46 protein-coding genes and 4 tRNA genes (1 of these 50 running past the window's edge) are annotated in these 57,671 nt (G+C 34.0%); 36 read left to right on the top strand and 14 right to left on the bottom strand.

What is annotated here, in order from left to right; translation table 11 throughout:
* Positions 1 to 555, top strand: partial view of a hypothetical protein gene (locus LPC23_RS00250; protein WP_229330134.1) — the 3' portion only. The gene continues 171 nt to the left of window position 1, outside the view; only the last 555 of its 726 coding nucleotides appear in the window; its start codon lies off the left edge, out of view; its stop codon occupies positions 553 to 555.
* Positions 556 to 654: 99 nt separating this feature from the next.
* A complete protein-coding gene (gene lipB, locus LPC23_RS00245; protein ID WP_229330133.1) occupies positions 655 to 1,359 on the top strand; it encodes a lipoyl(octanoyl) transferase LipB in 705 nt (234 codons plus the stop codon).
* 80 nt (positions 1,360 to 1,439) lie between these two features.
* Here the strand turns inward: lipB and LPC23_RS00240 are convergent, their stop codons facing one another.
* Complete coding sequence (locus tag LPC23_RS00240; protein ID WP_229330131.1) at positions 1,440 to 2,039, bottom strand: ribonuclease HII; 600 nt, start codon at positions 2,037 to 2,039, stop codon at positions 1,440 to 1,442.
* Between the two features lie 193 nt (positions 2,040 to 2,232).
* Here LPC23_RS00240 and LPC23_RS00235 point away from each other — a divergent pair, with 193 nt between their 5' ends.
* The 5 genes from LPC23_RS00235 (at position 2,233) to LPC23_RS00215 (ending at position 10,559) form a co-directional block, all read left to right on the top strand.
* Positions 2,233 to 5,301 (top strand): SusC/RagA family TonB-linked outer membrane protein, encoded by a 3,069-nt coding sequence (locus LPC23_RS00235; protein WP_229330129.1) that lies wholly within the window; start codon positions 2,233 to 2,235, stop codon positions 5,299 to 5,301.
* A 12-nt stretch (positions 5,302 to 5,313) separates the two neighbouring features.
* Positions 5,314 to 6,867 carry a RagB/SusD family nutrient uptake outer membrane protein gene (locus LPC23_RS00230; protein ID WP_229330128.1) on the top strand — a complete coding sequence of 518 codons (1,554 nt, stop codon included), beginning with the start codon at positions 5,314 to 5,316 and terminating at the stop codon, positions 6,865 to 6,867.
* Between the two features lie 114 nt (positions 6,868 to 6,981).
* Positions 6,982 to 8,943, top strand: coding sequence for a putative porin (locus LPC23_RS00225; RefSeq protein WP_229330126.1), 1,962 nt, complete (start codon positions 6,982 to 6,984; stop codon positions 8,941 to 8,943).
* An 86-nt stretch (positions 8,944 to 9,029) separates the two neighbouring features.
* On the top strand, positions 9,030 to 10,319 hold the full coding sequence (locus LPC23_RS00220; RefSeq protein ID WP_229330124.1) for a DUF2851 family protein: 1,290 nt from the start codon (positions 9,030 to 9,032) through the stop codon (positions 10,317 to 10,319).
* Positions 10,320 to 10,331: 12 nt separating this feature from the next.
* Complete coding sequence (locus LPC23_RS00215; RefSeq protein WP_229330122.1) at positions 10,332 to 10,559, top strand: PspC domain-containing protein; 228 nt, start codon at positions 10,332 to 10,334, stop codon at positions 10,557 to 10,559.
* 50 nt (positions 10,560 to 10,609) lie between these two features.
* Here LPC23_RS00215 and LPC23_RS00210 read toward each other — a convergent pair whose 3' ends face one another.
* Entirely contained in the window at positions 10,610 to 12,187 is a 1,578-nt protein-coding gene (locus LPC23_RS00210) for an APC family permease (RefSeq protein WP_229330120.1), read from the bottom strand.
* Positions 12,188 to 12,503: 316 nt separating this feature from the next.
* Between LPC23_RS00210 and LPC23_RS00205 the strand changes: the two genes are divergently transcribed.
* The 19 genes from LPC23_RS00205 (at position 12,504) to LPC23_RS00115 (ending at position 29,926) form a co-directional block, all read left to right on the top strand.
* On the top strand, positions 12,504 to 13,271 hold the full coding sequence (locus LPC23_RS00205) for a ComEA family DNA-binding protein (protein ID WP_229330118.1): 768 nt from the start codon (positions 12,504 to 12,506) through the stop codon (positions 13,269 to 13,271).
* A 36-nt stretch (positions 13,272 to 13,307) separates the two neighbouring features.
* A complete protein-coding gene (locus LPC23_RS00200) occupies positions 13,308 to 14,477 on the top strand; it encodes an acyl-CoA dehydrogenase family protein (protein ID WP_229330117.1) in 1,170 nt (389 codons plus the stop codon).
* A 73-nt stretch (positions 14,478 to 14,550) separates the two neighbouring features.
* Entirely contained in the window at positions 14,551 to 14,745 is a 195-nt protein-coding gene (gene rpsU, locus LPC23_RS00195; protein ID WP_229317267.1) for a 30S ribosomal protein S21, read from the top strand.
* Positions 14,746 to 14,815: 70 nt separating this feature from the next.
* Positions 14,816 to 15,712: a tyrosine-type recombinase/integrase gene (locus tag LPC23_RS00190; protein ID WP_229330115.1), complete on the top strand. Its 897-nt coding sequence runs from the start codon at positions 14,816 to 14,818 to the stop codon at positions 15,710 to 15,712.
* A 32-nt stretch (positions 15,713 to 15,744) separates the two neighbouring features.
* On the top strand, positions 15,745 to 16,047 hold the full coding sequence (gene hpf, locus LPC23_RS00185) for a ribosome hibernation-promoting factor, HPF/YfiA family (RefSeq protein ID WP_229330113.1): 303 nt from the start codon (positions 15,745 to 15,747) through the stop codon (positions 16,045 to 16,047).
* Positions 16,048 to 16,138: 91 nt separating this feature from the next.
* Positions 16,139 to 16,212: transfer RNA gene (locus tag LPC23_RS00180), tRNA-Thr, on the top strand.
* A 35-nt stretch (positions 16,213 to 16,247) separates the two neighbouring features.
* A tRNA-Tyr gene (locus LPC23_RS00175) sits at positions 16,248 to 16,328 on the top strand.
* Positions 16,329 to 16,507: 179 nt separating this feature from the next.
* A tRNA-Thr gene (locus tag LPC23_RS00170) sits at positions 16,508 to 16,579 on the top strand.
* Between the two features lie 57 nt (positions 16,580 to 16,636).
* Positions 16,637 to 17,821 (top strand): elongation factor Tu, encoded by a 1,185-nt coding sequence (tuf, locus tag LPC23_RS00165; protein WP_229317261.1) that lies wholly within the window; start codon positions 16,637 to 16,639, stop codon positions 17,819 to 17,821.
* Positions 17,822 to 17,882: 61 nt separating this feature from the next.
* Positions 17,883 to 17,953, top strand: a tRNA-Trp gene (locus tag LPC23_RS00160).
* 16 nt (positions 17,954 to 17,969) lie between these two features.
* Entirely contained in the window at positions 17,970 to 18,167 is a 198-nt protein-coding gene (secE, locus tag LPC23_RS00155; protein ID WP_229325315.1) for a preprotein translocase subunit SecE, read from the top strand.
* Between the two features lie 10 nt (positions 18,168 to 18,177).
* Positions 18,178 to 18,729, top strand: coding sequence for a transcription termination/antitermination protein NusG (gene nusG, locus LPC23_RS00150; RefSeq protein WP_229330111.1), 552 nt, complete (start codon positions 18,178 to 18,180; stop codon positions 18,727 to 18,729).
* A gap of 67 nt (positions 18,730 to 18,796) precedes the next feature.
* A complete protein-coding gene (gene rplK, locus LPC23_RS00145) occupies positions 18,797 to 19,234 on the top strand; it encodes a 50S ribosomal protein L11 (protein ID WP_066324992.1) in 438 nt (145 codons plus the stop codon).
* Positions 19,235 to 19,247: 13 nt separating this feature from the next.
* Entirely contained in the window at positions 19,248 to 19,937 is a 690-nt protein-coding gene (gene rplA / locus LPC23_RS00140) for a 50S ribosomal protein L1 (protein ID WP_229325311.1), read from the top strand.
* A 22-nt stretch (positions 19,938 to 19,959) separates the two neighbouring features.
* Positions 19,960 to 20,454, top strand: coding sequence for a 50S ribosomal protein L10 (gene rplJ, locus LPC23_RS00135; RefSeq protein ID WP_229325309.1), 495 nt, complete (start codon positions 19,960 to 19,962; stop codon positions 20,452 to 20,454).
* 81 nt (positions 20,455 to 20,535) lie between these two features.
* The gene (gene rplL, locus LPC23_RS00130) at positions 20,536 to 20,907 is read left to right on the top strand and encodes a 50S ribosomal protein L7/L12 (protein WP_229325307.1); all 372 of its coding nucleotides are present in this window, start codon (positions 20,536 to 20,538) and stop codon (positions 20,905 to 20,907) included.
* Between the two features lie 258 nt (positions 20,908 to 21,165).
* Complete coding sequence (gene rpoB, locus LPC23_RS00125) at positions 21,166 to 24,978, top strand: DNA-directed RNA polymerase subunit beta (protein WP_229325305.1); 3,813 nt, start codon at positions 21,166 to 21,168, stop codon at positions 24,976 to 24,978.
* A 266-nt stretch (positions 24,979 to 25,244) separates the two neighbouring features.
* Positions 25,245 to 29,555 (top strand): DNA-directed RNA polymerase subunit beta', encoded by a 4,311-nt coding sequence (gene rpoC, locus LPC23_RS00120; protein WP_229325303.1) that lies wholly within the window; start codon positions 25,245 to 25,247, stop codon positions 29,553 to 29,555.
* 71 nt (positions 29,556 to 29,626) lie between these two features.
* Positions 29,627 to 29,926: a DUF3467 domain-containing protein gene (locus LPC23_RS00115; RefSeq protein ID WP_229330109.1), complete on the top strand. Its 300-nt coding sequence runs from the start codon at positions 29,627 to 29,629 to the stop codon at positions 29,924 to 29,926.
* 40 nt (positions 29,927 to 29,966) lie between these two features.
* Here the strand turns inward: LPC23_RS00115 and LPC23_RS00110 are convergent, their stop codons facing one another.
* Positions 29,967 to 31,556: a peptide chain release factor 3 gene (locus tag LPC23_RS00110; protein WP_229330107.1), complete on the bottom strand. Its 1,590-nt coding sequence runs from the start codon at positions 31,554 to 31,556 to the stop codon at positions 29,967 to 29,969.
* Positions 31,557 to 31,967: 411 nt separating this feature from the next.
* On the opposite strand from LPC23_RS00110, the gene LPC23_RS00105 reads away from it, so the two are divergent.
* From LPC23_RS00105 to LPC23_RS00085, 5 genes are all read left to right on the top strand, one after another.
* Entirely contained in the window at positions 31,968 to 33,401 is a 1,434-nt protein-coding gene (locus LPC23_RS00105; RefSeq protein WP_229330105.1) for a peptidylprolyl isomerase, read from the top strand.
* Positions 33,402 to 33,485: 84 nt separating this feature from the next.
* Entirely contained in the window at positions 33,486 to 34,439 is a 954-nt protein-coding gene (locus LPC23_RS00100; protein ID WP_229330103.1) for an AAA family ATPase, read from the top strand.
* Positions 34,440 to 34,703: 264 nt separating this feature from the next.
* Entirely contained in the window at positions 34,704 to 37,475 is a 2,772-nt protein-coding gene (locus LPC23_RS00095) for a bifunctional aconitate hydratase 2/2-methylisocitrate dehydratase (protein WP_229331593.1), read from the top strand.
* A gap of 259 nt (positions 37,476 to 37,734) precedes the next feature.
* Complete coding sequence (locus tag LPC23_RS00090) at positions 37,735 to 39,204, top strand: peptidoglycan endopeptidase (RefSeq protein ID WP_229330101.1); 1,470 nt, start codon at positions 37,735 to 37,737, stop codon at positions 39,202 to 39,204.
* 134 nt (positions 39,205 to 39,338) lie between these two features.
* Positions 39,339 to 40,748, top strand: coding sequence for an APC family permease (locus tag LPC23_RS00085; protein ID WP_229330099.1), 1,410 nt, complete (start codon positions 39,339 to 39,341; stop codon positions 40,746 to 40,748).
* 77 nt (positions 40,749 to 40,825) lie between these two features.
* Here the strand turns inward: LPC23_RS00085 and ald are convergent, their stop codons facing one another.
* Positions 40,826 to 41,938, bottom strand: coding sequence for an alanine dehydrogenase (gene ald / locus LPC23_RS00080; RefSeq protein WP_229330097.1), 1,113 nt, complete (start codon positions 41,936 to 41,938; stop codon positions 40,826 to 40,828).
* A 209-nt stretch (positions 41,939 to 42,147) separates the two neighbouring features.
* On the opposite strand from ald, the gene LPC23_RS00075 reads away from it, so the two are divergent.
* On the top strand, positions 42,148 to 42,609 hold the full coding sequence (locus tag LPC23_RS00075) for an Lrp/AsnC family transcriptional regulator (RefSeq protein WP_229325287.1): 462 nt from the start codon (positions 42,148 to 42,150) through the stop codon (positions 42,607 to 42,609).
* 96 nt (positions 42,610 to 42,705) lie between these two features.
* On the opposite strand, the gene LPC23_RS00070 is transcribed toward LPC23_RS00075, so the two are convergent.
* Entirely contained in the window at positions 42,706 to 44,154 is a 1,449-nt protein-coding gene (locus tag LPC23_RS00070) for a glyceraldehyde-3-phosphate dehydrogenase (RefSeq protein ID WP_229330095.1), read from the bottom strand.
* A gap of 156 nt (positions 44,155 to 44,310) precedes the next feature.
* A complete protein-coding gene (locus LPC23_RS00065; protein WP_229325282.1) occupies positions 44,311 to 45,711 on the bottom strand; it encodes a Do family serine endopeptidase in 1,401 nt (466 codons plus the stop codon).
* Between the two features lie 129 nt (positions 45,712 to 45,840).
* Here LPC23_RS00065 and dapF point away from each other — a divergent pair, with 129 nt between their 5' ends.
* The 4 genes from dapF to LPC23_RS00045 all read left to right on the top strand — a co-directional run bounded on the left by dapF (position 45,841) and on the right by LPC23_RS00045 (position 49,086).
* The gene (dapF, locus tag LPC23_RS00060; protein ID WP_229330093.1) at positions 45,841 to 46,623 is read left to right on the top strand and encodes a diaminopimelate epimerase; all 783 of its coding nucleotides are present in this window, start codon (positions 45,841 to 45,843) and stop codon (positions 46,621 to 46,623) included.
* A 9-nt stretch (positions 46,624 to 46,632) separates the two neighbouring features.
* Positions 46,633 to 47,160 carry a GNAT family N-acetyltransferase gene (locus tag LPC23_RS00055; protein ID WP_229330091.1) on the top strand — a complete coding sequence of 176 codons (528 nt, stop codon included), beginning with the start codon at positions 46,633 to 46,635 and terminating at the stop codon, positions 47,158 to 47,160.
* A gap of 18 nt (positions 47,161 to 47,178) precedes the next feature.
* A complete protein-coding gene (mltG, locus tag LPC23_RS00050) occupies positions 47,179 to 48,219 on the top strand; it encodes an endolytic transglycosylase MltG (protein WP_229330089.1) in 1,041 nt (346 codons plus the stop codon).
* A 234-nt stretch (positions 48,220 to 48,453) separates the two neighbouring features.
* Positions 48,454 to 49,086, top strand: coding sequence for a peptidoglycan-binding protein LysM (locus LPC23_RS00045; protein WP_229330087.1), 633 nt, complete (start codon positions 48,454 to 48,456; stop codon positions 49,084 to 49,086).
* A gap of 59 nt (positions 49,087 to 49,145) precedes the next feature.
* Here the strand turns inward: LPC23_RS00045 and scpA are convergent, their stop codons facing one another.
* The 8 genes from scpA to dnaA all read right to left on the bottom strand — a co-directional run bounded on the left by scpA (position 49,146) and on the right by dnaA (position 57,571).
* Positions 49,146 to 51,272, bottom strand: a complete 2,127-nt coding sequence (gene scpA, locus LPC23_RS00040; protein ID WP_229330085.1) for a methylmalonyl-CoA mutase — start codon at positions 51,270 to 51,272, stop codon at positions 49,146 to 49,148.
* 47 nt (positions 51,273 to 51,319) lie between these two features.
* Positions 51,320 to 52,684 (bottom strand): methylmalonyl-CoA mutase subunit beta, encoded by a 1,365-nt coding sequence (locus LPC23_RS00035; RefSeq protein ID WP_229330083.1) that lies wholly within the window; start codon positions 52,682 to 52,684, stop codon positions 51,320 to 51,322.
* Positions 52,685 to 52,722: 38 nt separating this feature from the next.
* Entirely contained in the window at positions 52,723 to 53,049 is a 327-nt protein-coding gene (locus LPC23_RS00030) for an FtsB family cell division protein (RefSeq protein ID WP_229325268.1), read from the bottom strand.
* 128 nt (positions 53,050 to 53,177) lie between these two features.
* Positions 53,178 to 53,789 carry a uridine kinase gene (gene udk / locus LPC23_RS00025; RefSeq protein WP_229325265.1) on the bottom strand — a complete coding sequence of 204 codons (612 nt, stop codon included), beginning with the start codon at positions 53,787 to 53,789 and terminating at the stop codon, positions 53,178 to 53,180.
* 152 nt (positions 53,790 to 53,941) lie between these two features.
* Positions 53,942 to 54,823, bottom strand: a complete 882-nt coding sequence (locus tag LPC23_RS00020; RefSeq protein WP_229330081.1) for an SDR family oxidoreductase — start codon at positions 54,821 to 54,823, stop codon at positions 53,942 to 53,944.
* Positions 54,824 to 54,913: 90 nt separating this feature from the next.
* Positions 54,914 to 55,636, bottom strand: a complete 723-nt coding sequence (locus LPC23_RS00015) for an SAM-dependent methyltransferase (RefSeq protein ID WP_229330079.1) — start codon at positions 55,634 to 55,636, stop codon at positions 54,914 to 54,916.
* A gap of 32 nt (positions 55,637 to 55,668) precedes the next feature.
* A complete protein-coding gene (locus LPC23_RS00010; RefSeq protein ID WP_229330077.1) occupies positions 55,669 to 56,136 on the bottom strand; it encodes a low molecular weight protein-tyrosine-phosphatase in 468 nt (155 codons plus the stop codon).
* Positions 56,137 to 56,143: 7 nt separating this feature from the next.
* On the bottom strand, positions 56,144 to 57,571 hold the full coding sequence (gene dnaA, locus LPC23_RS00005) for a chromosomal replication initiator protein DnaA (RefSeq protein WP_229317207.1): 1,428 nt from the start codon (positions 57,569 to 57,571) through the stop codon (positions 56,144 to 56,146).
* Positions 57,572 to 57,671 lie beyond the last annotated feature (100 nt).

The following is a 57,671-nucleotide window of genomic DNA, read 5'->3' as shown; positions in this document are numbered from 1 at the left end:
CAAGATACCACTTATGTATTTCAAGATTATGCCAAGAAATATCGAGAAACCTTTGCAAAATTAACGCCTTTTGAAAAATCGGTATACGAAAAGCACTTTCCTGTTAAGGTCAAGATCAAGAAAAGTTCCTACGAAAAAGAGTTTCGAACACAGCTTTCGCAGCAATTCAAAACCATTTCTGAAGTCGCCGATTTGTATAAAACAGAAGATTACGCTGATAATATTCAAAATAATTATGCGTTAAGTGCCGAAGAACATTATTATTCAGTTGCATTCTCATTTGATGGAACCCGATTTCATCGCATCGTCAAAATAACAGATCCTGTTGAACTCAAAAAAAAGCAGGACGAGTTGGCTACTGTTAAGGAGCGTATTTCTAAATTTCCATTGAAACAAAGCTTTGAGTTGAAATACTATTTTCCAAAACCAATTCAATCCGTTTCAAATACCAAAGCTGTTATTAGTGCTGACAAAAAATCTTTAGTAGTGACGTTTTCTCTTATTGAAGTTGTAACTAATCCCGAAAGCACTAATTTGGAAGTCATTTTACAATAGACTTATTTCTGAGAAAAGTATATCTATAAAACTTTGTACCTTTGGCACACAAACAATAAAAGGAACGACTAAAGATGTTTTCGTTCCTCGCAATGACAAATGAATAAACAAATCCAATTACAAGATCTGGGGAACAAAGATTACAAAGCCAGCTGGGAATACCAAGAGGAATTGTTCAAGGGTATTGTCGATCTTAAAATTCAGAATCGAAAAGACGAAACCAGTTTACCTACACCTAATTATTTCCTTTTTGTAGAACATCCGCATGTGTATACTTTAGGTAAAAGTGGCGATTTGAGTAATTTATTACTTTCGGAAAAACAATTGGAAGCCAAAGGCGCTACCTTTTACAAAATCAATCGGGGAGGAGATATTACCTATCATGGTCCAGGACAAATAGTGGGCTATCCAATCTTGGATTTGGAAAATTTCTTTACCGATATTCATAAATACTTACGTCTTTTAGAAGAAGCCATTATTTTAACCTTAGCCGAATACGGTTTGAATTCTACCAGAAGCGAAGGCGAAACTGGAGTTTGGTTGGGTGTTGGGACGCCTTTTGCTCGAAAAATTTGCGCCATGGGAGTTCGCGCTTCCCGTTGGGTTACCATGCACGGCTTTGCCTTAAATGTTAATGTTGATTTAGGTTATTTTGACAATATCATTCCCTGTGGTATTCGCGGCAAAGCAGTAACTTCCTTGAATGTCGAATTAGGAGTGGAAAGAATAGATGAAAACGAGGTGAAAGCTAAAATTCTTAATCATTTTACTCAATTGTTTGAATGTTCGCTTATTAGATCATAAGATCAATAGATAATTAGAAAGTTAGATTTTTAGATTATAAGATTCCTATTAAAATCTAAAGATCTAAGAAGTCTAAAACTCTATATTTCCAGTTTCAACTGTTCCGGCAACAATCTATAACTTATACGGTGGTATTTGGTTATCCCATATTTTCTAATGGCTTCTCTGTGTTCTTGAGTGGGATAGCCTTTATTTTGTTTCCAATTATACATAGGAAATTCTTCGTGAATTCGATTCATATATTCATCTCGGTAGGTTTTTGCCAAGACCGAGGCTGCAGCAATACTCATAAATTTGGCATCCCCTTTTACAATACAACTGTGCGGAATGTCTAATACAGGCTTAAACCGATTCCCATCTACTATAATGTATTCGGGTTTTGGATTCAATTTCAAAATGCTTTCTTGCATAGCTTTAATCGATGCATTTAAAATGTTGATTTCGTCAATTACTAGAGGCTCCAAATGAGTTACTGCAAATGAAATGGCTTGTTCCTCTATAAAAGGACGTAATTGTTCTCTAGCTTTTTCAGTAAGTTGTTTACTATCGTTAAGGATTTTATTTTCAAAATTTTCTGGCAAAATAACGGCAGCAGCGGTTACAGGTCCTGCAAGACAACCACGACCCGCTTCATCAGTGCCGGATTCAATTGAAAAATGGGAGAACTTATTATAGAGCATAAATGTATTAGGATTTATTTGTTGTAAGACTGGAAAACAAAAATAGGAATTATTTAAATTTACTTAATAATTATTGAATGTTTTGTTTTTTATACAACAAACAACTGTTAAATATGTATTTTTTAATCAATTTATTTGTTTCTTAAGAATTAATTAAGATATTTGTCTAAACTAATTAAAAATTAATTTAACTATGAGATTAAAAATCAAATGGATTTACACGCTTTTATTAGCGATGGTAATGCAGTTTTCTTTTGCTCAAGAGAAAACAGTTTCAGGAGTTGTTTCTGATGCTTCGGGCCCTATTCCAGGCGCTAACGTTGTCGTTAAAGGAACAAAAAATGGTGTTCAAACTGATTTTGATGGTAAGTATGCCATTAAAGCAAAGGTTGGAGATGTATTAGTAATCACTTTCGTGGGAATGCAAGACGCAACTGCAAAAGTAGGAGCTTCAAACACTATTAATGTAAAACTTCAAGGAGGAAATACTTTAGATGAAGTTGTAGTTGTAGGGTATGGTACTCAGAAGAAACGTGAAATCACAGGTTCTATTTCTCAAATTAAAGGAGAATCTATCAAGGGGTTAGTAACTCAGAGTTTTGATCAGCAATTAGCTGGTAGAGCTGCTGGGGTGCAAATTACTCAGAATTCAGGTTTAATTGGTTCTACTCCTAGAATTAGAATTAGAGGTATTAATTCTATTAATTCTAGTACGTATCCTTTAATTGTTGTAGATGGTTTGCCAGTTCAAACAGGAGATCTTGGAGGGTATGCTGCTAACAACGCATTGGCGGATATCAATCCAAACGATATTGAGTCTTTTGAAATTTTAAAAGATGGAGCTGCTTCTGCAATCTATGGATCTAGAGCTTCTAATGGTGTAATATTAATTACCACTAAAAAAGGTAAAGAAGGTAAAACAAATTTCAGCTACAATACCTATACTGGTATCGCTCAAGTAGCAGATTACCTAGATTTATTAGGTACTGATGATTTTATTACCATCAATAATGAGAAGAGAAGTAACAGATCTCAATCTGCTTTAGCTATTGGAAATACAGTAAATACAGATTGGCAAAAAGCGGTTTTGAGAAATGCTTTACAGATGGAACATAATTTTAATTTATCCGGTGGTTTAGGTAATGGTACATATTATGCATCTGTTGGTTATTCTAAACAAGAGGGTATTATTTTAGCTAATGATTTAGAAAGATACAATGCTAAATTCAATGTAGATCAAAAAATCGGTAAAAATGTTAAAGTAGGAACTAGTGTTACGCTTTCTAGAACAGGAACAAATGGTTTGAATACAGGGACTAATTCCCTTTCTGGAGCTATGTTTAATGTTATTAGACAATTACCTAATACTACTGTTTATGACCCAGCTGGTCCACAAGGATATAATGTAGCTATTCAAGGAGCAAATACAATTGTGGGTAGAGGACAAAATGCTGCGTTTATTGCTAACAATTTGCCTAATATCCGTTATGTATTAGATAAAAATATCCAAAATACATTAACTAATCGTCTCCTTGCTAATGCATTTGGAGAGGTAGCGATTAAACCATGGTTAAATTTTAGAACTCAAGTAAGTTTTGACCAATCAAATGCATCAGGACTTCGTTTTTGGGATCCATTCCATGGTGATGGAGTAAGTACAAAAGGAAGAGTTGAGAATAGTACAGACATCTCTCAAACATACAACTGGCAAAATGTTTTATCATTCAATAAAGATTTTGATAAGCATAGTGTAGCTGTTTCTGCAGTAAATGAATACCAAAAAACAGATATAAATGGTTATATCGGTGGTGGTACTGATTTAGCAGATGAATTCTTTTCTAAAAATGTTATTACAGGATCTTACGGAACACCATTTTCTAGTGGTTATAAATCCAATAATGCAATTGTTTCTTACTTAGGTAAAGCGAGCTATAATTTTGATAAAAGATATTTTATACAAGCTTCATTGCGTCAAGATTTAATGTCGAAGTTTGCTCCAGAATTACGTTCTGAAGTTTTCCCTGGTGTATCTATGGGTTGGACTGCTTCAAATGAAAAATTCTTTGAAAAGATTAATACTTATGTAAATGATTTCAAAGTAAGAGCATCATGGGGTAAGACAGGTAACTTTAATGTACTTGGTGGAGATTTTCCATACTTAGGAACTTACAGACCAAGAAAATATGGAGATTACAATGGAATTGCTTTTACAAACATGGAAAATACTAATTTGACATGGGAGGTAATTGAAAAAAGAAATATTGGTGTAGATTTTGGATTGCTTAATAATAAAGTAAAATTCGTTATAGATTACTACCAAAACGATGCTGATAAGTTAGTTGAGAGATTTCAAACTCCAATGTCATTAGGGGTTCCAAATAATCAATATACTGCTAACGTAGGTAATATTAGAAACTCTGGTTGGGAATTTGGTGTTGACTTTAATGTAATTAATAAAGAAAACCTAAGTTTTGATGTGAATGCTAATTTATCATTTAACAAGAATGAAGTTATTTCATTATCAAAAGGGGTTGATCAAATATCAACTTATAACATAATTAGAGAAGGTCTTCCATTGAACTCACTTTATGGAGTGAAATATTGGGGTGTTAATGCTAGTAACGGTAATCCAGTATACTACAAAAATGACGGTAGTTTAGTGCAAGGAAATATTGCTACTAATAATTATAGAGTTTTTGATCCGAGTAATCCTTCAGATATTTCTAGAGCTGCCACTTCTCCTGATTTAATGGAGTTAGGAAATACTTTACCTACTTATTTTGGTGCAGTTGATTTGAAATTGAAATACCATAATTTTGATTTTGGAACTTTAGTTAGATTTAGTGGTGGAAATAAAATCATGAATGTTACTAGACTAGAAATGTTAAGCCAAAATTTCAACAATAACTCTACAGAAATTTTAGGAAGATGGCAGAGTGCTGTAAACCCAGGTGATGGATGGACTCCTAGATTGTGGTCTGCTGCAGATCCTATTGTTAACGGACCTACAACTGCAAATTCTAGATTTATTGAAAGCGGTGATTTTGTAAAGTTTGATAATATTACAATTGGTTATAATTTACCTGCTAATCTTATTGAAAAATTGAATATTAAAAGTTTCAGATTTTATATTCAAGCACAAAATGCTATTATTATTACTAAATACTCAGGTCAAGATCCAGAGATGGAAATTGGTGGTGTAGATTATAATGTAGTTCCACGTTCTCGAGTATTTTCTGTTGGTTTGAATGTTGGACTTTAAAAATTAAATAATATGAAAAATACAAATAAATTTTTAGTAGCTCTTGCAGTTTTTTCAGGGTTATTCTTGAATTCTTGCTCTGAAGAGATAGTAGATTTAGAGCCTTTTGGTACAGTTAAGTCTGAGACGGCTTTTTCTAGCCCTACTCTTGTTCTTGCAGCTGTAAATGGAGTATATAATGCCGCTCAAATGGGAGTTTTTAATGGTTCTGAAGCAAGTCCAAATCCCAGAGGTTACGTTTTTGGAGCTGCTTATTTTCAACAAAATGATTGTAGAGGAGAGGATGTAGTTAATACTCAAGCTTTTTATCAGTTGACTTATGAATCTAATTATGATCCTACAACAGCTAATAATGTTTTTTATTGGAGTGATGGTTATCAATTAATTAATAAGGCAAATGTTGTTTTAAAAGGTTTAGATGAAGCTATTACTAAAGGAACTGTTACTGCTGCTGTTGGTAACAATTATAAAGCTGAAGTTAGGTATTTAAGAGCCTTAGCACATTTAGAATTGTTGAAGCATTTCGCTATGCCTTACACTCACACGCCTAATGCATCTCATTTAGGAATTCCTTACAGAACCGTACCTACAATTACTCCTGTTGATGTTGAAGTAAATTTAGCTAAAGGAAGAAATACAGTTGCTGAATGCTACGCATTAGCTTTAGAGGATCTTAATTTTGCAGAAACTAATGCTCCAACAAAAGCACAACGTGCTGGAATAGATAAGATTGTAAAAGTTACCAAAGGAGCTGCTATTGCTACTAAAATTATCATGTATCAAAACATGAAAAATTGGAGTGCCGTTTTAACAGAGTATGCAAAATTGACTTCTCAATATACTTTGGAAGCTAATCCAATGGGTGTATTTACAAACAATTATGGTAATAATGAGTCCATCTTTTCTATGTACAATACTGCAAATACTAATCCTGGTGTAAATGGAGCTTTAGCTTCACAATACAACCGAAGAAATTTAATTGCAATTTCACCAATTATCTGGAGAGATGCAGAGTGGTTAGTTGATGATAAACGTCGAGCTGAGACTGAAGTTATTGATAATGCAGTTTTTACAAGAAAGTATAAAGATGTAACTAATTATTCAGATGGGTCTCCATTGTTCAGATTTGCTGAAATGGTTCTTGCTGCAGCTGAGGCTAATGCGAGATTAGGGAATGATGCTGCTGCATTGACTTTGTTGAATAGCGTAAGAAACAGAGCCTTGGCAAGCCCATCTACTCAAGCTTATACAAGTAGTTCTTTTGCTTCTTCTGCTGATTTAGTTAGAGCAATTTTAAAAGAAAGAAGAATTGAGTTTATATGTGAAGGTAAGAGATGGGGTGATATTCATAGATTATTAAATGATGATATTGCACCTACTACAGGTATACCAAGAAAAGTTGCTAATGGATTCCCTCCAGCTGGATCATATACTTTAGGAACTCCTTTTTCAGGAACCTTATCAGCTGCTATTCCTGCAACTGACAGAAGATTTTTATGGCCAATACCTTTAACTGAGACAAATAACAATCCAGTTTTGAAGGCACAACAAAATCCAGGTTGGTAATTTAATTCAAATTATTTTATAAATTACAGCAGTAAGCATTCGTTTACTGCTGTTTTTTTTATACCCTACTATCTGTTATCTTTGTGCCTTATTAGACAATCTATTTACTAGCTGATGAGAATTTATATCCTTTTTGTTTGTTGCTTGTTTTCCGTTCTGCTTACTGCACAAGGACGCAAACCAAAAGTACTTGACCTGAGTACTAATACTACTAAAAATGACAATCTTTCTCCTAATCCTTCTTCAAAAAAAATAGCTACAATAGATTTGTACCGTTTTATTTCTTTAGATCAAGACACTACCTATATTGATACTTCATTAACCATTCAAAAAGAGTACAGTCATAATTACTTACGACGTGATACTTTTGGGTTATTACCCATGACTAATGACGGACAGTCTTATAATACATTGCAGTATACTAGTGCTACAAATTCTATGTTTCCTGAATTTGGTTTCAAAGCCAAACATTTTAATTTCATTGAAGCACTCCAGGTTCGCTATGCTTCTGTAGCAACTCCTGTAACCGAGTTGTATTTCAAGTCCACACAGTCAAGAGGTCAATCCGTTGATTCGTATTTGACATTAAACACTTCTCCCAATCTCAATTTTTCGATAGCTTACAGAGGGTTACGTTCCCAAGGGAAGTACATTAATCAATTAGCGAGTACAGGTAATTTTCGTTTCACGATGAGTTACAATACCAAAAACGTAAGGTATTTTAATAAATTTCATTTTACCCAACAGGATATATTGAATCAAGAGAATGGCGGTATTACCAACTTAAATGATTTTGAAAGCGAGAATATTGATTTTAATAATAGACAACGATTAGAAGTTTTCCTCACAGATGCGAAGTCTTTATTGAAAGGGAATCGAATTTTTGTAGATCACTCTTTTCGAATTAACCCAAAGAGTCGCGCATCTAATTTGTATTTGAATCACCAATTCAATTACGAGAATAAGTTCTTCGAATACGGTCAAGCAACAGTACTTTCTTCTTCAAATGGAACTCCTGTGGCTCGTTTTGGAGAGTCTTTCCGATCTAGTGAAATTAATGATAAAACTCGATTCAATAAAATGTACAATAAATTGGGAGTTTCTTTTGAGAATACTACTCTCGGTCGCTTTCATTTTTTCATGGAAGACTTTAGATCTAATTATTTTTACAACCAAATTTTATTTTTTGATAGAGGTGTAGTGCCTAATTTATTACATCATCAAATCAATACAGTGGGTGGTCAATATTTTGTTCAAAAAAAGAAATGGAGAGGAAATTTCAGGTACACCACCTCCATTACTAATGATGGGTTATCTGATGTAGAAGCTTCTGTAAACTATGATTTAAATGACCAAAACCAATTTGTTTTTCAATACCAAAACAGTAACAAATTACCGAATGCTAATTTTAATCTGCACCAAAGTAGTTATGTGCAATACAATTGGTTTAATAACTTCAATAATGAGAAAATAAATAGGCTTTCGGCTACAGCAATTACTCCTTTTGTTACTGCTTCAGCTGAATTTACTGTTTTAAATGATTATTTGTTTTTTAAAGAAGTATCAACTGCTTCTCAAAAATTAAATCAAACCCAAATCGTTGCGCCTTTTCAGTATGGAGGAACGATAAATCATCTGTCCATTAAATTGAATAGAGAATTTAAATTTGGAAAATTTGGTTTGGATAATACCATTCTGTATCAAAAAGTAGTACAGGACGAATCGGTCTTAAATGTGCCTGAAATTGTGGCGCGAAATTCCATATTTTTTTCCAATCATTTTTTTAAAAAAGCCTTGTTTCTACAAACGGGCTTTGTGTTGAATTATTTTACTTCCTTTTATGGTAATGAATACAATCCAGTCATTGGAGAGTTTTTTGTTCAAAGAGATACTAAAATAGGTAATTTCCCTTTGTTAGATTTTTTTGTAAATGCTAAAATTCAAAGAACCAGAATTTATTTTAAAGCAGAACATTTTAATTCCTCATTTACAGGCAATTCATTTTATTCTTCTCCCAATAATCCCTACCGTGATCTAACAATCCGTTTTGGTTTGATTTGGAATTTCTTCGAATAAATTAACCAATAAAACCGTGATTTGTTAATTTAAGCAATTGATGGTGTTTTTTTGTATCTTAGATTTTCATTTAAAAAGCCCCCTGAATGAAAGAAGATTTTCTACATTATTTATGGAAATTCAAAAACTTTGAATGTTCCAATCTAACAACTACCTCAAGTTTACCCATTACAATTATACAAAGCGGACAGTATTTGGAACAGGCAGGCCCTGATTTTTTCAATGCGCAACTGATCATTGGGAATCAAAAATGGGCCGGCAATGTAGAAATTCATTTAAAGTCCTCTGATTGGTATGTACATCATCATGAAATTGATTCAGCTTACGATAATGTCATTTTGCATGTAGTATGGGAACATGATGTGGAAATATACCGAGCTGATAATTCAGAAATTCCGGTATTGGAGTTGCAACAATTTGTAGCCGAAAGTACAATTGAGAATTACGATAGTTTACGCACTGCTAAATCTTGGATTTTTTGTGAAAAACAATTACGGTCTTTGGATCAATTTCTATTGAATAATTGGCTAGAACGTTTGTTTTTTGAGCGTTTAGAACGAAAGTCTGTTTTGGTTACAGTATTTCTACAGCAATCTACTTCTGATTGGGAAGCTGTTTTGTTTTGTTTGTTAGCGAAGAATTTCGGTTTGAATACGAATAGTGATTCTTTTCTGGAATTGGCACAATCAATTCCTTTTTCAATAATCAGAAAAGAATCTTTTGAAGTTGAAAATCTAGAGGCATTATTTTTTGGAATGGCAGGTTTGCTTGATTTGGACCATCAAGAGGTGTATTCAAAAGATTTAAAACTCAGGTATGCCTATTTGACTAGTAAATACCAATTGGGACAACCGATTATGAGACCACTTCAGTTTTATAAGCATCGTCCTGATAATTTTCCGACTATTCGCTTGGCGCAATTCGCAATGCTATATCATCAAATTGCTAATTTATTTTCTAGGGTAGTAGAACTTACTACCATGGAAGGAATGTATGATGTATTTCGAATCTCGCCCTCCAATTTTTGGAATACGCATTATGTATTGGATAAACAAAGCCCTTTTAAATCCAAGATAGTTTCCAAGTCATTTATTGATTTAATTGTACTCAATACAATTATTCCTATTCGATTTGCGTACAATCAATCTCTAGGTATTGAAGATACAGAGTCTTTAGTCCAAATTGTACAATCAATTGCGCCAGAAAAGAACACTATAATTGATAGATTTGATTCTTTTGGCGTAAGTGCTCAAAATGCCTTTCAGACCCAAGCATTATTGCAATTGAAGAAAGAGTATTGTGATAAAAGTAGGTGTTTGGAATGCCAAATAGGAATTGAATTAATAAAAGGGAATTCAAAATGTAATTTGTCGTAAATTTGCAGCATTATGAAAATCTTCAATCATTTAAAATTCTTTTTTGAGAAACATGGATTTCATGTTTCATCGCGTTTAGCAGATGCTTTAGGTATGCGTGCCAGTAGTGTACGAATATTTTTTATCTATTTGTCTTGTGTAACGGTAGGTTTGTGGTTTGTAGTTTATTTGATTTTAGCTTTTTGGATGCGTTTGAAGGATTTAATTCGAGCGAAACGATCTTCAGTTTTTGATTTATAATCATAAAAAAAGCTCCTGTTTAGGAGCTTTTTTTTATATAATTGTATTGACTATTCTTGATTTTCATTGTTTAATTTAGAACGACTTTTACTGTAGCCAAAATAAACTAAAACTCCTATAAGAAGCCATGCTCCAGAGAATAGTTGAGCTTTGTAGCTTAAATTAACCATTAAATAAGTATTGATTAAAATTCCTAAAACTGCAATAATTGGTAATGCAGGGACTTTAAATGTTCTCACTAAATTAGGTTGTTTTACTCTTAAAATCCAAACAGCGATACACACCATTGTAAAGGCAAATAAAGTACCAAAACTAGTCATGTCTGCTAGTTCATTAATTGGTGTAAAAGCAGCTACTACTGCTATAATTCCACCTAAAATCATTAAGTTGGTTTGTGGTGTTCCAGAAATTGGATTCACTCTAGAGAAAACTTGAGGAATCAATCCGTCTTTAGACATTCCTAAAAATATACGAGATTGTCCCATAATCATTACCATTAAAACAGATACTAAACCAACTGTAGCTGCAATTGTGATAATTAATCCAGCCCAACCTTGACCTGCAATATCAAAAGCATAGGCTACAGGAGCTTTAATAGCATCAGGATATTTTCCTAGCGGGTTAAAGTCTTGGTAGTTCATCATTCCTGTTAATACTAACGATACTAAAATGTACAAAGTAGTACAAATTAATAAAGAAGCAATAATAGCAAAAGGCACATCTTTTTTAGGATTAATTGCTTCACCCGCTTGAGTAGAAACTGCATCAAATCCTACATAAGCGAAGAAAATAGCCGCCGCTCCAGATACAATTCCAGCTAATCCATAAGCATTGTGAGTAGAATCTTTTTCTACAATTTGAGTAGCTTCTGGTATAAAAGGAGACCAATTGTCTACATCTATAAAAAAAGCACCTGCAATAATTACAAACAATACAGCAGAAACCTTTAAAAGAACAATTAGGTTATTCGCTTTAGCAGCACTTTGGGTACCTTTAATAAGTATAGATATTACCAATAAAACAATCAAAAAGGCTGGGAGATTCATGAATATTTTAAAATTAAAAATCTCTGGTGCGGAATTAAAATTATTAACTATCTCTTGAAAGCTTGTAAGTTTATCCTCTGTTAAAGTTCCTGTTGCAATTTGACTTGAAGCTTCTCCGAATGCTTTGTTAGCTGTGCCTGGGTCAGTTGTCATCCAATAAGGTAGTTCTAAATGAAATATTTTAAGCAACTTGTTAAAATAGCCGGACCAGGAAACAGCAACCGTCATCGAACCCATAGCATACTCTAATATAAGTCCCCAACCAATAATCCAGGCGAAAATTTCTCCAATAGTTCCATACGCATAGGCATAAGCTGAGCCTTCAACAGGTAATATCGATGCAAATTCTGAATAACAAAGTGCAGCAAAGACACAGGCGATACCTGCAATTATAAATGATATAGCTAAAGCTGGACCAGCATGGTAGTAAGCTCCTGTTCCTGTAAGAACAAAAATCCCTCCTCCAATAATCGCTCCAACTCCAATAGCAGTTAAGCTCCATTTTCCTAGAACTCTTTTTAAAGTACTTTTTTTCATATCAGCCTCAAAAGCCGAAATAGGTTTAACTCTCCAAATTGACATGGTTATTTTTTGTTTTAGTTATTAGGTTTCAAATGTATCGATTTTTATAAAAAATAAAAACAATAATTGCTTTTAAAGTTGTAAAAAATAGAAGATGTTTTTTTTATTCCATGTTTCACAGCATTTTTTTTATTTTTTGAAAGCATAATTCAGGTATTTATTTAAATTTATAGTTCCAAATTCTAACCCCCAAATCATGAAATTTTCAAATTTTGTATCGTTTTTTATTTTCTCCAAAGCTCAAGCAAAGGGCATTCTACTTTTGTTTAGCATTATAATTATCCTCCAACTGTTTATTTTTTTCTTCGATTTTCGGATGCCCTTAAAATCTGATCCTGAAAAGGAAAAATGGATGGCTATTCAATCGGAATTAGACGTAGAAAAGAAGAATTTTAATACCCAGAAACAGAAAGTATTTCCATTTAACCCCAACTTTATTTCGGATTATAAAGGCTATAAGTTAGGGATGTCTGTGGCTGAAATTGACAGGCTTCATGCTTTTAGGAGAAAAAATAGTTATGTGAACTCAGCTGAAGAATTTCAAAAAGTAACTTTGGTTTCAGACTCCCTTTTAAATGAATTAGCTCCGTATTTTAAATTTCCCTCTTGGGTGACAAAAAGAGCTACTCAAACTAGAGGCTCCTATAAACAGGCTTATTCAAAACAACAGCATCTTTTTGTTCAACAAGATATCAATCTTGCTTCTAAAGAAGATTTAATAGCGGTCTATGGAATAGGAGAGAAGCTTGCAACAAGACTATTGCTAGAAAGAGAACGCTTTCAGGTTTTTTTGAGCATGGAACAGTTTCAATTTATTTGGGGTCTTAATCCTGAAGCAATTCAAGACTTGCAGAAAAAATTCACTATTAAATCTTCCACAACAACTTCTTTCAAGAAGATTGCAATTAATGAGTTGTCAGTTAAAGAGTTATCGCAATTTCCCTATTTCAATTATAGTTTAGCAAAAGAAATTGTGAAGTACAGATCAATGAATGGAGATATTAAAGAAATTGCGGATTTAACAAAAATTAAGGGAATGCCTAACGATAAAATAAAAATAATCGCACTATATTTGGAATTCTAATAAAAAGAATCAATTCTTAAATTTTAATTTTCACCAATGAATTCAGTATATTTTTCAGAAGAGCATCATTTATTTAGAGCAAGCTTCCGTGATTTTTTACAAAAAGAAGTAGTTCCTTACATTGAACAATGGGAAAAATCCGGAACCATAGATCGCTTTATATGGAAGAAAATGGGAGAAATGGGCTTCTTCGGAATTAATTATCCAACCCAATATGGGGGTCTGAACTTAGATTTGTTTTACACCGTAATCTTTTTGGAAGAATTACAAAAAATTAAATCTTCTGGTTTTGCTGCGGCAATGTGGGCACATGCCTATTTAGCCATGACGCATTTAAATGCTGAAGGAGACGAGCGTGTTAAACAAGAGTATTTAGCTCCAAGTATTGCAGGTGATAAAATAGGAGCCCTATGTGTTACGGAGCCTTTTGGAGGGAGTGATGTTGCTGGCATGCGAACAACAGCTGTAAAGTCAGGTGATACATATATAATTAATGGTTCTAAAACTTTTATTACTAATGGTGTATACGCAGACTATTATATAGTAGCAGCAAAAACGCAACCCGAACTAGGGAATAAAGGAATAAGTATTTTTTTAGTAGACACTACTACACCAGGAATTTCAGCAACCAAATTGGATAAATTAGGTTGGAGAGCTTCTGATACTGCTGAAATAGCATTTGATAATGTTGAAATTCCTGCAGGAAATTTAATGGGAGAGTTGAATAAAGGCTTTCCTTACATTATGCAACATTTCGCCTTTGAACGTTTGATAATGGCTATTAACGCACATGCAAGAGCTGAATATGCTATTGATTATACTATTGAATATATGGAACAACGCCAAGCTTTTGGTACGACCATTAATAAATTCCAAGCATTACGCCATACCTTAGTGGAACATGCAACTGAGGTAGAGCATTGTAAGATATTTAATTATGCAGCAATTGCCCGTTTGGATAAAGGGGAGTATGTAGTTAAAGAAGCTACCATGGCCAAGTTAAAATCTACTAAAGTAGCAGATGACGCAATTTACAGTTGCTTACAGATGTTAGGAGGTTATGGTTATATGGAAGAATATCCTTTAGCTAGGTTGTTTAGAGATAGTCGATTAGGGCCAATAGGCGGTGGAACTTCTGAAATTATGAAGGAAATTTTATCTAAAATGATATTGGACAAACAAAATTATAAGCCAGCAGTAGAATAATTGTAGTTTTTAATTTTTAATTCATAATTATTTGTATACATTTGTAACCTTAACGAGAGGAGGTGTCTATATTATGTTAATTATACCAATTAAAGACGGAGAAAATATCGATAGAGCATTAAAGCGCTATAAAAGAAAATTTGATAAAACAGGAACTGTTCGTCAGTTGCGTGCACGTCAAGCTTTCATTAAGCCATCTGTAACGAATAGAATGAAATTCCAGAAAGCGGCTTACATCCAAAACATGAGAGATAATTTAGAGAGTTAATATCTAAATTTAATCAAATACTAACCGTTAGTCATTGAAATTATATAATTTTGATGCTAACGGTTTTTTTATGAAGAATAATAAAGAAGCATTTCGAGATTACTTGCAGTTGGAGAAAAAATATTCTCCACATACTGTTACTGCCTATTGGAATGATATTTCTTCTTTTGAATTGTTCAATTCGGTTCATTTCGACCAATCAACTATTGAAAAAGCCAATTACAGTCAAATTAGGAGCTGGATTGTTTCTTTAGTAGATGCTGAAGTGTCTGCTACTTCGGTAAATCGAAAAATTGCGTCACTTAAGGCGTTCTATAAATTTCTTTTAAAAACCCAACAAATTGAAGTCAGTCCGCTTACCAAACACAAGGCATTAAAAACGCCAAAAAAAATCCAAATTCCTTTTTCTGAAAAAGAAGTGAATGCTGTTTTAGATGGAATGCAAAATCCAATTGGGTTTGAGGCTATTCGAGATAAGTTGATTATCGATTTATTTTACACAACTGGAATGCGAAGAACGGAGTTGTTGCATTTGAAAATAGCAAACATTAATTTGGCTAATAAAACAATCAAAGTTTTAGGAAAGCGAAATAAAGAGCGAATACTGCCTCTTTTACCCGTAATCACCTCACTATTGGAGCGTTATCTTCTAGAAAGGGCTGCGATTGTAAACGATATGAATGTTGATTGTCTTTTTCTTTCTAAAAAAGGAGTTAAATTAAATGATTCTTTTGTGTACCGATTGATAAATTCGTACTTTAGTACTGTGTCCGAAAAAGTAAAAACGAGTCCGCATATATTACGTCATACGTTTGCTACTCATTTACTGAACAACGGTGCCGATTTAAATTCAGTCAAGGAATTATTAGGGCATTCTAGTTTGGCTTCAACTCAGGTGTATACACATAATAGTTTGTCTGAACTAAAAAAAGTATACCAGGAGGCTCATCCAAGAAATTCAAAATAATTTCAAATGTTTAATTATTAATTTATTTGATTATGAAGGTAAGTGTTCACGCGGTTAACTTTTCAGTTGACAGAAAGCTAGTTGATTTTATTCAGGAAAGAATGGATAAATTGGAGAAGTACTATGATAAGATTGTCTCATCGGATGTTTTTTTAAAAGTGGAGAACACCAGTGATAAAGAAAATAAATTTGTTGAAATCATCGTCAATGTTCCAGGAGATGATTTTATAGTAAAAAAACAATGTAGAACATTTGAAGAAGCAGTCGATTTGATAGCTGAATCTTTGGAGCGATTATTGGTAAAAAGGAAAGAAAAAACGAAATCAACTGTTTAAAGTAATTTTTTTTAAAAAAATGTTTTGAAACAGAGATAAAATCTATACATTTGCAGTCCGTTAGAAATAGCGGACTTTTTTTATTGAATTTGCCAGCGTAGCTCAGTTGGCTAGAGCAGCTGATTTGTAATCAGCAGGTCGTGGGTTCGAGTCCCTCCGCCGGCTCTATGTCGGTTGACGTTAAATAAATAAAAAAAGTAGGGGAGATACTCAAGCGGCCAACGAGGGCAGACTGTAAATCTGCTGTGTGAACTTCGCAGGTTCGAATCCTGCTCTCCCCACAAAATTTTCAGTAATGAAATTTTTTATAAAACTTGTTTTAATAAAAAATTTGATTTGAAAATTTAGTAAGGGTTCACCCTTACGGATCATAAGCTTGCTTGTAATCCTAATATGTCTTATATTTTAAATCTAAATTGATTCAAAATTTAAGGTCGCCGGTGAAAACTTTACAATCCTTGCCGGTGTAGCTCAGGGGTAGAGTGCTTCCTTGGTAAGGAAGAGGTCACGGGTTCAATTCCCGTCATTGGCTCAAAAAAAGAATATTTGAACACTAATAAATATAAACTAAGATTAAAAATTAAGTAAAATGGCAAAAGAAACCTTTAACCGTTCGAAACCACACTTAAATATTGGTACGATCGGACACGTGGATCACGGTAAAACAACTTTAACAGCAGCAATCACGAAAGTATTATCTGATGCTGGTTACTGTCAAGCAAAATCATTTGATCAAATTGATAATGCTCCAGAAGAAAAAGAAAGAGGTATTACAATTAATACTTCACACGTAGAGTATGAAACAGCTAACCGTCACTACGCTCACGTTGACTGTCCAGGTCACGCGGATTACGTTAAGAACATGGTTACTGGTGCTGCTCAAATGGACGGTGCTATCTTAGTAGTTGCTGCTACAGATGGTCCAATGCCACAAACACGTGAGCACATCCTTTTAGGACGTCAAGTAGGTATTCCAAGAATCGTTGTATTCATGAACAAAGTGGATATGGTTGATGACGCGGAATTATTAGAATTAGTAGAAATGGAAATCAGAGATTTATTATCTTTCTACGAGTATGATGGAGATAATGGTCCTGTTGTTCAAGGTTCTGCTTTAGGTGGATTGAACAATGATCCAAACTGGGTTCCTAAAATCATTGAATTGATGGAAGCTGTTGATGCTTGGATTGAAGAGCCAGTTCGTGATACTGAAAAACCATTCTTGATGCCAATCGAAGATGTATTTACAATTACAGGTCGTGGAACTGTTGCTACAGGTCGTATCGAAACTGGAGTTTGTAACACTGGAGATCCAGTTGAAATCATCGGTATGGGTGCTGAGAAATTGACATCTACTATTACAGGTATCGAAATGTTCCGTCAAATCCTTGATAGAGGTGAGGCTGGAGATAACGCAGGTATCTTGTTAAGAGGTGTTGCTAAAGAAGATATCAAAAGAGGTATGGTTATTGTAAAACCAGGTTCTGTAAAACCACACGCTCACTTCAAAGCTGAGGTGTATATCTTGAAAAAAGAAGAAGGTGGTCGTCACACACCATTCCACAATAACTACCGTCCACAATTCTATGTTCGTACAACAGACGTAACAGGTGTAATTACTTTACCTGCTGGTGTAGAAATGGTAATGCCTGGAGATAACTTAACTATTGAAGTTAAATTATTGAGCGAAATTGCTATGAATGTAGGTTTACGTTTCGCTATCCGTGAGGGTGGTAGAACTGTAGGTGCTGGTCAGGTAACTGAAATTCTATAGTACTTTTTAAGTATAGAAATGAAAAGCCAGTAGTGGAAACATTACTGGCTTTTATTAACAAACGGGCGTAGTTCAAGGGTAGAATAGCGGTCTCCAAAACCGTTGATGGGGGTTCGAATCCCTCCGCCCGTGCAAAATATATATCATAATGACAAAAGTTGTTAATTACATATCGGAAGCATTTGAAGAGTTAAAATCAAATGTAACTTGGCCAGCTTGGTCTGAAGTACAACGTCTAACAATTGTTGTTGCTGTTTTTTCAGTGGTATTCGCCTTGGCAACTTGGGGAGTAGATGAGGCTTTTGCAAAAGCATTAGCTGGATTTTTTAACTGGTTAAAAGCTTAATTTTTTTGTAATGACAGATAATAATATCAAGAAGTGGTATGTCGTTCGTGCAGTAAGCGGTCAAGAGAATAAAGTGAAAGCTTATATCGAGACTGAAATTACGCGTCTAGGGATGGGAGATTATGTTTCTCAAGTTCTAGTACCGACAGAAAAAATAGTTACTGTTAAAGACGGTAAAAAAATAGCTAAGGATAAAGTATATTTTCCTGGCTATGTTATGATTGAAGCTAACTTAGTTGGTGAGATTCCGCATATTATTAAGTCTATTACTAGTGTAATTGGTTTTTTAGGTGAAACTAAAAATGGTGAGCCAGTTCCTTTGCGTATTGCAGAGGTAAATAGAATGTTAGGTAAAGTGGATGAGTTAGCTGTTACAACAGATACTCAGTCTATACCTTTCAACATAGGAGAGACTATTAAGGTTATTGATGGACCTTTTAATGGTTTCAACGGTACAGTTGAAAAAATAAATGAAGAAAAGCGTAAACTTGAGGTAATGGTGAAAATTTTCGGAAGAAAGACTCCATTAGAATTAAGTTTCATGCAAGTTGAAAAAGTATAATTTTTGTTACATCTATAATAACCATTATTCTCGCTTCCATTGAGTGTAATGTTAAATTTTTTAAAAAATGGCTAAAGAAATTAGTAAGGTAGTTAAACTACAAGTTAAGGGAGGTGCTGCGAATCCGTCGCCACCGGTTGGACCTGCTTTAGGAGCTGCTGGGGTAAACATCATGGAGTTCTGTAAGCAATTTAATGCTAGAACTCAAGATAAACCTGGCAAAATTTGTCCAGTGCAAATCACTGTGTACAAAGACAAATCATTCGATTTTGTCGTTAAGACTCCTCCAGCAGCAGTTCAGTTATTGGAAGCTGCAAAGCTAAAATCTGGTTCAGGAGAGCCTAATCGTAAAAAAGTAGCTAGTGTTACTTGGGAACAAATTAGAGCAATTGCTGAAGACAAAATGCCTGACTTAAATGCTTTTACAATTGAAAAAGCAATGAGTATGGTAGCTGGAACAGCTAGATCTATGGGTATAACTGTATCAGGAGACGCTCCTTTTTAATTAAGAGAAAGACATGGCAAAATTGACAAAAAAGCAAAAAGAGGCTGCTTCAAAAATTGAAAAGAACAAATTGTATTCATTGAAAGATGCTTCGGTATTGATTAAAGCAATTGCTTCTGCAAAATTTGATGAGTCTGTTGATATCGCAGTACGTTTAGGAGTTGATCCTAGAAAAGCGAATCAAATGGTTAGAGGAGTGGTAACATTACCTCATGGAACTGGTAAAGATGTAAGAGTTTTGGCTCTTGTAACTCCAGATAAAGAAGCTGAAGCTAAAGCGGCTGGTGCAGACCACGTTGGTTTAGATGATTACCTTCAAAAAATTAAAGACGGTTGGACTGATATTGATGTGATCATCACTATGCCTGCTGTTATGGGTAAATTAGGTCCATTAGGTCGTGTTTTAGGACCTAGAGGTTTAATGCCAAACCCAAAAACAGGTACGGTAACTATGGATGTTGCAAAAGCAGTTCAAGAAGTTAAAGCTGGTAAAATCGATTTCAAAGTTGACAAAACTGGTATTGTACATGCAGGAATAGGTAAAGTATCTTTTGATGCTGATAAAATCTATGACAATGCACACGAAATTATTCAAACATTAATCAAACTTAAACCAACTGCTGCTAAAGGTACCTACATTAAAGGTATTCACCTTACAAGCACAATGAGTCCTGCTATTGCATTGGACCCTAAAGCAGTATAATTGGTAGTTAATAATTTTTAGTATGACTAGAGAAGAAAAATCAATCGCGATTGAAGAATTAACTGCACAGTTAGCTGGTACAAATATTATTTATGTATCTGATATTTCTGGATTAAACGCAGAAACTACTTCAGACTTGAGAAGAGCTTGTTTTAAAGCAGGTATTAAATTAGAGGTTGTAAAAAACACGTTGCTTGCAAAAGCAATGGAAGCTTCTGATAATGATTATGGTGACTTACCTTCAGTATTAACTGGAAACAGCGCTATTTTTATTTCAGATATAGCTAATGCACCTGGAAAAATCATTAAAGATTTCAGAAAAAAATCAGATAAGCCTGTATTAAAAGGAGCTTTCATTAATTCTGAAATTTACATTGGAGACGATCAATTAGATGCTTTGGCAACTATCAAATCGAAAGAAGAACTTATTGGCGAAATTATTGGATTACTTCAATCACCAGCACAACGAGTTATTTCTGCTCTTCAAAACCACTTCAAAGACGAAGAGGTTGCTTAATTAAGCTTTGCTTGATTAAGTGTAGATAACGCGCACAATAATAAATTATATTTTACAAATCATTTTAAAACGATAGAAAAAATGGCAGATTTGAAACAATTCGCAGAACAATTAGTTAACCTAACAGTAAAAGAAGTTAACGAATTAGCAACAATATTAAAAGATGAGTATGGTATCGAGCCTGCTGCTGCAGCTGTAGTAGTTGCTGCTGGTGGTGGTGATGCTGGTGGAGCTTCTGAGCAATCAGAATTTACAGTAGTATTGAAAGATGCAGGTGCTTCTAAATTAGCAGTTGTTAAGTTAGTAAAAGAACTTACAGGTTTAGGTTTGAAAGAAGCTAAAGATGTAGTTGACGGTGCTCCAAGCAACGTTAAAGAAGGTGTATCTAAAGAAGAAGCTGAAGGGCTTAAAAAATCTTTAGAAGAAGCTGGAGCTGTTGTTGAGTTAAAATAACTTTTACATAGTTTTAGAACAAGGTTTAGGTCTTGAGTAGTAACTCAATGACCTAAACCATTTTTCGTATAATAAAATTATAGCCAATTTTATTATAAATTAGTTTAAAATACGAAAAAGTTTTTGATCAATACGAAGAAAAAGAGTGCACTGTTTTAGTTTGCTTTTAAAGATGTGTTGGTTACAAAAAAGAAAGTATAAATTAAACAGTGTTTTACACAAAAAATTACTTTTTTTAAATCAAAATTTTGTCCATCGATGATAACGAATCAGACTGAAAGATTGAATTTTGCCTCTACTAAAAATATTCCTGCATATCCAGATTTTCTAGATGTACAGGTTAAATCGTTTAAGGATTTTTTCCAATTGGAAACTAAATCTGACGAAAGAGGCGACGAAGGGTTGTATAATACCTTCATGGAAAACTTCCCAATCACAGATACAAGAAATAACTTTGTATTAGAATTTCTCGATTATTTTGTAGATCCACCACGTTATACAATTCAAGAATGTATAGAAAGAGGTCTTACGTATAGTGTGCCTTTAAAAGCGCGTTTAAAACTGTACTGTACAGATCCAGAACACGAAGACTTTGAAACTATTGTACAAGATGTATATCTTGGAACAATTCCTTACATGACTCCAAGTGGTACTTTTGTTATCAATGGTGCTGAACGTGTAGTTGTTTCACAATTGCACAGATCACCTGGTGTTTTCTTTGGACAATCATTCCATGCTAATGGAACTAAATTATATTCTGCCAGAGTAATTCCTTTTAAAGGTTCTTGGATAGAATTTTCTACTGATATCAATAGCGTAATGTATGCTTATATCGATAGAAAGAAAAAATTACCAGTAACTACTTTATTTAGAGCTATTGGTTTCGAAAGAGATAAAGATATCCTTGAAATTTTTGACCTTGCTGAAGAAATTAAAGTTTCTAAAACAGGACTTAAAAAATATATTGGTAGAAAATTAGCGGCACGTGTATTGAACACATGGCACGAAGATTTCGTTGACGAAGATACTGGCGAAGTTGTTTCTATCGAACGTAACGAGATTATCCTTGATAGAGATACGATTATCGACAAAGATAATGTAGAAGAAATCATCGATTCTAACGTTAAATCTATTTTGTTACATAAAGAAGATGCTAATCAAGGTGATTATGCTATCATTCATAATACGTTACAAAAAGACCCAACAAACTCTGAAAAAGAAGCTGTTGAGCATATTTACAGACAATTGCGTAACGCAGAACCGCCTGATGAAGAAACTGCTCGAGGCATTATCGATAAATTGTTCTTCTCTGACCAGCGTTATAACTTAGGTGAAGTAGGTCGTTATAGAATGAACAAAAAACTTGGTTTGGATATCCCAATGGAAAAGCAAGTGCTTACCAAAGAAGATATCATTACTATTGTAAAATATTTGATTGAATTAATCAACTCTAAAGCAGAGATTGATGATATCGATCACTTATCAAACCGTCGTGTAAGAACAGTTGGTGAACAATTGTCTCAACAATTCGGTGTTGGTTTAGCTCGTATGGCTAGAACTATTAGAGAACGAATGAACGTTAGAGATAACGAGGTGTTTACACCTATTGATTTGATTAATGCTAAAACATTATCATCAGTAATCAACTCTTTCTTTGGAACTAACCAGTTGTCTCAATTTATGGATCAAACGAATCCATTAGCTGAGATTACACACAAAAGAAGATTATCTGCACTTGGACCAGGTGGACTTTCAAGAGAAAGAGCTGGTTTCGAGGTTCGTGACGTTCACTACACGCACTACGGACGTTTATGTCCAATTGAAACTCCAGAGGGACCAAACATTGGTTTGATATCCTCTCTAGGTGTTTATGCAAAAGTGAATGGTATGGGATTCATTGAGACTCCTTACCGTAAAGTAACTAATGGTGTAGTTGATTTAGAATCTACTCCGGTTTACTTGAGCGCAGAAGAAGAAGAAGGTATGATGATTGCGCAAGCAAACATTCAAATGGATAATTCAGGAAAAATTACTGCTGATAACGTAATTGCACGTCAAGAAGGTGATTTCCCTGTAATTGAACCATCAAATGTTCATTATACTGACGTTGCTCCTAATCAAATTGCATCGATTTCAGCTTCATTAATTCCTTTCTTGGAACATGATGATGCGAACCGTGCATTGATGGGATCAAACATGATGCGTCAAGCTGTACCATTGATTCGCCCAGAAGCTCCAATTGTAGGAACTGGTTTAGAGCGTCAAGTGGCTTCTGATTCTAGAGTTTTAATAAATGCAGAAGGCCATGGTGTAGTAGAGTACGTTGATGCTAACATCATTACTATTAAATACGATCGTTCTGAAGAAGAGCGCATGGTAAGTTTTGATACGGATGAGAAAACATACAATTTAATTAAGTTTAGAAAAACCAACCAAGGAACAAGTATTAACTTGAAACCTATCGTAAGAAAAGGGGATAGAGTAGTTCCGGGTCAAGTTTTATCTGAAGGATATGCAACTCAAAATGGAGAGTTAGCTTTAGGTAGAAACCTTAAAGTAGCCTTCATGCCTTGGAAAGGGTACAACTTTGAGGATGCGATTGTAATTTCTGAGAAAGTAGTTCGCGACGATATCTTTACCTCTATTCACGTTGATGATTATTCATTAGAAGTGAGAGATACTAAATTAGGTAACGAAGAGTTAACGAATGATATTCCTAACGTTTCTGAAGAGGCTACAAAAGACTTGGATGAAAACGGTATGATCAGAATTGGAGCCGAGGTGAAACCTGGAGATATTCTTATCGGAAAAATTACGCCAAAAGGAGAATCAGATCCTACTCCAGAAGAGAAATTGCTTCGTGCCATCTTCGGAGATAAAGCAGGTGATGTAAAAGATGCTTCATTAAAAGCGTCTCCTTCTTTACACGGTGTTGTTTTAGACAAAAAGTTATTCGCAAGAGCGGTAAAAGATAAACGTAAGAGAACGCAAGATAAAGATGCTTTAACAGCACTTGAATCAGAATTCGAAACCAAATTTGTTGAATTAAAAGACAAATTAGTTGAGAAATTGTTCGTAATCGTAAATGGGAAAACATCTCAAGGTGTAATGAACGATTTGGGTGAAGAAGTTTTACCAAAAGGTAAAAAATATACTCAAAAAATGTTATATGCTGTTGAAGATTTTGCTCACTTAAGTAAAGGTCAATGGGTTGCTGATGATGCAACTAATAAAATGGTTAATGATTTGATTCATAACTATAAAATTAAATTGAACGACTTACAAGGAGCTTTACGTAGAGAAAAATTCACGATTACTGTTGGAGATGAATTGCCAGCTGGAATCTTGAAATTAGCGAAAGTATATATCGCTAAAAAACGTAAGTTGAAAGTTGGGGATAAAATGGCGGGTCGTCACGGTAACAAAGGTATTGTTGCTCGTATCGTTCGTCATGAAGATATGCCTTTCTTGGAAGACGGAACACCAGTAGATATCGTATTGAATCCACTTGGGGTACCATCTCGTATGAACATTGGTCAGATTTATGAGACTGTTTTAGGATGGGCTGGAATGAACTTGGGTAGAAAATTTGCTACTCCAATTTTTGATGGTGCTTCTTTAGACGAAATCAATGCCTTGACTGATGAAGCAGGTGTACCACGTTTTGGACATACACATCTTTATGATGGAGGAACTGGAGAACGTTTCCACCAAGCTGCAACTGTGGGTGTTATCTATATGTTGAAATTAGGACACATGGTAGATGATAAAATGCACGCACGTTCTATCGGACCATACTCGTTGATTACTCAACAACCATTGGGTGGTAAAGCTCAATTTGGAGGTCAACGTTTTGGAGAGATGGAGGTTTGGGCTCTTGAAGCTTATGGAGCATCAAGTACATTAAGAGAAATCTTGACTGTAAAATCAGATGACGTAATTGGTAGAGCTAAATCTTACGAAGCTATCGTTAAAGGTGAATCAATGCCAGAACCAGGATTGCCGGAATCATTCAATGTATTGATGCATGAATTAAAAGGTCTTGGTTTAGATATCAGATTAGAAGAATAAAACAGAATGCTGTATTCAGTTCCAATTTTTTGGAACTGAATACTTATTTATAATAAGTTTTTAAGGATTTATACCCGTAAACCGTTCCGATTTTTTATTGAAGCCTTTAGGTTTTTATAACTAGCACTTCAAATAGAGTTTGAAGTTTAGAGAAGTAATTCGAGGTATTAGCTGAATGATTTGTTTTGAAGAGTTTAACCGCAAATTGAAACATATCATAAATCTAAATCAATTTTTTAATTGCAATTAAATCAATAGTAAAAACTATGATGAATAATAGAAATAACAATAAGGATAAGAACCCAGTTAAAAGGTTCAATAAAATTTCGATAGGACTTGCTTCTCCTGAATCTATCTTAAAAGAATCAAGAGGTGAAGTATTAAAGCCTGAAACTATCAACTACAGAACGCACAAACCAGAGCGTGACGGACTTTTCTGCGAAAGAATTTTTGGTCCTGTTAAGGATTTTGAATGTGCTTGTGGGAAATACAAAAGAATTCGATACAAAGGAATTATTTGTGACCGTTGTGGTGTAGAAGTTACCGAGAAAAAAGTACGTAGAGATAGAGTAGGACACATCAACCTTGTTGTGCCAATTGCTCATATCTGGTATTTCCGTTCGCTTCCAAACAAAATTGGATACATCCTTGGATTACCGTCTAAGAAATTAGACATGATTATTTACTACGAAAGATACGTAGTAATCCAAGCGGGTATTGCTCAAAATGCTGAAGGAGAACCAGTACAACGATTAGATTTCTTGACAGAAGAAGAGTATTTGAATATTTTAGATACACTTCCTGCTGACAATCAATATTTAGACGATTTTGATCCAAATAAATTTGTTGCCAAAATGGGAGCAGAGTGTATTATGGATTTATTAGCACGTATCGACTTAGACGAGTTGTCATACAGTTTACGTCATAGCGCTAATAACGAAACGTCTAAACAACGTAAAACAGAAGCATTAAAAAGATTACAAGTTGTAGAATCTTTCCGTGAGTCTAACTTGAACCGTGAGAACCGTCCTGAGTGGATGATTATGAAAGTAGTTCCAGTTATTCCACCAGAATTACGTCCGCTTGTGCCACTAGATGGAGGTCGTTTTGCTACTTCTGATTTGAATGATTTATACCGTCGTGTAATTATACGTAACAACCGTTTGAAAAGATTGATGGAGATCAAAGCTCCTGAAGTAATCTTGAGAAACGAAAAACGTATGTTGCAAGAATCTGTGGATTCACTTTTTGATAATACTCGTAAAGCATCTGCAGTAAAAACAGAATCAAACAGACCATTAAAATCATTATCTGATTCATTGAAAGGTAAGCAAGGACGTTTCCGTCAAAACTTACTTGGAAAACGTGTGGATTATTCTGCTCGTTCGGTAATTGTTGTCGGACCTGAGTTGAAATTATTCGAATGTGGTATCCCAAAAGATATGGCATCTGAATTGTACAAACCTTTTGTAATCCGTAAATTGATTGAAAGAGGTATTGTTAAAACGGTAAAATCAGCTAAAAAAATAATTGACAAAAAAGAGCCTGTAGTTTGGGACATCCTTGAAAATGTAATTAAAGGACACCCAGTATTACTGAATCGTGCTCCTACTTTGCACCGTTTAGGTATCCAAGCGTTCCAGCCAAAATTAATTGAAGGAAAAGCAATCCAATTACACCCTTTAGTGTGTACGGCATTCAACGCGGATTTTGATGGTGACCAGATGGCAGTTCACTTGCCATTAGGGCCAGAAGCAATCTTGGAGGCACAATTATTAATGTTGGCTTCTCACAATATTTTGAACCCTGCTAACGGAGCTCCTATCACGGTACCTTCTCAAGACATGGTTTTGGGTCTATATTATATGACCAAAGAACGTTTATCAACTCCTGAGCATAAAATTTTAGGTCAAGATTTGACTTTCTATTCTGCTGAAGAGGTAAACATCGCATTAAACGAAGGACAATTAGAATTGAATGCTCGTGTAAAAATTAGAGCTAAAGATTTTAACGAAAATGGAGAGTTGGTTTACAAAATAATCCAAACTACTGCAGGTCGTGTCTTGTTTAATGAAGTAGTTCCTGAAGCTGCTGGATACATCAATGATGTATTAACTAAGAAAAACTTAAGAGATATTATTGGTCACATTTTAAGTGTAACTGATGTACCTACTACAGCTGCTTTCTTGGATAATATGAAAGATATGGGGTACAAATTTGCCTTTAAAGGTGGATTGTCATTCTCATTAGGAGATATTAGAATTCCAGATCAAAAGCCACAATTAATTGCAGATGCAAGAGCGCAAGTTGAAGGTATTTCTGCTAACTATAACATGGGTCTTATCACCAATAACGAACGTTATAACCAAGTTATTGATGTATGGACTTCAACCAATGCTCAATTGACAGAGGCAGCAATGAAAAACATTAGAGAAGACCAACAAGGTTTCAACTCTGTGTATATGATGCTTGATTCTGGAGCAAGGGGATCTAAAGAACAAATTCGTCAATTGACTGGTATGCGTGGTTTGATGGCTAAGCCAAAAAAATCAACTGCTGGTGGTGGTGAAATTATTGAAAACCCGATTTTATCTAACTTTAAGGAAGGTCTATCGATCCTTGAGTACTTTATTTCTACTCACGGTGCTCGTAAAGGTCTAGCGGATACCGCTCTTAAAACTGCGGATGCAGGGTACTTAACAAGAAGATTACATGACGTTTCTCAAGATGTTATTGTAAATATTGATGATTGTGGTACTTTAAGAGGTGTTGAAGTTTCTGCTTTGAAGAAAAACGAAGAAATCGTTGAATCTTTAGGTGAAAGAATTCTTGGACGAGTTGCATTACAAGATGTTATTAATCCTTTGGATAACGAAGTATTAGTTGCATCTGGAGAACAAATAACAGAAGCAATTGTTAAAGCAATTGAAGCTTCACCAATTGAAAAAGTTGAAGTTCGTTCTCCATTAACTTGTGAGGCTTTAAAAGGAATCTGTGCTAAATGTTACGGTAGAAACTTAGCTACTGGTAAAATCACGCAAAGAGGAGAAGCAGTTGGTGTAATTGCTGCTCAATCTATTGGAGAGCCTGGAACACAATTAACACTTCGTACATTCCACGTAGGTGGGGTTGCGGGAGGTATATCAGAGGAATCAAGTATTATTGCTCGTTTCCCAGGTAAACTTGAAATCGAAGATTTAAAAACAGTTAAAGGAGAAGATAGCGAAGGAAATGCTGTGGATATTGTTGTTTCTCGTTCTACTGAATTGAAATTAATCGATGAAAAAACAGGTATTTTATTAAGTACAAATAATATACCTTACGGTTCTAGTATTTTTGTAAAAGACGGACAGTCAGTTGCAAAAGGAGAAGTAATCTGTAAATGGGATCCATATAATGGAGTTATTATTTCTGAGTTTACTGGTAAAATTGCTTATGAAGATTTAGAGCAAGGACAATCGTTCATGGTAGAAATTGATGAGCAAACTGGTTTCCAAGAAAAAGTAATTTCTGAGTCAAGAAACAAAAAATTAATTCCAACTTTATTGGTTTATGGTAAAGACAATGAATTGATTCGTTCGTACAACTTACCTGTTGGAGCTCACTTGATGGTTGATGATGGCGAGAAAATTAAAGCCGGTAAGATTTTAGTTAAAATTCCACGTCGTTCTTCTAAATCTGGAGATATCACTGGAGGTTTACCAAGAATTACCGAGTTGTTAGAAGCTCGTAATCCATCAAATCCAGCTGTAGTGTCTGAAATTGACGGTGTTGTATCTTTCGGAAAAATCAAACGTGGTAATCGCGAGATCATCATCGAATCTAAATTTGGTGAAGTGAAGAAATACCTAGTTAAATTATCTAGTCAAATCTTGGTTCAAGAAAATGACTTTGTAAAAGCAGGTGTTCCTTTGTCTGATGGTGCTATTACTCCTGATGATATTTTGAGAATTCAAGGGCCAGCTGCTGTACAACAGTACTTGGTAAATGAAATTCAAGAAGTATACCGTTTACAAGGGGTGAAAATTAACGACAAACACTTTGAAGTAGTTATTCGTCAAATGATGCGTAAAGTACGTGTTCAAGATCCAGGAGATACTTTGTTCTTAGAAGATCAATTAATCCATACTAAAGATTTCATCTTAGAAAACGATAAGTTATACGGAATGAAAGTGGTAGAAGATGCAGGTGATTCTGATACATTGAAACCAGGACAAATTATCACACCGCGTCAGTTGCGTGATGAAAACTCATTGTTAAAACGTACAGATAAAAACCTAGTTGTAGCACGTGATGTAATTACAGCAACTGCTACGCCAGTACTTCAAGGTATAACTAGAGCATCTTTACAAACGAAATCATTTATTTCAGCAGCTTCTTTCCAAGAAACTACTAAAGTATTAAACGAAGCTGCAGTAGCAGGTAAAGTTGATTACTTAGAAGGTCTGAAAGAAAATGTAATTGTAGGTCACAGAATTCCAGCAGGTACAGGTATGAGAGAATACGATCATACTATTGTTGGATCTAAAGATGATTACAATGAAATGATGGCTAACAAAGAGGAGTATATTTATTAATTCAATTCATAAATTTTCAAAGTCTGTAGGAATACAGACTTTGATTTTTTTACTTTTTTAATCTTTTTATTATGGAGCAACAAGAGCAAATCAATATTGAATTAGATGAGCAAACAGCTGAAGGGATTTATTCTAATTTGGCTATAATTAATCATTCTTCTTCAGAATTTGTTTTAGATTTCGTGAGCATTATGCCGGGAATTCCTAAAGCAAAAGTTAAATCAAGAATTGTTTTAACTCCCCAACATGCTAAAAGATTATTAAAAGCTATTGGAGAAAATATACATCGTTTTGAAGTTGCTCATGGCGAAATTAAAGATACAGAGCAAGTTCCAATTCCACTGAATTTTGGTCCTGCGGGACAAGCATAAAAAAAAGAGGCTCCAATATTTGGAGCCTCTTTTTTTCTATCTAATCAAATTCTGAAGTAAAAAATAATTTTACGGTAGGGTATTTACTTTGCGTCATTTGAATTGTAAAATCAGAATCAGCTAAAAAAACTAATTGTCCGTATTTATCGTGTGCCAAAAACTTTTGTTTGATGCGTTTGAATTCTTTGAATTCCTCATTTTTAGCATCATCTGGTTTTACCCAACAAGCCTTGTGAACGGGAAAGTTTTCATAGGTACATTTTGCACCATATTCATGTTCTAAACGGTATTGAATAACTTCGTACTGAAGTGCACCTACCGTTCCAATTACTTTACGATTATTCATTTCTAGTGTAAACAACTGCGCCACTCCTTCGTCCATTAATTGGTCTACTCCTTTGTCTAGTTGTTTCGCTTTTAATGGGTCAGCATTATTAATGTAACGGAAGTGTTCTGGTGAGAAACTCGGAATACCTTTAAAACTCATTGCTTCTCCTTCGGTTAACGTATCACCAATTTTGAAGTTTCCGGTATCGTGCAATCCCACAATATCACCAGGGTAGGAGATATCTACAATTTCTTTTTTTTCTGCAAAAAAGGCGTTGGGACTTGAAAATTTTAAATTCTTCTTTTGTCGTACGTGGAAATACGGTTTGTTGCGTTCAAAAGTTCCCGAAACAATTTTGATAAATGCTAAACGGTCACGGTGTTTTGGATCCATATTCGCGTGGATTTTGAATACAAAGCCCGACATTTTTTCTTCTTTTGGATCCACTAAACGCGTTTCTGAATCTTTAGGTCGAGGTGAAGGAGCAATGGCTACAAAGCAATCTAGCAATTCTCTAACCCCAAAATTATTCAAAGCTGAACCAAAAAATACAGGTTGCAATTTTCCGTCTAAATAGTCCTGACGGTCAAATTTTGGATAAACCTCGTCGATTAATTCTAGTTCTTCACGTAATTTATCAGCGGGTTTCTGGCCAATTATTTTTTCTAAATCCGGACTTTGCACGTCTGAAAAAGCTATTGTTTCTTCAATATTCTTGCGGCTATCGCCACTAAACAAGTTGATGTTTTGCTCCCATAAATTGTAAATTCCTTGAAAGTCATATCCCATTCCGATTGGGAAACTCAAAGGTGTAACTGTCAATCCTAACTTTTGCTCCACTTCATCCATCAAGTCAAAAGCATCTTTTCCTTCACGGTCTAATTTATTGATGAAGACAATAATTGGGATGTTTCTCATTCGGCAAACCGAAACTAATTTTTCAGTTTGTTCCTCGACCCCTTTAGCAACGTCAATCACAACAATTACACTATCTACTGCAGTTAACGTTCGAAACGTATCTTCAGCAAAATCTTTATGCCCGGGTGTGTCAAGAATGTTGATTTTTTTCTCCTTATAATTGAATGCCAAAACCGAAGTCGAAACCGAAATCCCTCTTTGGCGTTCAATCTCCATAAAATCGGATGTTGCACCTTTCTTGATCTTATTATTTTTCACAGCACCCGCTTCCTGAATCGCCCCTCCAAAAAGAAGTAATTTTTCAGTTAGCGTAGTTTTCCCGGCATCGGGATGGGAAATAATTCCAAATGTTCTCCTGCGTTGTATTTCTTCTAAAAAACTCATAATTGCTATAATGGATTGCAAAAATACTATTTACTTCACTAAATAACTAATTACAATTTTATTTCTATGATGTATTTCAAGGATTGAATTTAAATCAATTTAGTTTGCCTCAATAGTAACACTTTAAATGATTTTAATGCTGCTTAACTTCAATAGAATGAAGTTTTCCGATAACCAGGATTAATAGCGCTTTAATTGAAAAAGCTATTCTAGCAAGCATCTTAATAATTTTTTGTTAATAGTACTCACTTCACTTGTATTCTCTATTGTATTTGTTATTTTTGTTGGCAGTTATGGAATTTAAGTTAATTTTGATTTCTAAACTAAATTTTCGACTTTACTATTTTAAGTCTACAAACTAAGTCAGTCTTTGTATTGCTTTGGATTTGTTCATTAAATAAACCAATAAAAATGATTTTTCAATTTCCGTTTATCTCAAGTTTTTTAAACAATAAAAAACACATTTTAACTTTACTACTTATTTTTTCAGTTGCCTTGGTTTCTGCTCAAGAAATTATCAAAGACAATCCCGTAAAAGAAACTCCAAAAGTAGATTCTTCTAAAAAAATGAAAATTGATGGAATTATTGCTACAGTGGGGGAATATATCATCCTAGATTCAGATATTGACAAAGCTTATTTAGAAATTTCTAGTCAAGGTGGTTCTGTAAAAGATATAACAAGATGTCAGATGTTAGGTAAGCTAATGGAAGATAAACTGTATGCGCATCAAGCAGTTCAGGACAGTGTCAAGGTTACAGATTCAGAGGTGAAAACTATGATGGATGAACGTTTGAATTATATGACAGAGCAGTTAGGTTCTATGGATAAAATTGTAGAATACTACAAGAAAGATAATGAAGAAGACTTTAGAACATATTTTTTTGATATTTTAAAAGAGAACAAGTTAACGACAGAAATGCAAAAGAAAATTGTAGATGATGTTGAAATTACTCCAGAAGAAGTTCGAAATTTTTTCAAAAAAATACCAAAAGATGAATTACCTGTTTTTAGTGCTGAAATGGAGGTTGCCCAAATTGTGGTTAAACCTAAAATTTCGGATGCTGATAAACAGAAAGTTATAGATCGATTGAATGGGTTCAAAAAAGAGATTCAAGAAGGGTCAAGTTTTGCAACCAAAGCGGTACTTTATTCTCAAGATCCAGGATCAAGATCCAGTGGTGGTTATTACAAAATGAACCGAAAAACTCCATTTGTAAAAGAATTCAAAGATGTTGCATTTAGTCTTGATGAAGGAGAAATATCAGAGCCTTTTGAGACAGAATATGGGTATCATATTATTTTTGTTGAGAAAGTTAAAGGGCAAGAAGTTGAATTGCGTCACATTTTATTAGCACCAAAAGTTACAGAGGAAGCCTTACTTGAGGCTAAAGAGAAAATCACTTTAATTCGTAAACGAATTGTAGATAAAGAAATTACTTTTGCGGAAGCAGCCAGAACCCTTTCTGATGAGAAAGAAACTAGAACTAATGGTGGAGTTTTAATTAATCCAAAAACACAAGACACCCGTTTTGAATTGACAAAAATGGATCCGAGTTTGTATGCTCAAGTTTCTAATTTAAAAGAAAATGAATTGTCAAGTCCATTTGTTGAGGAGCCGCAAGAAGGGAAAAAACAATTTAAATTGGTTACCGTAACTAATAGAATTAATGAGCATACCGCTGATTATGCCAAAGATTATACTAAAATAAAAGAATTAGCTTTAAAGGAGAAGCAAATCAAAGCTATCGGAAAATGGTTTGATGATAAAATTAAAGACACCTATATAAAAATAATTGGAGAATATAAAGATTGTTCATTTACAAACAATTGGTTGAAAAAATAATTTTTTAAAATAAATCAAAAAAGAGTTAGCTTTATGAATTCAAATCATGTTGCTAACTCTTTTTAATTTAAATCGTCCTATACTATGTCTGATGTAGCCGCTATTCATAACTTAGTTCAAAAAAGAACTGCTCTTAAAAATGAAATTGCCAAAATTATTGTTGGGCAGGATGCGGTTATAGATCAAATTTTACTGGCTGTTTTTTCTGGAGGTCATGCTTTATTAGTAGGCGTGCCAGGTCTTGCAAAAACATTAATGGTGAATACTTTGGCGCAAGCCTTAGGTTTGGATTTCAAGCGCATTCAATTTACACCAGATTTGATGCCTTCAGATATTTTAGGAAGTGAAATTTTGGACGAGAATAGGCAATTCAAATTCATTAAGGGACCTGTTTTTACCAATATTGTTTTAGCGGATGAAATTAACAGGACTCCTCCAAAAACTCAAGCAGCTTTGTTAGAAGCGATGCAAGAACGTTCGGTTACTGTAGCGGGCTATCAACACCAATTAAATTTACCTTATTTTGTTTTAGCTACTCAAAACCCAATTGAGCAGGAAGGAACTTATCCTTTGCCAGAGGCCCAATTGGACCGATTTATGTTTGCTATCAAATTAGAATATCCCACTTTTGAAGAAGAAGTACTAGTTGTAAAACAAACGACATCAGACAAGAAATGGGAAGTTCAATCCTTATTTTCGGCTCAAGAAATTATTGATTTTCAACAATTGATTCGTCGAATTCCTGTTGCAGATAATGTAATTGAATATGCCGTAGGTTTGGTTGGTAAAACACGCCCAGACAGTTTGTTGTCAAATGACTATGTGAAAAATTATTTAGATTGGGGAGCTGGTCCAAGAGCTTCGCAAAATTTAGTTTTAGCAGCTAAAACACATGCAGCTTTTAATGGGAAATATTCTCCTGACATTGAAGATGTAAAAGCGGTTGCAGTTGGTATTCTTCGTCATCGAATTATAAAAAACTATAAAGCAGATACTGAAGGGATTACAGAAGAAGAAATTATAAGTCAAATTCTGTAATTAACCCTAGTTGTATACTGATTTTTATTAATATTCTATCCATTAGAATTATTCTTATTTTACTAATTGTTTTTTGATAATTATCTAGCAACTATTCAATTAAATTATTGTTTTAATAATTTAATCTATCTTAACTCGTTTTTTTATAATAATAATTGTTAGTATCCCGACTTTTGTTAAATTATTTTTAATTCTCGTCGAGAATACTTAAATTTGTGATAGAAAAATAATTATAACAAATATATTATGAGTTTAGATAATACAATGCATCTTTACAATGACTACATCAAAGAAATTGAAGAACGTAAAGGTCAAGGATTACACCCAAAACCAATTGATAGTGCAGATCTACTAAGTGAAATTATCTTACAGATTAAAGATGTAAATTCGCCGAACAGAAAAGATTGTCTCAACTTTTTCATATACAATACATTACCAGGAACCACAAGTGCTGCTGGTAAAAAAGCCTATTTCTTAAAAGATATTATTCTTGGAAAAGAAATAGTTAATGAAATTACTCCTGATTTTGCATTTGAATTATTGTCTCATATGAAAGGTGGAACTTCTATTGAAGTTTTACTTGATTTGGCTTTAGGTAATGATGTCGCTATTGCAAAACAAGCAGCAGATGTGCTTAAAACACAAGTGTATCTTTATGATGCTGACACGGCTCGATTGAAAGAAGCATACACAAATGGGAATGCTACAGCTGCAGCTATTTTAGAAAGCTATGCAAAAGCGGAGTTTTTTACAAAATTGCCTGAAATTGCAGAAGAAATCAAAGTAGTTACTTTTATTGCTGGAGAAGGAGATATTTCAACGGATTTATTATCACCCGGTAATCAAGCGCACTCGCGTTCAGATCGAGAATTGCATGGTAAATGTATGATTACGCCTCAAGCACAACAAGAGATTCAAGCCCTTCAAGCGCAACATCCAGATAAAAGTGTGATGTTAATCGCTGAAAAAGGAACAATGGGTGTTGGATCTTCTAGAATGTCTGGAGTGAACAACGTGGCACTTTGGACAGGAAAGCAAGCTAGTCCGTATATTCCATTTGTAAATATTGCACCAATTGTTGGGGGGACTAATGGTATTTCTCCAATTTTCTTAACTACTGTTGATGTAACAGGAGGTATTGGAATTGATCTAAAAAACTGGGTTAAGAAAACGGATGCCAATGGTGAATTAGTTCGCGATGAAAATGGAGAAACCGTATTAGAGCAAGTATACTCTGTTGCTACAGGTACTGTTTTAACGATTAATACAAAAACTAAAAAATTATACAATGGCGATCAAGAATTGATTGACATTTCAAGATCATTTACGCCACAAAAAATAGAGTTTATCAAAGCGGGTGGATCTTATGCTATTGTTTTTGGTAAAAAAATTCAAACATTTGCTTGTAAAGTTTTAGGAATTGATATTCCTACTGTTTTTGCGCCTTCAAAAGAGGTTTCAAATCCAGGACAAGGACTTACGGCTGTTGAAAAAATATTCAATAAAAATGCAGTTGGAAATACTCCAGGCAAAGTATTACATGCTGGTTCAGATGTTCGTGTAGAAGTAAATATTGTTGGTTCGCAAGATACAACAGGATTAATGACTGCTCAAGAATTAGAATCTATGGCAGCCAAAGTGATTTCGCCAATTGTTGACGGAGCCTACCAATCAGGATGTCATACTGCTTCAGTTTGGGATAAAAAAGCACAAGCTAATATTCCAAAATTAATGCAATTCATGAATGATTTCGGATTGATTACCGCTCGTGACCCGAAAGGTGTTTACCACGCAATGACAGACGTTATTCATAAAGTACTGAACGATATTACTGTTGATGACTGGGCTATCATCATTGGTGGTGACTCGCATACAAGAATGTCAAAAGGGGTAGCTTTTGGAGCTGACTCAGGGACTGTAGCATTGGCTTTAGCTACAGGTGAGGCATCAATGCCAATTCCAGAATCGGTAAAGGTTACCTTCAAAGGAACTATGAAATCGTATATGGATTTCCGTGATGTGGTTCATGCTACTCAGGCGCAAATGCTACATAAATTTGGAGGCGAAAACGTGTTCCAAGGCAGAATTATCGAAGTACATATTGGAACCTTAACAGCTGATCAAGCCTTTACATTTACGGATTGGTCTGCCGAAATGAAAGCAAAAGCGTCTATCTGTATTTCAGAAGATGATACCTTGATTGAATCATTGGAAATTGCCAAAGGTAGAATCCAAATCATGATTGATAAGGGAATGGATAATGCTACTAAAGTGCTTCAAGGTCTTATCAATAAAGCTAATAAGCGAATTGAAGAGATTAAAACAGGGGATAAACCTGCTTTACGTCCTGATGCTAATGCAAAATATTATGCTGAGGTAGAAATAGACTTAGATATTATCAATGAGCCTATGATTGCTGATCCAGATGTAAATAATAAAGATGTTTCTAAACGATATACGCACGATACCATTAGACCTCTTTCTTTTTATGGAGGAACTAAAAAAGTAGATTTAGGATTTATCGGATCTTGTATGGTGCACAAAGGCGATATGAAAATATTAGCTCAAATGCTTAAAAATATTGAAAAACAAGAAGGTAAAGTGGAATTTAAAGCACCTTTAGTAGTTGCGCCACCAACGTACAATATTGTTGACGAATTAAAAGCGGAAGGCGATTGGGAAGTATTGCAAAAATATTCAGGATTTGAATTTGATGATAATGCCCCTAAAGGAGCTGCACGTACAGAGTATGAAAATATGTTGTATTTAGAGCGTCCGGGTTGTAACCTTTGTATGGGTAACCAAGAGAAAGCTTCTAAAGGAGATACCGTTATGGCAACTTCTACTCGTTTGTTCCAAGGAAGAGTAGTAGAAGATTCTGCTGAGAAAAAAGGAGAGTCATTGTTGTCTTCTACTCCAGTTGTAGTTTTGTCAACAGTTTTAGGAAGAACGCCTTCTATAGAAGAGTACAAAAAAGCAGTGGAAGGAATTAACTTAACTAAGTTTGCACCTTCTCATAAATTACTTGTTGGATAACATTTAATGATGTTATAACTAATAAAAAGCCTAAGTTTATCTTAGGCTTTTTTTGTAAGCAACCTACTTTTCAATTGAGAACTGATTAATTTGAAATGGCTTTTGTATTTAGTGTTAAACAATTTTATAATTGCATTAACTTATTAAGTTAGTAAAAAGGCCTACCTTTGTAGTCCTTAAAATAATCTCATTAACGTTTTTTTCAATGCGTAGCTATTTAAATTTTAGAATTTGAATTGAGATGAAAATTAATGAACAAATGAAATACTACCTATTATTATTTATTTTTACACTTGTTAATTCTTCGTTGGTTTTTTCTCAAGAGAAGTTGATAAAACATACTGTAAAAAAAGGAGAAACAATCACTGCCATTGCTCAGAAATATAAAATAGAACCTAGTGCTATTTATGAACTTAACCCGGATTGCAGTCGAACATTAAAAATAGAATCCATTATTTTAATACCACGTACGACATCTAAGGGTATTAAATCAAAAACAGAATCAAAAACTGTAATTGTTGAAAACACACACGAAGTTCAGCCTAAAGAGACTTTATTTGGTATTGCAAAACAATATGAGGTTTCTTTAGAAGATCTAAATACTGCCAATCCAGAATTAGTAGAAACGGGTTTAAAGGCAGGACAAAAAATAAAAATACCTTCTAAAGTAATTTCGAAGATTGTTAAAGAGAATACGAAAGAAACATCAAAATTAGAACCCATAAAAGAAGTAGTTCTAAAAGAAAAAAAAGAAAAGAGTGTTTCTTTACCTCAAACTAAACAATCAGAAATAACAATCCATCAAGTTCTAGCATCTGAAACAAAATTCGGAATAGCAAAACAATATGGAATTTCAGTAACTGATCTGGATAAAGCTAATCCGATATTAGAAAAGGAAGCCCTAAAGGTGGGACAGAAAATCGTGATTCCCATAAAAGAAGGTGTTGCAGCAGTTACTTCAGTTGTAAAGCCAATTGAGACTGTGCCAGGAAAATCAATTGGAGTTCAAGAAAATTCCAAAGTCAAAGAGGAAGTTGTAACAGTTAAAAAGGAAGCAATTGAAGAAAATGTAGCGACTATTTCGCATGAAGTGCTTCCAAAAGAAACTAAATATGGAATTGCTAAAAAGTATGGAATTTCGGTTTCGGAATTAGAAATACAGAATCCTTCTATTGCTAAAAATTTATATGTTGGCGCTAAATTGAAAATTGTTGGTTCAAAAGCGATTCAAGAAGAAGTTTCAGATGATACTAAATTAATTGCTGAAACGACGAATCAAACAGATGCAAATCATGAGAATATAACCATTGCGAGTAGTTTAGCTAAGTGGAATACAAGCGAGGAACTTGCTGATGAATTAATTCGAATGGCATCAGATAATTTAGGATCAAGATACCGTTCAGGAGGAACTTCAAAAAATGGTTTTGACTGCTCCGGTTTAATGTATGCTACTTTTAGTTCTCTGGATATTAAATTACCTAGATCCTCACATCAGATGGCTACCATTGGTACTGTAGTCGATCCTAATCAAGCTCAAAAAGGTGACTTGATATTCTTCAAGACTAGAGGAGCTAATCAAATTAACCATGTTGGGATGATAGTTGAGGTAAATGATGGCGAAATAAAATTCATTCACTCTGCTACTCATGGCGGTGTAATAATATCATCTACAAAAGAAAAGTATTATGAGAAGAATTTTACTCAAATAAATAGGGTGCTTCAGCAGTAAATACCATAAAAAAACTCCTCATTTGAGGAGTTTTTTTATGGCATAATACTTAGTTTAATTTGTTAGAAATATTTTTTTGAAAAAATGTATATCTTTAACCAACCAAAATTTAACCAAAACCTATAAATATAAATATGAAAGAAAATCAACCTGAAGATTTTAAGCGCGAATTAGGATTATTAGACGGAACAATGTTAGTCGTAGGTTCAATGATAGGATCTGGGATTTTTATTGTGAGTGCTGACATTGCAAGACAGGTTGGATCGGCAGGTTGGCTAACTTTAATTTGGTTGATTTCTGGAATTATAACAATGATTGCTGCGGTAAGTTATGGAGAGTTGAGTGCGATGTTTCCAAAGGCGGGTGGGCAATATGTATATTTAAAAGAGGCTTATAATAAATTAATTGCTTTTTTATACGGTTGGAGTTTCTTCGCAGTTATTCAAACAGGAACCATTGCGGCTGTTGGTGTTGGTTTTTCCAAATTTGCAGCGTATTTAATTCCTTCGCTTAGTGATGAAAATATACTATTTGAATTTAGTTCGTTTCAATTAAATGCAGCTCAAATTGTATCAATAATCACAATTGTTTTGCTTACTTATGTTAATAGCAGAGGCGTTAAGAATAGTAAAACATTACAAACAATTTTGACTGTTATTAAAATTCTGTCTTTATTTGGTTTGATAATTTTCGGATTGTTGTTAGCTGCAAAAGCAGAAGTTTGGAATGCGAATTGGTCTGACGCCTGGAATACACGTTCATTTAATTCCGATACTGGTTCGTGGTTGCCAATAGGTGGAACTGCTTTGTTAACTGGTATTTCTGCAGCTATGGTTGGGTCTTTGTTTTCGAGTGATGCCTGGAATGGAGTAACTTTTATTGCTGGAGAAATTAAAAATCCAAAACGCAATGTAGGTTTGAGTTTGTTTCTTGGAACTTTTATAGTTACTATTATTTATGTATTAACTAATTTAATGTATTTAGCAGTAATTCCTCTTGAAGAAATTGCAACTGCTAAATCCGATCGAGTAGCAGTAGTATCCTCGCAATATACTTTTGGGGATATGGGAACAATTATTATTGCTGTAATGATTATGATTTCCACATTTGCTTGTAATAATGGTTTGATTATGGCAGGTGCTAGAGTTTATTACACGATGGCTAAAGATGGTCTTTTTTTGAAAAAGGCAGCCAATTTAAATTCGGCTAGTGTTCCAGAATGGGCGCTTTGGGTACAATGCGTTTGGGCTTCGCTTTTATGTTTAACGGGGAAGTATGGAGATTTATTAGACTTTGTAATTATAATAGTTTTAATATTCTATATTCTTACTATTTATGGAATTTTTATACTTCGTAAGAAAATGCCAGATGTTGAGAGGCCTTATAAAGCTTTTGGTTATCCATTCTTACCAATGCTCTATATTTTGATTGCTTCGGCAGTTTGTGTTTCATTATTGTTCACTAAATTTTCAACTTGTGGTTGGGGTGTATTAATTATGTTGACTGGAATACCGATTTACTATTTTACAAAACCTAAGGAATAAATTGTGTTTAAAATAAATAGAAAAGCCGGCTTGTAGATTCAAGCCGGCTTTTTGGATTATGTGGGGAACTTAATATTTTATAAAATACTACTTACTTCTTCATAAGGCAATCCCCATGCTTCAGCAACTCCTTGGTAAACAATTTTACCATTGGCGATATTTAATCCTTTTTTCAATTCTTCATTTTCAGAACACGCTTTTTTCCATCCTTTGTTTGCCAATTGAATTGCGTATGGCAAGGTAGCATTAGTCAAAGCTAAGGTAGATGTGTAAGGTACTGCTCCTGGCATATTAGCTACACAATAGTGAACTATTCCATCAATAATAAAAGTCGGATTTTCATGAGTTGTTGGTGTACAAGTTTCAATACAACCTCCTTGATCCACAGCAACATCCACTACAACAGTGCCTGGACTCATTAATTTTAACATGTCTTTTGTGATCAAATGAGGTGCTTTTGCTCCAGGAATTAACACGGCTCCGATTACTAAATCAGCATTTGCAATCGCATCACAAATATTATAATGGTTAGACATTAATGTGGTTACATTAGGTGGCATTATATCCGATAAATAACGCAAACGCGCTAAGCTTACATCCATAATTGTAACATTGGCACCAAAACCAGCCGCCATTTTAGCTGCTTGAGTTCCTACGATACCACCTCCTAAGACAACTACTTTTGCAGGGTTTACACCTGGAACTCCTCCTAAAAGAATTCCTTTTCCTTGCATAGGTTTCTCTAAATATTTGGCACCTTCTTGAATAGACATTCTTCCGGCAACTTCAGACATTGGCACTAATAAAGGCAAACTGCGGTCTGTTTTTTCTACGGTTTCGTAAGCCAAACAAATTGCATCGCGTTCAATCATTGCTTTAGTTAATGGTTCAGAGGAAGCAAAGTGAAAATAGGTAAACACCAATTGGTCTTTTTTAATCAAAGGATATTCAGAAGCTATTGGTTCTTTTACCTTGATAATCATTTCGGCAATTTCGTAAACAGCTTCAATAGTTGGCAAAATTTGCGCTCCAGCATTTACATAAGCAACATCATTAAAACCACTATTTTCTCCAGCGGTTGATTGAATATAAATTTGGTGACCGTGCTTTTTAAATTCAGCTACTCCAGCAGGAGTAAGTGCAACACGATTTTCATTGTTTTTGATTTCTTTTGGAACACCTATTATCATAAATTGTAGTTTTTAAAAGTTAGTTCTAAAATTGATTAACAAATGTATTGATTAAGAAAAAATTATTGTAATATTGGATATAATTTAGTATTTTTTTCTTTTATATTATAAATTAATTATTTATTTTTCTTTATATATTCTATTAAGTAGTAGTAAAAAGAAAAAATAACTACTTACTGAATCAAGTTTAATTTTATTACATAATTATTATGACTATCGACACCATTGATAAAAAAATACTTAGGTTATTACAAGAAGATGCACATTTGACTTTAAAAGATATTTCAAATAAAATCAATTTGTCCTTAACTCCTGTTCATGATCGAGTCAAACGTTTAGAAAAGGAAGGGGTTATTGAAAAATATGTATCCATCGTAAACAAAAAGAAACTAGGGATTCATTTAACGGTTTATTGTCAAGTTACCTTGGTGAAACAAACTCACGATGTTTCTGAAGAGTTTAACAAGTCTATTCTAAATATGCCTGAAGTAGTGGAATGTAATTTTGTTTCGGGTAATTTTGACTACTTACTCAAAGTGGTTTTGGCTGACATGGATAGTTATCATTATTTTCACCAACAAAAATTATCTGTTTTACCTGAAGTGTCTTTGATTAACAGTTTCTTTATTATCTCGGAAGTAAAGTCGACTACAGTTATGCCAATTTCTTAAATATAAAATCCGTTTCAAATTCGAAACGGATTTTAAAATAACTCAGCTTAAAGAAAACAAACTAAAAAACTAAAAACTATAACAAAAAGCTGAGTATTAATAATAAGTAAATCGTCTTACTTTAGCAATGTATTTAGCTAAACGAATTACTTGATGACTGTAACCATATTCATTGTCATACCAAATGTATAACACAATATTTTTACCATCTTTAGAAACAATTGTTGCGTTACTATCATAAATCGATGGTGCAGAGGTTCCAACAATATCAGTTGAAACTAATTCATTATTTAACGAATATTTTATCTGTTCAACTAATTCACCTTCTAAAGCAGATTTCTTAATAATTGCATTAACAGTTTCTATAGTGGTAGTTTGATTAACCTCTAAATTTAATACTACCAAAGAACCGTTGGGTACTGGAACTCGTATGGCATTTGAAGTTAATTTTCCATCCAAAGAAGGGATAGCCTTAGCTACCGCTGTTCCAGCTCCCGTTTCTGTAATCACCATATTTAATGCAGCTGCACGACCACGGCGGTATTTTTTGTGCATATTGTCAACTAAATTTTGATCATTGGTATAGGCATGAATCGTTTCTAAATGACCTTTTACAATGCCTAAAGAATCTTCTATTACTTTTAAAATAGGCGTTATTGCATTGGTGGTGCAAGAAGCACCTGAAAAAATATCAATCTCGTCAGGATTGTATTCGTTTTGATTTACTCCATGAACAATATTAGGAACTCCTTTTCCTGGAGCTGTTAGCAATACTTTATGCGCTCCTTTAGATTTTAAGTGACGACTTAACGCTTCTTGCGTTGTAAATGCGCCAGTATTATCTATTACTAAAGCATTTTTTATATTCCATTTTGTGTAATCTATTTCTTCAGGACTACTAGCAGATATAACATGTACAGTTGTACCATTGATAATTAGAGCATTATTTTCAGTATCTGCAACTACAGAACCCATAAAATCTCCATGTATAGAATCATATCGTAATAGAGAAGCCCTTTTTTCTAGTGTAATTGCGTCATTTTTTTCACGAACCACAATGGCTCTTAATCGAAGTTGATCGCCTTTTCCTGTTTTCGAAACCAACTCACGTGCTAAAAGCCTTCCAATTCTTCCAAAACCATAGAGAACTACATCTTTTGGTTTTATTTCTTTAGATGATTTAGCTTTTTTTAACTTCTCCATTACAAAATACCTTGCATTTGGGTATTTATCTTCTTCTAAACTAAACTCGTAGGTTAGTTTTCCAAGATCCAATTTGGATGGTGGTAATTGAATTTCTGATAAAGCACGGGCAATATCAATAGAATGAAAAATGGATATTGGTTTTCCAACAAAAGCTCCAGCATATTCGTGTAGATTTAATATTTCACTTACATTCTTATCAATTAATTGGTTTCTGAATAAAACAATCTCTATTGATTTTTCGTACCATAAGTCACTAATTATTTTGATTAATTCGGCACTTATTTGCCTTCTATCTGCTTGTAGAGTAACTTCTTTTTGATATAAATGTGTGGTTTTCATTAAAATGTATTGATTATGCCTTTTTACTGATTAAAAATTATTTATTTTGCAAAAATATAAAATTTCAATCGATTTCGTAAATTTATTTATTGAAAAATTAATAAAAAAGCCATCTTGAATTTTCAAGATGGCTTTTTCAAAAAACTACAAGTAAAACTAAATAATAATTCTGAAAATTTCTCCGTTCTGGTTGATCATTTCGATGCGGATACTTTGACCTTCTTCTTTGTTATTTAATAATTTAGAAACAGTTTCAATATCGGTTGCCTTTAAATTATCAATACTTAAAATAATATTGCCTAAAAGTTCTCTTTCATAGGCTTTTAAATTCTCATTTGTTATAGCTTTAATTTTCACACCATAATTCAAACGGAATCTTTTTTTGTCATTTGAATCAATATTTTCTAATTCGAGGCCTTTAAACTCGGTGTTGAAATTATCGTTCTTACTTAGAATTACAGGTATTACTTTATTTTTACCTTCTCTAATTATTGTAACAGCTACTTTGTCATTAGGTCTTTTGGTATTGATATAACCGGATAAATCTGCAAAAGTTGCCACCGATTGATTGTCTAGTTTTATAATAACGTCACCTTTTTGAAGTCCAGCTTTTTCTGCTCCAGATCTTTTGGTTACTTTATTTACATAGAATCCTTCTGTTTGAGATATACCTAATTCTTTTGACGACTTTGAATTTAATTCGCCACCTTCAACTCCTAGTATTCCTCGCTGTACATTGCCATACTCCATAATATCTTCTATTATTTTTCGTGCAATGTTGGATGGAACAGCAAATGAATAGCCGGTGTAACTTCCAGTTGGGGAACTGATCATAGTGTTAATCCCAATTAATTCACCACGAGTGTTTACTAATGCACCACCACTATTTCCAGGGTTCACCGCCGCATCGGTTTGAATAAAAGATTGTATTCCGCTTGTGTCTAAATTTCGTGCCTTCGCAGATACAATTCCAGCAGTAACTGTAGAAGTTAAGTTATACGGATTTCCAACAGCTAATACCCATTCTCCAATTTTAACTGAATCAGAATTGGCGAAAGCGGTGTATGGTAATTTTTCATCGGCATTGATTTTAAGCAAAGCAATATCCATTTTAGAATCGGTACCAATAAGTTTTGCTTTATAGGATTTTTTATTATTTAAAGTAATTTCAATTTCGTTAGCATCTTTTACTACGTGGTTATTAGTTACTATATAACCATCCTCTGAGATAATTACGCCTGATCCAGTGCCAATTTGCTCTTGTTGTTGGCTACCGCCATACCCATAAAAGAATTCCATAATTGGATTGGTAATGGTTCTTCTTGAAACATTTTTAACGTGAACTACTGTATGAATAGTTTTTTCAGCAGAGGTGGTAAAATCAACATTCTCTGGTGAATACCCAACCCTTTTTCCATAAAAATCTGAGGCTTCAGTTACCAGGCCGTTGGTGTTTTTAGAAAAATAACCATTAGGTTCAAATAATAATTTGTATGCACTTAGTGTCACAGCGCCACTTAAAAGCGATACTAAAAATAGACTTGAAAAGCGATTCATAATGATTTTGGTTTAAAATTTACGTGTAAATTTATAATAGAAATTCTTTTGTAAAAAACAGTTTAACGCACTTTAACAGTGATTAACATTTCATTAATAGTTCGTACTTTTGTTTCATAATTTATATTTATGCAATTAGAATTTTATAAATACCAAGGAACGGGAAACGATTTTGTTATGATTGACAATCGGACTGCTATTTTCCCAAAAGAAAACACAGAATTAGTTGCGCATTTGTGTGACAGACGTTTTGGAATTGGTGCCGATGGATTGATTTTGTTGGATACTGATTCCGAAACCGATTTCAGAATGGTGTATTACAATTCAGATGGTAATTTGAGTTCTATGTGTGGTAATGGTGGACGCTGTTTAGTCGCTTTTGCAAAAAAACTGAATATAATTCAAAACGAGACTACATTTATTGCTTCGGATGGTTTGCATTATGCGACAGTTTCTGAAGAGAATATTGTATCATTACAAATGATTGATGTGACTGAGATTAAAAATACATCCGAATATTCTTTTTTGAATACAGGTTCTCCTCATCATGTTCAATTGGTAGCAGATCTAGAAAATTACAATGTCAAGGAAAATGGTGCTACCATTCGATATGGAGACTTGTATGGTAAAGAAGGTAGTAATGTCAATTTTGTAAAAAAAATTAACGAGAACACTTTTTCTTTGCGAACCTATGAAAGAGGAGTAGAGGGAGAAACCTTAGCTTGTGGTACAGGAGCAACTGCAGTTGCAATTGCTATGAATGCAACTGGACAAACAAATTTAAACGCTATTAATTTGAATGTTGAAGGTGGCAAATTAGCAGTTTCATTTGATATTGAAAATGGAAAATATACTAACGTATTTTTGAAAGGGCCTGCAGAGTTTGTTTATAAAGGAACGATTGAAATTTAAATTCAAGACATGATTACCTTAAAAGGCAAAAATATCTATTTACGTGCATTAGAACCTAATGATTTGGAGTTTGTTTATACTATGGAGAACGACCAAAGTATTTGGGAAGTCAGTAATACTCAAACGCCATACAGTAGGTTTTTAGTGAAACAATATTTAGAGAATGCCCATCAAGATATTTATGAGGCTAAACAATTGCGATTGGCTATATGCCAAGACGAAGATTTTCCTGCTTTGGGTCTAATCGATTTGTTTGACTTTGATCCTCAGAATAGACGAGCTGGAATTGGTATTGTAATTCAGTCTATAAATGATAGAAATAAAAATATTGGTTCTGAAGCATTACATTTGATGATTCAATATGCATTTCATAATTTGAATTTACATCAATTGTATGCAAATATTGCAACAGATAATTTAGCTAGTTTGGCACTTTTTACTAAATTTGGCTTCCAGGAAATAGGAGTAAAAAAAGATTGGACGCTAGTAAATGGAACGTTTAAAGATGAAGCACTATTTCAATTACTAAATCAATAATTTAAATTAAGTATTATTTTGAATTTTAAAAAAGCTATAACTACAGTTACTATTGTTCTCATTTCAGGTCTAATTATTTATGGTTTAATTTTAGTAAACCAAATTTTCTCTTCAAATACTAAATTTGAAGAAGCTGAAATGTATGTTTATATTCCAACGGATTCGGATTACGAATCAGTTAAAAAAATTGTTGCGCCTTATGTAGATGACATTGAAAGATTTGATGCTGTTGCGTATAAAAAGAAATATCCGAATAATGTAAAGCCAGGTAAGTTCCTATTCAAGAAAGGAATGAATAGCAACGAATTAATTAATGCTTTACGAATCAATACTGAAGTAAAACTCTCGTTCAATAATCAAGAGCGTTTGGAAGATTTTGCTGGAAGAATAGGCTCTGAAATAGAAGCAGATAGTCTTTCATTATTGACGGTTTTTAAGGATGCAACTTTTTTGGCAGAAAATGGATTTAATGAAGATAATGTTTTAACAATGTTTATTCCGAATACCTATGAATTGTATTGGAATACTACAGCGGTAAAATTCCGAGATAAAATGATTAAGGAATACCGTAATTTTTGGAGTGATGAACGAATAGCCAAAGCTAAAGCGCAAGGATTGACTCCTATTGAGGCCACTATTTTGGCTTCTATTGTTCATAAAGAATCGGTCAAAAAGGATGAAAGACCTAGAATTGCAGGGGTATACTTGAATCGTTTACATAGAGGTATTTTATTACAAGCAGACCCGACCGTAATTTTTGCAGTTAAAAAGAAATCCAATGACTTTAAGCAGGTAATTAAAAGAGTTTTGAATAAAGATTTACAAGTTGCTTCGCCTTACAACACTTATTATAGTGCTGGCTTACCACCAGGTCCAATTGCAATGCCAGATATTTCTGCAATAGAGGCAGTTTTGAATCCAGAAAAACACAACTTCATTTATTTTTGCGCGAGCGTAACTCGTTTTGGGTATCATGATTTTGCCGTAACCCAAGCTGAACACGAACAAAATGCCAAAAAATATTACAATTGGATTAATAGTCAGGGTGTGAAAAGATAAAATAAAAAAAGCGAAAATAATTTTCGCTTTTTTTATTGAGTTTAAAGTTTTAATTCTCTTTTTCTTTTTAAAACCCTTTACTTCTGTTGAATCTTAGGTGTTTTGTATGTTTCTAAATTGTTAATAAATCGTTTAACAAAACTTTAATACACTGATTTTAAGCACCGTATTTTTTGTTGTATATTTGTACCGTAGAAATTTCTGAGGGTGACAGCTTTAGAAGAAAAACAATTTATGATAAAGAAATGGCATTTTTATTCCACTTTACTACTGATTATTGCTTTTTTAAGCCTAGGTTTTAAACCTTTTAATTTAGATTCCAATCCCTGGTTTCTAACAGATGGATCAAATGAATCCTACTATCTTTTCCCTTCACAACGCCAGGAAGATTACGCAAAACTAAATATTCCTTACACTGGAAATTTTTTCATAGGCTATAAAGAAGCTATTGCTTTTAAAGAGTCGCAAGGAAAGTACAGAAGAACCAATTCTTTAGGATATTTAGGAAAATATCAATTCGGTTCAAGTACTTTAAGAACCATTGGGATTTACAATACGAGAGCTTTTTTAAATAATCCAGAATTACAAGAGAAAGCTTTTGTAATCTTATTAGCTAAAAACAAATGGTTACTCCGAAAAGAGATTGAAAAATACGACGGAACTGTTATTAATGGAATCCATATTACAGAATCTGGGATTTTAGCTGCAGCACATTTAGGAGGAGTAAGAACAGTTAAACGATTTTTTAGATCAAATGGAAAGCGTTATTTCAGAGATGCTTACGGAACTTCAATTGTTAGTTATATGAAAGCATTTGGTGGATATGACACTTCATTTATAGAAGCAGATAAACACGCTTCAATCTAGTAATTATTTAAATTATAAATAAAATGGCGGTCAATTTTGACCGCCATTTATAGTATAAATTAATCAATTAAAATTTCTAATATTTTAATAGCGGCTTCACTAATTTTAGTTCCAGGACCAAAAACTGCAACTGCGCCAGCATCAAATAAGAACTGGTAATCTTGTGCAGGAATAACACCTCCTACCACAACCATAATATCTTCTCGGCCGTATTTTTTAAGTTCTTCAATCACTTGTGGTACTAAGGTTTTGTGACCCGCAGCCAAAGATGATACACCTAGGATATGAACATCATTTTCCACGGCTTGTTTTGCTGCTTCTGCAGGAGTTTGAAATAAAGGACCAATGTCCACATCAAAACCTACATCGGCATAACCTGTTGCTACTACTTTGGCGCCACGATCATGTCCGTCTTGTCCCATTTTAGCAATCATAATTCGAGGTCTTCTACCTTCTTTTTCGGCAAAAACATTGGCTAACTGTTTTGCTTTTTCAAAACTTTCGTCGTTTTTTATTTCTTTACTATACACACCGCTAAACGATTTAATTTGTGCTTTATATCTTCCAAAAACAGTTTCTAGAGCATCACTAATTTCCCCCAAAGTAGCTCTATTTCTGGCTGCTTCAACAGCAATTTCTAATAAATTACCTTCTCCTGATTTAGCACAATGGATTAATTTTTCTAGACTTTTTGTAACATTTTCATTATTTCGAGTCGATTTAATACGATCCAATTGTTCCAATTGTTGTCTGCGCACCATTTGATTATCTACGTCCAAAATTTGAAGCGGATCTTCTTTCTCTAAACGGTATTGGTTTACGCCTACAATGATATCTTGTCCGCTATCAATTCGAGCTTGCTTTCTAGCAGCAGCTTCTTCAATTCGAAGTTTAGGGATTCCAGACTCAATCGCTTTAGTCATACCGCCTAATTCTTCAACCTCTTCAATTAATTTCCAGGCACTCTGAGCAATTTCATTAGTTAAATTTTCAACATAATAACTTCCAGCCCAAGGATCAACAGTTTTGGTGATTTTAGTTTCATCTTGTAAATATAACTGTGTGTTTCGAGCAATTCTAGCAGAAAAATCAGTAGGCAAAGCAATAGCTTCGTCTAACGCATTAGTATGCAATGATTGTGTTCCGCCAAAAGCTGCCGCCGCTGCTTCAATACAAGTTCGAGCTACGTTATTGAATGGATCTTGCTCTGTTAAACTCCAACCCGATGTTTGACAATGGGTTCGTAATGCTAGCGATTTGTCGTCTTTAGGTTCGAATTGTTGTACTAATTTAGCCCAAATCATTCGTCCGGCTCGCATTTTTGCAATTTCCATAAAATGATTCATACCAATTGCCCAAAAGAAAGAAAGTCTCGGTGCAAATTCATCTATCTTCATTCCTGCAGCTAAACCAGTTCGGATGTATTCTAAACCATCTGCTAAAGTGTATGCTAACTCAATATCAGCAGTAGCTCCGGCTTCTTGCATATGATAACCCGAAATGGATATGGAGTTAAATTTAGGCATATTTTTGCTCGTAAACTCAAAAATATCAGCGATGATTTTCATCGAAGGAGTAGGAGGGTAGATATAGGTGTTTCGAACCATAAACTCTTTCAAAATGTCGTTTTGAATTGTACCTGAAAGTTTGTCTGGAGATACGCCTTGTTCTTCGGCTGCTACTATATAAAAAGCCATAATCGGTAACACAGCACCATTCATCGTCATGGAAACTGACATTTCATCCAGTGGAATTTGGTTGAATAAGACTTTCATGTCTTCAACAGAATCAATCGCTACACCGGCTTTTCCAACATCGCCCACAACACGTTCGTGATCTGAATCGTAGCCACGGTGTGTGGGTAAATCAAAAGCAATAGAAAGCCCTTTTTGGCCTGCAGCTAAATTTCTTCTGTAAAAAGCATTACTTTCTTCTGCTGTAGAAAATCCTGCATATTGGCGAACAGTCCATGGGCGGCGAACATACATTGTGGCATAAGGACCACGTAAATTAGGCGCAAATCCAGCACCAAAATCCAAATGCTCTAATTGTTGAATATCTTGTTCAGTGTAAGTTTGCTTCAAAGCGATTCCTTCAGCAGTTTGAAATTCAGCCTTTGCTTTGATTTCATTTTCTAGCTTTTCTACAGATTTGATTTGAATATGTTGCAGGTCTTTTCTTTTCATTTTTGGTGACAAATTTCTATTTGACATTGTATTTGGATACTAAACAATTACTCTTTTTCCAATCGTTCTTGTTCGATTTTCTCGGCGAGACGCTTTTCAATAATAGGAGTGATGAGTGTTTTCCTAGGTTTAATTTTGACAAAAGGGAAAAGTTCCAAATCGTGTTTCATACGATCATCTTTGTTAGCGTGTTTATTGGTTCCCAATAAAATTTCTTTTCCAGAATCAAACAAATCTTGTTCTTTATCGGCGCTTTCTTGAATTTTTCTTTTGATAATTCCTTCATTCAGTTGCTTTAAAAACCCTCCATTAGCTTCAATATCTTTAAATAATACTAAAGCTTTATCAGCTAATTGCTGTGTCAAACTTTCTATGTAATAACTTCCATCAGATGGATTGTTTACTTTATCAAAATAACTTTCATTTTTTAGAATCAGTAATTGGTTTCGAGCTATTCGATCTCCAAATTCATTGTCTTTGTGATATAAAGCATCGTAAGGTAGATTCGCAATAGTATCCGCACCTCCAAGAATTGCGCTCATACATTCAGTAGTTGTACGAAGCATATTCACATTGTAATCATACAATGTTTTATTTCTTCTGGTAGGCGTAACGACTAAATGACAATTCCAATTTTGATTGTACTCCTTAGCAATCAAATTGAAAAGTAATCGGATAGCTCTTAGTTTAGCGATTTCAAAAAAGTAATTGGTTCCAACGGCAATTTCTAAAACCATAGTTTGGGGCTTAGAAAGTTCGATGTGATTGAAATACTCATTAGTGTGAGCTAAAGTATACGCAATTTGCTGTACAATAGTAGCCCCAGAATTCTGATATAAAGCACCATTTACACTAATCAGGGAAAGATAGTTGCCTCTTTTGACAAGATTATTTAGGGTTTCAAAATTATTTTTTTCTGAGGTAATGAACCAATTCCCCTCTTTTGCTAAATGCCCAATCGGATCTATATTACAATAGATAGCCGCTTTTCTTTTTGTTGCAATTGATTCGATCTTTTGAACGAAATCGATTGAAATAAAATTCAAATGAAAGAATATAGGTGTGCTTTCTAAAGGTAATTTTTCTAGTAATTTTTCAATAGCTATAGTTTCGTCTTCAATTGAGAAACGAATACTTTCAGCACCTCTTGCCAAACTATCTAAAGCACGTTCTATTGATTTATTGATGTCGTGGACAAAAATATTTTGACAAATTTTAAATTCAGAAGCTTTTGTAGTTACTGAGATTACTTCTTTTATATCTTCTTTATCGTAAAATGGTTTTACCTTGATATCGTCTGGTGAATTCCAAATAAGTATTTCATTGTAATCAGCGCCTTTTAGTTCAAACTGAATTTTTTGTTTCCATTCTTTGGCAGAAACAGGTGCGAAATTTGTAAAAAGAGGTTTCATTAGCGTTGTTGTTTCGAATTAAAAATAGAAGAGATAATTTATTTTGTTTTGATGGCGCTGTCACCTTCAAACTCTATGATATAAATGTCTTCACTATCTTTCTTCATATAATATTTTTCACGTGCATATTTCTCAACATATTCAATATTCTTGAGTTCTTTTATATGCCTTTTGTCTTTCTTGATTTCTTCTTGATAGTACGATTTATTGTCTTCTAATTCGTCGATTTGATTGTCTAAGAAGCGATGATCGAAATACGAATAGTTGTCTAAAAAAAGCATCCAGCCCGTAAAAAACACTAATACTAAAATGTATTTGTTGCTCAATAGTTTAAACCAAGATTTGTTTTTAAGCGGATTTGTCATTGTTCCTATATTTTAGCCCCGATTGCAGTGAAAATCCCATTCTTTTTAGAATGGATTGTAACGTAAAGCGGGAAAAAGCTCCAAAATAAAATTGTGTTACAATTGGATTTTAGATAAATATTATTTTATTAAACGTTTAATTTTTGATTAATTACGGCACGAACTACATCTATCGCTACGGTGTTGTATTTGTCGTTAGGGATGATAATATCGGCAAATGCTTTTGTAGGTTCAATAAATTGCTGGTGCATTGGTTTTAAAGTAGTTTGGTATCTGTTGAGTACTTCATTCATATCTCTACCACGATCTGCGATATCTCTTTTTAATCTACGAATTAGACGCTCATCTGGATCAGCTTGAACATAAATTTTTACATCAAAAAGGTCTCTCAATTCGGGATTGGTTAAAATTAAAATTCCTTCAACAACCATTACTTTTCTGGGGTGAGTAAAAACAGTGTCGCTTGTTCTATTGTGAGAAACAAAAGAATAAACGGGTTGATTGATGTTATTACCTGCTTTTAATTCTTTAAGATGCTCTACCAATAACTCAAAATCTATTGATCTAGGATGATCAAAATTAATTGCAGCTCTTTCTTCATAAGTCATTCCAACATTCTCTTTATAATAAGAATCTTGTGAAATAATTCCTACTTCAGTTTCTGGTAATTCATTTACGATTTGATTGACTACAGTTGTTTTTCCACTTCCTGTTCCTCCTGCAATTCCTATAATGAGCATAAATTGTGATTATAATGTTTACCTAACAAAAATAGGAATTTTATTCTGAGTGATTTCCTTTTTTACTAAATGTTTGCTAAATTGATATATTTAATTTTTTTACAGAATAAAAAAAAGAGCAACTAAAAATAGTGCTCTTTTAATGTTTTGATTTATTTGTTTTTCTTTGCTTTAATCATCATTTCAAGCATATCCCACATTTCAGCAGGAATATCTTCTAAAAGATTAAATTGTCCGGCGCCTTTCAGCCATTCACCTCCGTCTATGACTACTACTTCTCCATTAATATAGGCAGAAAAGTCAGAGACTAAATAGGCAGCTAAATTGGCTAATTCTTGATGATCTCCCACACGTTTTAGTGGCACTTTTTTAGCCATATCAAATTTTTCAGCTAAATCACCTGGTAATAATCGATCCCAAGCTCCTTTGGTTGGAAATGGCCCTGGCGCAATGGCATTGGTACGAATCCCGTATTTTGCCCATTCTACGGCTAAACTTTTTGTCATAGCCAATACTCCTGCTTTTGCAGTGGCGCTTGGTACAACATAAGCTGAACCTGTCCAAGCATAGGTAGTAACAATGTTAAGTACAGTTGATGAAGTTTGTTTGGTATCAATCCAATGCTTTCCAAAAGCGAGCGTACAGTTTTTGGTTCCCTTTAGAACAATATCAATGACGGTGTCAAATGCATTTGATGATAAACGCTCTGTAGGCGAAATGAAATTACCTGCTGCATTATTCAAAAGAATGTCGACTTTGCCAAAAGCTTTCAAAGTTTCTTGAAGCATGTTTTCTACTTCTTCATAATGACGAACGTCACATTGAATAGGTAAACAAGTTCCGCCAGTTTGTGTTTCTAATTCGGCAGCAGTGTTTTTTAGTTTGTCTAAATCACGAGAAGTAATGGCTACTTTAGCTCCTAATTCCAAAAAATATTTAGTCATAGCTTTACCTAAACCGCTTCCGCCACCTGTAACCACAATTACTTTTCCTTTTAATGCGTCATCGCGCAGCATTTTATCTGTATAACTCATAGTTTCATTTGTTTAATGAAGTAAATATAAGCAATAAATAGTATGCGCGCATAATATTTTAAGAAATATACTTAAAATTTTTATGACAAATTAAAATTTATGGATAATAAAAATTGTAGGTCGGTTGTGCAAATCTACTTTTGTCTTTTTCCAATCGGAAGCGCGTAAAGTTTTGATGTATTCAGTTGGTAGGGTAATATCAGTTGCGATACAGAGGTGTGTCGAAGGTTGTAAGGCTTGTAGAATATCTTCTAATAATTTATTGTTGCGGTAGGGTGTTTCAATAAAAATTTGCGATTGATTTTTGTCAAAAGACAATTTCTCTAAATTTTTCAGTGCTGTTTTTTTATCACTTTTGTCAATGGGTAAATACCCATTAAAAGTAAAACTCTGTCCATTCATTCCTGAAGCCATCATAGCTAATAGAATAGAGGAAGGTCCAACAAGTGGAATGACTTGAATTCCTTTTTCGTGAGCCAATTTTACAATGACTGCGCCAGGATCAGCTACACCAGGACAACCTGCTTCACTCATTAATCCTAAGTTTTTGCCTTCTAACAAAGGTTGGATAAAACTAAGGTGTTCTTTCGCATCGGTATGTTTATTCAATGCGAAAAGTACAAGTTCAGACTGCTTTTTTTCGGGAAGTACTGCTTTGATAGACTTACGAGCTGTTTTTTCATTTTCTACTATATAACAGTCGATTAACTTTATGGCTCTTTTTACTGTTTGAGGTAATACATCCATAGGATCGCTTTCTCCCATAGTAACCGGAATTAAATACAGTTTTCCTAAAGATGTCTTTGTATTCATAACAGTGATTTTTAGATTTGGAAAAATAGAGTTTATTGATGTTTAATAATCAATTTATGAGCAATAACCTCACAAACTTCATCTAGCATAGCATACACAATGTCAAATCCGTTGTGCATTCCAAAATAGGGATCAGGGACTTCCTTGTTTTGTGTCGGATGTAATTCATTCATGATAAGTGTTACCTTTTCTTTTTGTTCTTTGGTCTCCGCCAAAGCGATAACATTGTCATAATTGGAATTATCCATTACAAAGATGTAGTCAAAAGTATCAAAGTCGGCACTGCTGAATTGTCTTCCTTTTTGGTTGGAAATGTCTAGTCCGTTTTTTTTGGCAACGGCCACGGAACGTTCGTCAGGGGATTGGCCAATGTGCCAAGAACCAGTACCTGCAGAATCAACAGTAAATTTGTCTTTAGGTAATTTAGAAGCTAATATTCCTTCGGCCAAAGGCGACCGACAAATATTTCCCAAACAAACCATTACGATTTTTACGGACATTTGCTGCCTATAAGGTTAATTTTTTGTGGATATCTTCAACAAACTTTTTGAATTGTTTGTCAGTAGATACTAGATTATCAACAGTTTTGCAAGCGTGTAATACAGTAGCGTGGTCGCGATCTCCAATTTGAGAACCAATGTTTGCTAAAGAAGCTTTGGTAAATTTCTTAGCAAAAAACATCGCTAATTGTCTAGCTTGAACAACGTGTCTTTTTCTAGTTTTTGATTGTAGTGTTTCTAAGTCCAATTGGAAATAGTCGGAAACAATTTTTTGAATATAATCGATAGAAATTTCGCGTTTGACATTCTTTACGAATTTCTCTACGATGCTTTTCGCTAATTCAATTGTCACTTCTTTTTTGTTGAAAGAAGATTGAGCGATTAGAGAGATGATTGCACCTTCTAATTCTCTAACATTCGTTTTGATATTACGAGCAACATATTCAATTATTTCTTCTGGCATTTCAACACCATCACGATACAGAATATTCTTTAAGATAGAAACTCTAGTTTCGTAATCAGGTTGGTGCAATTCAGCAGACAATCCCCATTTGAAACGAGACAATAAACGTTGTTCAATGTCTTGCATGTCAACAGGAGCCTTGTCAGAAGTCAAGATAACTTGTTTTCCGTTTTGGTGTAAGTAATTGAAAATATGGAAGAATACATCTTGAGTTCCTGATTTTCCAGAAAGGAATTGAACATCATCAATGATTAAAACATCAATCAATTGGTAGAAATGAATAAAATCATTTCTAGTATTTTTCTTAACAGAGTCAATATATTGTTGCGTGAAAATTTCAGCAGAAATATACAAAACTGTTTTTTCAGGGTATTTGTCTTTAATTTCTACACCAATAGCATGGGCTAAGTGTGTTTTTCCTAAACCAACTCCTCCAAAAATCAATAACGGATTGAAAGATGTCCCTCCTGGTTTGTTGGCTACAGCCATACCAGCAGAACGTGCCAATCGGTTTGAATCTCCTTCTAAGAAATTGTCAAAACTATAGTTGGCATTCAATTGAGATTCGATTTTTAAATTACGAATACCTGGAATTACAAACGGATTTTTAAGTTCAGGGTTTAAATTTTTTAATGGAGCATCAACATCTTGCGGTTTCATTTGCGCTCTGTTAGCACTTGGTAATTGTTCCGTATACGGCTGTTTATTACCATAAGTGTTCTCCATTTTAATTTTATAGAGTAACTTTGCGTTTTTTCCGAGTTCTTTGGTAAGTGCAACTTTTAATAATTTAACGTAATGTTCCTCTAGCCATTCGTAGAAAAATTTACTTGGTACTTGAATATATAATGCGTTATCGGTAAGCTCAACTGACTTGATTGGTTCAAACCAAGTTTTGTAGGCTTGGTCTTGAATATTATCTTTGATAAAAGATAAACAGTTTTCCCATACTGATTGAGCAGTTTTGTTCATATATTCGGTTAAATTATTTAAGTTTGGTTACTATTTTATTACAAAAAAAGGTGGGGCTATTCTTGTATTTTTCTGGGACAACAAATATGTGAACAAATTT

The organism is Flavobacterium ammonificans, from assembly GCF_020885975.1.
GTDB classification, from domain to species: Bacteria; Bacteroidota; Bacteroidia; order Flavobacteriales; family Flavobacteriaceae; genus Flavobacterium; species Flavobacterium ammonificans.
Note: the sequence above shows the minus strand (reverse complement) of the source record. Positions and strands in the feature narration are given on the sequence as shown.

Bases quoted from the DNA above. Each gene is read 5' to 3' on its own strand.
- LPC23_RS00075 (WP_229325287.1), top strand. From the start codon at position 42,148: ATGACTATCGACACCATTGATAAAAAAATACTTAGGTTATTACAAGAA.
- dapF (WP_229330093.1), top strand. From the start codon at position 45,841: ATGCAATTAGAATTTTATAAATACCAAGGAACGGGAAACGATTTTGTT.
- LPC23_RS00030 (WP_229325268.1), bottom strand. From the start codon at position 53,049: ATGACAAATCCGCTTAAAAACAAATCTTGGTTTAAACTATTGAGCAAC.
- secE (WP_229325315.1), top strand. From the start codon at position 17,970: ATGACAAAAGTTGTTAATTACATATCGGAAGCATTTGAAGAGTTAAAA.
- rpsU (WP_229317267.1), top strand. From the start codon at position 14,551: ATGTTAATTATACCAATTAAAGACGGAGAAAATATCGATAGAGCATTA.
- LPC23_RS00070 (WP_229330095.1), bottom strand. From the start codon at position 44,154: ATGAAAACCACACATTTATATCAAAAAGAAGTTACTCTACAAGCAGAT.
- rpoC (WP_229325303.1), top strand. From the start codon at position 25,245: ATGATGAATAATAGAAATAACAATAAGGATAAGAACCCAGTTAAAAGG.
- LPC23_RS00090 (WP_229330101.1), top strand. From the start codon at position 37,735: ATGAAATACTACCTATTATTATTTATTTTTACACTTGTTAATTCTTCG.
- LPC23_RS00115 (WP_229330109.1), top strand. From the start codon at position 29,627: ATGGAGCAACAAGAGCAAATCAATATTGAATTAGATGAGCAAACAGCT.
- LPC23_RS00210 (WP_229330120.1), bottom strand. From the start codon at position 12,187: ATGTCAATTTGGAGAGTTAAACCTATTTCGGCTTTTGAGGCTGATATG.
- nusG (WP_229330111.1), top strand. From the start codon at position 18,178: ATGACAGATAATAATATCAAGAAGTGGTATGTCGTTCGTGCAGTAAGC.
- udk (WP_229325265.1), bottom strand. From the start codon at position 53,789: ATGCTCATTATAGGAATTGCAGGAGGAACAGGAAGTGGAAAAACAACT.
- rplL (WP_229325307.1), top strand. From the start codon at position 20,536: ATGGCAGATTTGAAACAATTCGCAGAACAATTAGTTAACCTAACAGTA.
- LPC23_RS00045 (WP_229330087.1), top strand. From the start codon at position 48,454: ATGATAAAGAAATGGCATTTTTATTCCACTTTACTACTGATTATTGCT.
- LPC23_RS00190 (WP_229330115.1), top strand. From the start codon at position 14,816: ATGAAGAATAATAAAGAAGCATTTCGAGATTACTTGCAGTTGGAGAAA.
- LPC23_RS00200 (WP_229330117.1), top strand. From the start codon at position 13,308: ATGAATTCAGTATATTTTTCAGAAGAGCATCATTTATTTAGAGCAAGC.
- LPC23_RS00100 (WP_229330103.1), top strand. From the start codon at position 33,486: ATGTCTGATGTAGCCGCTATTCATAACTTAGTTCAAAAAAGAACTGCT.
- LPC23_RS00240 (WP_229330131.1), bottom strand. From the start codon at position 2,039: ATGCTCTATAATAAGTTCTCCCATTTTTCAATTGAATCCGGCACTGAT.
- LPC23_RS00015 (WP_229330079.1), bottom strand. From the start codon at position 55,636: ATGAATACAAAGACATCTTTAGGAAAACTGTATTTAATTCCGGTTACT.
- LPC23_RS00095 (WP_229331593.1), top strand. From the start codon at position 34,704: ATGCATCTTTACAATGACTACATCAAAGAAATTGAAGAACGTAAAGGT.
- LPC23_RS00220 (WP_229330124.1), top strand. From the start codon at position 9,030: ATGAAAGAAGATTTTCTACATTATTTATGGAAATTCAAAAACTTTGAA.
- LPC23_RS00230 (WP_229330128.1), top strand. From the start codon at position 5,314: ATGAAAAATACAAATAAATTTTTAGTAGCTCTTGCAGTTTTTTCAGGG.
- LPC23_RS00205 (WP_229330118.1), top strand. From the start codon at position 12,504: ATGCCCTTAAAATCTGATCCTGAAAAGGAAAAATGGATGGCTATTCAA.
- scpA (WP_229330085.1), bottom strand. From the start codon at position 51,272: ATGAAAAGAAAAGACCTGCAACATATTCAAATCAAATCTGTAGAAAAG.
- rplK (WP_066324992.1), top strand. From the start codon at position 18,797: ATGGCTAAAGAAATTAGTAAGGTAGTTAAACTACAAGTTAAGGGAGGT.
- LPC23_RS00035 (WP_229330083.1), bottom strand. From the start codon at position 52,684: ATGAAACCTCTTTTTACAAATTTCGCACCTGTTTCTGCCAAAGAATGG.
- LPC23_RS00055 (WP_229330091.1), top strand. From the start codon at position 46,633: ATGATTACCTTAAAAGGCAAAAATATCTATTTACGTGCATTAGAACCT.
- LPC23_RS00110 (WP_229330107.1), bottom strand. From the start codon at position 31,556: ATGAGTTTTTTAGAAGAAATACAACGCAGGAGAACATTTGGAATTATT.
- hpf (WP_229330113.1), top strand. From the start codon at position 15,745: ATGAAGGTAAGTGTTCACGCGGTTAACTTTTCAGTTGACAGAAAGCTA.
- rplA (WP_229325311.1), top strand. From the start codon at position 19,248: ATGGCAAAATTGACAAAAAAGCAAAAAGAGGCTGCTTCAAAAATTGAA.
- rplJ (WP_229325309.1), top strand. From the start codon at position 19,960: ATGACTAGAGAAGAAAAATCAATCGCGATTGAAGAATTAACTGCACAG.
- dnaA (WP_229317207.1), bottom strand. From the start codon at position 57,571: ATGAACAAAACTGCTCAATCAGTATGGGAAAACTGTTTATCTTTTATC.
- tuf (WP_229317261.1), top strand. From the start codon at position 16,637: ATGGCAAAAGAAACCTTTAACCGTTCGAAACCACACTTAAATATTGGT.
- LPC23_RS00065 (WP_229325282.1), bottom strand. From the start codon at position 45,711: ATGAATCGCTTTTCAAGTCTATTTTTAGTATCGCTTTTAAGTGGCGCT.
- LPC23_RS00225 (WP_229330126.1), top strand. From the start codon at position 6,982: ATGAGAATTTATATCCTTTTTGTTTGTTGCTTGTTTTCCGTTCTGCTT.
- ald (WP_229330097.1), bottom strand. From the start codon at position 41,938: ATGATAATAGGTGTTCCAAAAGAAATCAAAAACAATGAAAATCGTGTT.
- LPC23_RS00215 (WP_229330122.1), top strand. From the start codon at position 10,332: ATGAAAATCTTCAATCATTTAAAATTCTTTTTTGAGAAACATGGATTT.
- LPC23_RS00085 (WP_229330099.1), top strand. From the start codon at position 39,339: ATGAAAGAAAATCAACCTGAAGATTTTAAGCGCGAATTAGGATTATTA.
- LPC23_RS00235 (WP_229330129.1), top strand. From the start codon at position 2,233: ATGAGATTAAAAATCAAATGGATTTACACGCTTTTATTAGCGATGGTA.
- LPC23_RS00010 (WP_229330077.1), bottom strand. From the start codon at position 56,136: ATGTCCGTAAAAATCGTAATGGTTTGTTTGGGAAATATTTGTCGGTCG.
- rpoB (WP_229325305.1), top strand. From the start codon at position 21,166: ATGATAACGAATCAGACTGAAAGATTGAATTTTGCCTCTACTAAAAAT.
- lipB (WP_229330133.1), top strand. From the start codon at position 655: ATGAATAAACAAATCCAATTACAAGATCTGGGGAACAAAGATTACAAA.
- LPC23_RS00105 (WP_229330105.1), top strand. From the start codon at position 31,968: ATGATTTTTCAATTTCCGTTTATCTCAAGTTTTTTAAACAATAAAAAA.
- LPC23_RS00020 (WP_229330081.1), bottom strand. From the start codon at position 54,823: ATGAGTTATACAGATAAAATGCTGCGCGATGACGCATTAAAAGGAAAA.